Raw genomic sequence first — 56,358 nt, forward strand, 5'->3', positions numbered from 1 at the left:
CTGTCCTGCGTTTCCGACTCTATCAGACTCTTTCGGGCCCGATTTCCTCGGTGCTTTCCAGGTTCTCGCTTTCGCGATTCCCTTTCCGGCGATTCCGACTCTATCAGATCCTTTCGGGCCTGACTCCCTGTCAGCGGGTTGTGCTGCGCGGGCTGTTGGGCCCTTGCGGCGAGTGAGACAGTAGCGGATTCCCCGCCCCCGAACCTAATCGGCGGCGGCGTCCTCGGACGCGGATTCCTCATTCGCAAATACGCATGAAAACGAGACGACAAAGTACGTCGTTCGTTCGAATGGCAGTGCGGAATGGCTGTCCGGGGACCGACTGTGTCGGCGCTCACGTCGGACAACTCGAAGAACCTTACGGACTGGGCACACCCGTGTCAACCCCCTGCTGACCGGCGCCGCGCAGAGTGCGCAAAACCCACGCCGACCCCTGCCGGGCGGTCTACTCTGGCTCCCATGACTACGCATGCGCTCACGCCCAGCCGTCGCTGGTGGGCCGCCTGACGGCGGCCGACCTTCCACGCGAGCACGCATGCGCTCACGGCCGCCGCCCCCGGCGGCCGTTTCTGTTGTGCTCCCCTCCCCGGGAGTGGACCGGCCGCCCACGCGGTGACCCCACACCACTCACGCACAGGGAGAGCAGGACATGACGAGGATCTTCAGCGGGATCAAGCCGACCGGCCACATGACCTTGGGCAACTACCTGGGCGCCGTACGGCAGTGGGTCGCTGCCGACAGCAAGCCGGACGATGCGCTGTTCTGCGTCGTCGACCTGCACGCCCTGACCGTCGAGCACGAGCCCGCACGCGTCCGCCGGCTCAGCCGGCAGGCGGCGACGCTCCTGATGGCGGCCGGCCTGGGACCCGAGCGCTGCACCCTGTTCGTCCAGAGCCACGTCCACGAGCACACGCGGCTGGCCTACCTGCTGGAGTGCACGGCGACCGACGGGGAGCTGCGCCGGATGATCCAGTACAAGGAGAAGGCCGCCAAGGCGCAGGCTTCCGGCGAGGGCGTACGGCTGTCGCTGCTCACCTACCCGGTGCTGATGGCAGCCGACATCCTGGCGTACGGGGCCGGGGAGGTGCCGGTCGGTGAGGACCAGCGGCAGCACGTCGAGCTGACCCGGGACCTGGCGGTGCGCTTCAACCAGCGCTACGGCCATACCTTCACCGTGCCGAGGGCCACGCATCCGGCGGTGGCCGCGCGGGTGATGGACCTCCAGGACCCGACGTCGAAGATGGGGAAGTCCCATGCGAACGGCTCGGGGATCGTCTACCTCCTCGACGAGCCCGGGGTGGTGCGCAAGAAGGTGATGAGGGCCGTCACCGACAGCGGGGACGGTGCGGTGGTCCACGACCGGGAGGCGCGGCCGGGGGTGGCGAACCTGTTGGACATCCTGGCTGCGTGCACCGGCGGTGATCCCGTCGCGCTCGCGGACGGGTACACCGGGTACGGCGCGCTGAAGCGGGACGTCGCCGACGCGGTGGTCGAGCTGCTGCGGCCGTTGCAGGAGCGGCACGCGGAGCTGGCTGCGGACCCCGCGCAGGTGGACAAGGCTCTGCGGGAGGGCGCGGGGCGGGCCCGGGAGCTGGCACGGCCCGTGGTGGACCGGGCGTACGAGGCGATCGGGCTGCTCGTGCCGTAGCGGCCCCGGTCCGACCGGTTCGGGTGCGGGTACGCGGGTGCCGGCGGGTACGGGCCCGGCGCCGGGGCGGGGGCCCGTACCCGCAGGTCAGCTGTTGCCGGAGGCGAGTTCGCGGCTGCGGTCGCGGGCCGCTTCGAGGGCGGCGATCAGTGCGGCGCGTACGCCGTGCTTCTCCAGCTCCACGATGGCGTTGATGGTGGTGCCGGCCGGGGAGGTGACGGCCTCGCGGAGCTTGACGGGGTGCTCGCCGCTGTCGCGCAGCATCACGGCGGCGCCGATGGCGGCCTGGACGATGAGGTCGTGGGCCTGGGCGCGGGGCAGCCCGAGGAGGATGCCGGCGTCGGTCATGGCCTCGACGAGGAAGTAGAAGTACGCCGGGCCCGAGCCGGAGAGGGCGGTGGCCGCGTCCTGCTGGGACTCGGGGACGCGCAGCGTCTTGCCGACTCCGCCGAAGATCTCCTCGGTGTGGGCGAGGTGCTCGGCGGTGGCGTGGCTGCCGGCGGAGATGACGGACATGGCCTCGTCGACGAGCGCGGGGGTGTTCGTCATGACGCGCACGACGGGGGTGCCGGGGCTGAGGCGCTCTTCGAAGAACGAGGTGGGGATGCCGGCGGCGCCGCTGATGACGAGCCGGCCTGCGGGGACGTGCGGGGCGAGCTCGTCGAGGAGCTTGGCCATGTCCTGGGGCTTGACGGTGAGGATGAGGGTGTCGGCGCGCTTGGCGGCCTCGGCGTTGGAGACGGCCTCCACGCCGTAGCGGGTGCGCAGCTCCTCGGCGCGGTCGCTGCGGCGCGCGGTGACGAGGAGTTTGGAGGCGGGCCAGCCGCCGCGGATCATTCCGCTGAGCAGGGCCTCGCCGATCTTGCCGGTACCGAGGACTGCGACTGTCTGGGTCATGCCCGATTCACCTCGCCGAACTGTGCTTCACCTGGGCTGCGTAGGCAGGGGGCGTTCGCGTACGCGTCCTCATCCTTGCACCCGTGCGGGGTGCGGGGGCGTGCTGTCCGCAGTGCGGTCAGGGGGTGCGGCGGCGGAGGGTGGCCGCGCCGAGGGCGAGGACGAGCAGGGCGCAGGCGGCGACGATCACGGTGTCGCGGACGAAGTCGGCGGTCATGTCGGTGTGGGTGAGGACCTGGGTCATGCCGTCGACGGCGTAGGACATGGGCAGGGCGTCGGAGATGCCTTCGAGGACGGGGTGCATGGTGTTGCGGGCCGCGAAGAGACCGCACAGCAGCAGCTGGGGGAAGATCACGGCCGGCATGAACTGGACGGCCTGGAACTCGGAGGCCGCGAAGGCGGAGACGAAGAGGCCGAGGGCGGTGCCGAGGAGGGCGTCGAGGAGGGCGACGAGGAGGAGCAGCCAGGGGGAGCCGACGACGTCGAGGCCGAGGACCCAGAGGGCGAGGCCGGTGGCGAGGAGGGACTGGACGACGGCGACGGCGCCGAAGGCGAGGGCGTAGCCGGCGATGAGGTCGCCCTTGCCGAGCGGCATGGCGAGGAGGCGTTCGAGGGTTCCGGAGGTGCGTTCGCGCAGGGTGGCGATGGAGGTCACCAGGAACATGGTGATCAGGGGGAAGATCCCGAGGAGGGACGCGCCGACGCTGTGGAAGGTGCGGGGGCTGCCGTCGAAGACGTAGCGCAGCAGGGTGAGCATCAGGACCGGCACCAGGACCATCAGGGCGATGGAGCGCGGGTCGTGGCGGAGCTGGCGCAGGACGCGGGCGGCGGTGGCGGCGGTGCGGGCGGTGTTCATCGGGGCTGCTCCTGGGCGGCGAGGGTGTTCGCCCGGTCGACGAGGCGCAGGAAGCCCTCTTCGACGGTGGCGGAGTGGGTGCGGGTGCGCAGGGCGTCGGGGGTGTCCTGGGCGAGGATGCGGCCGTCGCGCATGAGGAGGAGGTCGTGGCAGCGCTCGGCCTCGTCCATGACGTGGGACGAGACGAGGATGGTGGCGCCGCGGGTGGCGGTGAGGTCGTGGAAGAGGTTCCACAGGTCGCGCCGCAGGACGGGGTCGAGTCCGACGGTGGGTTCGTCGAGGACCAGCAGCTCGGGGGTTCCGAGCAGGGCGACGGCGAGGGAGACGCGGCTGCGCTGGCCGCCGGAGAGGTTGCCGGCGAGGGCGCCGGCGCGGCCGGTGAGGTCGACGTCGGTGAGGGCGCGGTCGACGGCTTCGGCGCGGCGGGCCGCGGCGGTCCGGCCGGGGTCGAGGATCGCGGCGAAGTAGTCGAGGTTCTGGCGGACGGTGAGGTCGTCGTAGACGGAGGGGGCCTGGGTGACGTAGCCGATGCGGGAGCGGAGGTCCGGGTGGCCCGCGGGCCGGCCGAGGACGTCGAGGGTGCCGGTGACGTGGGCCTGTGTGCCGACGATGGCGCGCAGGAGGGTGGACTTGCCGCATCCGGAGGGGCCGAGGAGGCCGGTGATGCGGCCGCGGGGGACGTCGAAGGCGATGTCGTCGATGACGGTGCGCGGGGTGCGGCCGGTGCCGCGGCGGACGGTGAGGCCGTGGGCGTGGACGGCGGCCGGTGCTTCACCCGGCTGCTTATTCATCATGTGATGAATAATGCGCCCGGCGGTGCCGGGGCGTCAATCACCGGGACACTGCGGGCGTACTGCCGGGGGCGGTGAGGGCTACTTCCTGCGCTTCGGTCGCCGGGCGGCCGGGTTGCCGGTGCGGGTGCTGCGGCGGCGCTCGTACTCGGCCAGGGCTCGCTCGTACTCGGCGCGGCGGAGCTTCTCGCCGGGGGCCTCGACCAGGCAGCGCAGGGCGTAGGCGATGAGGGAGCCGATGAAACCGATCGTCTTCAGGCCCTTGAGCGCGGCCTCGTCGGAGGACGGGGCCGGGCGCCGGTTGTAGGAGTCCCAGGTCTTGATGAAGGCGATGGAGCTGGCGATCGCGAAGAGGACGACGACGGAGATGCTGAGGAAGGGGCCGACGTTGCCGATCGCCAGGCCCTCGTAGGACAGGCGCAGCAGGACGGCGGCGGCGGTCGCGGTGACCAGCGATCCCACGGCGAGGGCGGCGCGGCGCAGGCCGTAGCCGCTCTCGTGGTTCACCCAGGTGGTGCCGAAGTAGCGGATCGGCTCGGGCTGCGGGCCGGCGGGGGCCGTCGGCGCGGGCGTGGACGACGCCCGGGCCGGGGCGGCCGCGCCGGTCGCCGGCTCGACGGGGGGCTGGTCTCGCTGATCGTCGCTCACAGCAGCGATTATCCCCCGCCGGGCCGGTCGGGCCGAGTGTGTCTCACGTGTCAGACGGGTCGTCCGCGGCACACGCGGCGGACGCGGCCGGCGCATGGCGGACGGAACGCGGGCCGCGCCGTCCGGTCAGCCGCAGTGCGTGACCACGTAGCCGTCGCTGCCGGTCCGCACGTACGCGTCGGAGACGAACCGGCCGTTGCCGATGCAGTCCCAGATGTCGGTCGTGCCGTACGGGCCGGAGACCGTGGTGCCCTCGGTCTGGCAGCGCAGGGTGACGGTCGCGCCGAGCGGCAGGACGTCGATCACAGAGTAGGTGGTGCCGGGGCCGCTGCGGACGTTGAGCCGGTAGCCGGGAGCGACCGGGTAGGACGGGTAGCCGGAGCCCGATGCAACACTCTGCACTTGGCTCGAATCGTTCTCCACCGACATGCGACATCTCCCCCCATGGGCGTTGCCGTGCGCAACTCGCGCAGGGTAGCAGGACCTTGGAGATGCGTACGGCTCATCGACTAGGCTCCGGCGGGGGTGGTGAGCGGTGCATTCGCTGCGTGCGGAGTACGCGGGCTTTCCGGAGTACGCCGGGCAGTACCGGCTCGAATCGGTGCTCGGCTCCGGAGGGATGGGCGTCGTCCACCTCGCCACCTCCGGCTCGGGGCTGAAACTCGCCGTCAAGATCGTGCATGCCGAGCATGCGGTGGACCCGGAGTTCCGGGCCCGCTTCCGGCAGGAGGTCGCCGCCGCGCGCCGGGTGAGCGGTGCCTTCACCGCCCCTGTCGTGGACGCGGATCCCGACGCCGAACGGCCCTGGATGGCCACCCTGTTCATCGACGCGCCGACGCTCGCCGAGCGGGTGCGGGAGCGGGTGCTGGACCGCACCGAGCTGGCCCGGCTCGCCGCCGGGCTGGCGGAGGCGCTGCGCGACATCCACCGGGCCGGTGTGGTCCACCGGGACCTCAAGCCGAGCAACGTCCTCATGGCGCCCGACGGCGTACGGGTCATCGACTTCGGGATCTCCCGGCCGGCGGACAGCGACCTGCGGACCGAGACGGGCAAGCTGATCGGGACGCCGCCGTTCATGGCGCCCGAGCAGTTCCAGCGGCCCCGCGAGGTCGGGACGGCCGCGGACGTCTTCGCCCTGGGCGCGGTGCTCGTCCACGCGGCGACGGGCCGCGGGCCCTTCGACTCCGACAGCCACTACCTGGTGGCGTACCAGGTGGTGCACAGCGAGCCCGATCTGACCGGGCTGCCGCGGCAGCTCGTACCGCTCGTCGAGCGGTGCCTGGCGAAGGATCCGCAGGAGCGGCCGACCGCGGAGGAGCTGATCGGGGAGATGCGGGCGGTCGCGTACCCGACCGCCGAGGACACCCAGGCCTTCATCCCCCGGCCGCGCCCGCCCGACGGGGCCGAACTGCTCACCCACCGCCGGGAGCGCGTCCCCGCAGCGCCGGAGCCCCGGCCCCCGCGCCGGCGGCGGACGCGGATCGCGGTCGCGGCCGGGACCGGGCTGCTGCTGGTGGGCGGCGCCGTCGGCGGGTACCTGTGGTTCGGGACGGCCGCCGGGTCGTCGACCGCGCAGATCGCGGGCACGTCGGATCCGGCGCCCGCGAAGGCCTTCGCGCCGTGGTCGGTCCCCCTGGGCACACCCGGCACGGGCAGCCGGATCGGGGCCTGCTCCTGGCAGGCAGAGGCCCTCTACTGCGCCGGACCGGGCCTCACCGCCGCCCGGCTCGACCCCGCCGACGGCAGGGCGGTGTGGACGGTGGCGGCACCGACCGGCGCGCCGGCGAAGGGGACCGCGACCGCCGCCGCACCCCTGCACGCCGGCGGTCGCGTCCTCGTCGTGGTACCGGGCAGCGAGACGCTCCGGGCGCTGGACCCGGCCACGGGCGCCGAGCGCTGGCGCCGTGGGCTCCCCGCCGGCTCCCAGGTGCTGCCCGCGGGTGCGCAGGTCCTGCTGGTGGGAACGCACGGCAGCGTCACCGCCCTGGACGCGGCGACCGGCACCGCGCGGTGGACGCAGCAGATCGGCGGGGTCGGCTCCGTGTGGTGGACCGGCGGTGGTGGCGACGGCGTTACCGAGCCCGCCGAGCTGTACGTGGCGACGCCCGACGGCAGCGGTTCCACGCAGCTCGCCGCCGTCGACCCGGCGACCGGGAGCGCCGGACGGCAGTTCCGCACGGCCGGGCGGCTGCGGCCGGTCGGGGCGGCGCGCGGCGGCCTGTACCTGATGGACGTCGACGCCTCCGGCCGGACCACCGCCGTCGTGCGCGCCGACCTCGCGGCGCGTTCGGCGCAGCGGGTGCGGCTGGCGGCGCCGCTGTTCGACGCGGAGGCGGCGGTGGACCGGGAGGGGGTCACGTACCTGTTCGGGACGTCCGGCGCACTGGCCGCGGTCGGGGCCGACAAGGAGCGGTGGCGGCTGGAGACGGGCGTGACGGTGGCCTCCCGGCCGGTGGTCGCCGGCGGCCGGGTCCTTTTGACGGCGCCGGACGGGCGGCTGCTGGCCGTCGACGCGGCCGACGGCCGGCCGGCGGGCCAGACCCGGCCGCGGATGGCCGACGGCAAGGACACCTACGCGTCGACGCTGCCCGCGCCGGTGGCCGGCGGCGGGCGGATCTTCGCGGGCGCGCCCGACGGCTCGGTGTTCGCGGTGGACGCCGCCGACCCGGCCCGCTGGTGAGACGCGGGCGCCCCCGCACCGGATCGGTGCGGGGGCGTCGCTGCCCGTGGCCGGCCGGGTCAGCCCAGCCGGGTGACGTCGCGGACGGCGCCCTTGTCGGCGCTGGTCGCCATCGCAGCGTAGGCGCGCAGGGCCGCGGAGACCTTGCGCTCGCGGTTCTTCGGGGCGTACACCCCGCCCAGCGCCGCGTGGCGGGCCGCCAGGACCGCGTCGTCGACGACGATCTCGATGGACCGGTTCGGGATGTCGATGCGGATGAGGTCGCCGTCCTCGACGACGGCGATGTCGCCGCCGGACGCCGCCTCCGGGGAGGCGTGCCCGATGGACAGGCCGGAGGTGCCGCCGGAGAACCGGCCGTCCGTCACCAGCGCACAGACCTTGCCGAGCCCGCGGCCCTTGAGGAACGACGTCGGGTAGAGCATCTCCTGCATGCCCGGGCCGCCGCGCGGGCCCTCGTAGCGGATGACGACGACGTCGCCCGCCTTGACCTCCTTGCGCAGGATCTTGTCGACGGCCTCGTCCTGCGACTCGCAGACGACGGCCGGGCCCTCGAAGGTCCAGATCGACTCGTCGACGCCGGCCGTCTTGACGACACAGCCGTCGACGGCGATGTTGCCGCGCAGCACGGCGAGGCCGCCGTCCTTGGAGTACGCGTGCTGCACGGAGCGGATGCAGCCGCCCTCGGCGTCGAGGTCGAGGGTGTCCCAGCGCTCGGACTGGGAGAAGGCCGTCGCGGAGCGCTTGCAGCCGGGGGCCGCGTGCCACAGCTCCATGGCCGTGTCGGTCGCCGTGCCCGAGCGGGCGTCCCACTTCGCCAGCCAGTCCTCCAGGCCCGCGGAGTGGACGGTCGTCACGTCCTTGTTGAGGAGGCCGCCGCGGTGCAGTTCGCCGAGGATCGCCGGGATGCCGCCGGCCCGGTGCACGTCCTCCATGTAGTACGTGCCGCCGGGCGCCACGTTCGGGGCGACCTTGGCCAGGCACGGGACGCGGCGCGAGACGGCGTCGATGTCCTTGAGGTCGTAGTCCAGGCCCGCCTCCTGCGCGGCGGCCAACAGGTGCAGGATCGTATTGGTGGAGCCGCCCATGGCGATGTCGAGGGCCATGGCGTTCTCGAAGGCCTCGCGGGTGGCGATGTTGCGGGGCAGGACGGACTCGTCGCCGTCCCCGTAGTAGCGCTGGGTGATCTCCACGACCGTGCGGCCCGCGTCCTCGTACAGGGCACGGCGGGCGGTGTGCGTGGCGAGGACCGAGCCGTTGCCCGGAAGGGCCAGGCCGATGGCCTCGGCCAGGCAGTTCATCGAGTTGGCGGTGAACATGCCGGAACACGAACCGCAGGTGGGACAGGCGTTCTCCTCGATGCGGAGCACGTCCTCGTCGGAGACGTTCTCGTTGGAGGCGTCCACCATGGCGTCGATCAGGTCCAGCTTGCGGACGGTGCCGTCGACGAGGATCGCCTGGCCGGCCTCCATCGGGCCGCCGGAGACGAACACGGCCGGGATGTTGAGGCGCATGGCGGCCATCAGCATGCCGGGGGTGATCTTGTCGCAGTTGGAGATGCAGATCAGGGCGTCGGCGCAGTGCGCCTCGACCATGTACTCCACGCTGTCCGCGATCAGGTCGCGGGACGGCAGGGAGTACAGCATGCCGCCGTGGCCCATCGCGATGCCGTCGTCGACGGCGATGGTGTTGAACTCGCGGGGGATCGCGCCGGCCGCGCGGATGGCGTCCGACACGATCCGGCCGACCGGCGCCAGGTGGGTGTGGCCGGGGACGAACTCGGTGAAGGAGTTCGCCACCGCGATGATCGGCTTGCCGATGTCCGCGCTCGCTACGCCCGAGGCGCGCATCAGGGCGCGGGCACCCGCCATGTTGCGGCCGTGGGTGACGGTGCGGGACCTCAGCTCGGGCATGCGGTTCACTCCCCATGAGTACGGCTGTACGGTCAGCCGCGACTGCGGATATGGCTCAGGTACGAGGCTACGCCCACCGCCCGCGATCCGGACGGCCTGTCCGCATGGCGGGACGGGCGGCTCAGCCCTCGGTCAGGTACCGCTGGAGCGTAGGGGCGACGAGCGCCACGATGTCCTCCGGGTCCGCGGACGCGAGCGGCTCGACCTGGAGGACGTAGCGCAGGATCGCGATGCCGACCATGTGGGAGGCGGCGAGCTCGGCGCGGAAGGTCGGGTCGGGCACGTCGAGGTCGGCGGCGATCCGCTGCAGCAGCCTGCGCAGCACCAGCCCGCGCAGCACCTTCGCGGCGGCCTCGTGCGTGAGCGCGGACCGGATCACCGCGAGCAGCGGCGCCCGGGTGACGGGGTTCTCCCAGATCCCGAAGAAGTAGCGGGAGAGGCGCTCACCGATGCCGTCCGGCCCCTCCCCGATGACGGCCGGGAGCACCAGGGCCGGCTCCATGCTGATCTCGATGGCGGCGGCGAACAGGTCGTCCTTGCTGCCGAAGTAGTGGTGCACCAGCGCCGGGTCCACACCGGCGACCTTCGCGATGCCGCGCACGGACGTCTTGTCGTAGCCGCGTTCGGCGAACACCTCACGGGCGGCGAGCCGGATGCGCTCCTGCGTACCCGGGCCCTCCTCGACCTCGTCCTGGCGGGGGCGGCCCGGCCCCCGGCGGCGCGGCGCGCTCTCCTTCGTCACGGCCGGCGCGCCCCGTCGCGGCCGGCGGCGGCCAGGTGCAGGCGGGTGAAGGCCAGCGCCTCGGCGAGGTCCGCCTCGCGCTCGGCGGAGGACATCGCGCGCCGCGTGTTCACCTCGATCACCACGTGCCCGTCGAAGGAGGTCGCGGCGAGTCGCTCCAACAGTTCGGCGCAGGGCTGCGTACCGCGCCCCGGCACCAGGTGCTCGTCCTTGGCCGAGCCGTTCCCGTCGGCGAGGTGCACGTGGGCCAGCCGGTCCCCCATCCGGTCGACCATGGCGGTGGCGTCGGTGCGGGCGGTCGCGGTGTGCGACAGGTCGACGGTGAAGTGCCGGTAGTCGTCCTTCGTGACGTCCCACTCGGGGGCGTAGGCGAGCATCTCGCGGTCGCGGTACCGCCACGGGTACATGTTCTCCACCGCGAACCGCACGTCGGTCTCCTCGGCCATCCGCCAGATGCCGGACACGAAGTCGCGCGCGTACTGCCGCTGCCACCGGAAGGGCGGATGCACGACGACGGTGGACGCGCCGAGCCTTTCGGCGGCCGACCGGGCGCGCTGGAGCTTGACCCAGGGATCGGTGGACCACACCCGCTGGGTGATCAGCAGACAGGGCGCGTGGACGGCGAGGACGGGCACCTGGTGGTGCTCCGACAGACGGCGCAGCGCGTCGATGTCCTGGCTGACCGGGTCCGTCCACACCATGACCTCGACGCCGTCGTAACCGAGGCGCGCGGCGATCTCGAAGGCGGTCGCCGTGGACTCCGGATAGACGGAGGCGGTGGACAGGGCGACCTTCGCGGTGGGGATGCGGACGGGTTCTGCCACGGGGACAGGGTACGGGGCCCGCGCCCGCCCGGTACGTGACGGCCGCCACGCGGGCCCGGTTCCGGCCGTCAGACGAGGCGGAAGAAGAGGGTGTCCTGGGTGTACCGGTCGAGGTCCCTCGTCGCGCGCTCCCACTCCTTGTGCTCGGCGTCGAGGACGGCGGCGAGCTGCTGCACGTCGTAGTGGAAGTCCGGGTCCATCCGGTCCAGAACGGCCCGGTAGGCGTCGGCGGCGTCCTTGGTCCTCGCGAGCGGCAGGTGCCCGATGGCCGGGTAGCCGTCCATCGACCAGGGGATGTCGGGGAACTCCACGGGCGGGCCCCCGAAGAGGTACCTGTGGGGCAGCAGGTCGGCGGCCACGCCGAGGCGGCGCATCTCGTCGTCGACGAGCCCGAAGAAGGTGCTGGGCTTGGAGTACGTGCCCAGGTGGGAGTCGTCCGAGGCATTGCAGTCGATGATGAACTGCAGGGCGGTGGTGTAGGCGTTGCCCGCGCAGTCCGCGTCGGAGTCGGTGCGCCCGGCGACGAGGTGCTCCAGCGCGTCGGGGACGGACAGCCCCCAGTCCAGTCCCTGCCGGTCGAGGTTGTCCTGGTAGGCCCGGGCACGGTTGCGCATGAGCTCCAGCCGGCGCAGCTGATCCCCCGTGAGATCGCCCTTGCTGCCGAGGTAGGCCAGCACGTGGGCCTTGTCCGCCGTCGAGTACGAGATGTTGTGACTCATGGTCACCATCCTGCCCACGCCCTCGGACACCGCGGCATCAGGTGGTCGCTGGTACGGGGGGTGGGGGGTGGGGGCACCGGCCGGGCGTGCACCCGTACACGCCGCCCCTCCGCCACACCACAGCTCCGCCACACCGCCGCTCCCCCGCACCACGGCTCCCCCACGCCGTGCCTCCCCGCGCCCGTGCCCGCATCGCGCCGCCGGGCGGTGCTGCGCCGGGGTCGTGCTACGCGGCGGCGGGGCCCGGTGTCGGGAGGTGGTCCAGGCGGCGGAGGATGACGCCCTCGCGGAGGGCCCAGGGGCAGATCTCCAGTTCGTCGACGCCGAACAGGTCCATGGCGCCCTCGGCGACCAGGGCGCCGGCCAGGAGCTGGTTCGCGCGGCCCTCCGAGACGCCCGGGAGCGCGCAGCGCTGGGCCGTCGTCATCTCCGCAAGCCGCGGGACCCACTCCTCCAGCGCCTTGCGGCTGAGGTCGCGCTGCACGTACAGGCCGTCCGCGGTGCGGGCCGCGCCCGCGATGCGGGCCAGCTGCTTGAAGGTCTTCGACGTCGCCACGACGTGGTCCGGGGCCCCGAAACGGCTGAACTCGCGGACCGTGCGGGCGATCTCCGTCCGGACGTGCCGCCGCAGCGCCCGGATGTCGCGGGCGTCCGGCGGATCGCCCGGCAGCCAGCCCGCGGTGAGGCGGCCCGCGCCCAGCGGGAGGGAGACGGCCGCGTCGGGGTCCTCGTCGATGCCGTACGCGATTTCCAGGGAGCCGCCGCCGATGTCCAGGACCAGCAGCTTTCCGGCGGACCAGCCGAACCAGCGGCGGGCGGCGAGGAAGGTGAGCCGCGCCTCGTCCTCACCGCTCAGGACCGGCAGGTCGACGCCTGTCTCGGCCTTGACCCGGGCCAGGACCTCGTCGGCGTTGGTGGCCTCGCGCACGGCGCTGGTGGCGAAGGGCAGGACGTCTTCGCACCCCTTGTCCTCGGCGGCCTGCACTGCTTCGTTGATGACGGAGAGGAGCCGCTCGACTCCCGCGGGGGTGACCGCGCCGGCGGCGTCGAGCAGCTCGGCCAGCCTTATCTCCACCTTGTGCGAGTGCGCGGGCTGCGGGCGCGCACCGGGGTGCGCGTCCACCACCAGCAGATGGACGGTATTCGAACCCACATCAAGGACACCGAGTCTCATAGGGGGAAACGCTACTGCGCGGAACACTCAGGGGTTGAGTAAGGGGCGCTTAGGCTTGGGTTTGTGCCAAATACGAAGAAGGCCAACAAGACCCGGTCGCTGAAGGACACGGGCAGGACCACGAGCAGTGCCAAGGGCGGCAAGGCCGGAAAGGGCAGGGCCGTGCCCGACGAGAAGGGGCTGGACTTCCCCCGGGCCTGGGTGGAGTTCCCCGACCCCGCCGACGACGAGCAGGTCTTCCGCTGTGACCTGACCTGGCTGACCTCCCGCTGGACCTGCATCTTCGGCAGCGGGTGCCAGGGCATCCAGGCGGGCCGGGCCTCGGACGGCTGCTGCACGCTCGGCGCGCACTTCTCCGACGAGGACGACGAGAAGCGCGTCGCGGAGCACGTGGCCCGGCTGACGCCGGAGCTGTGGCAGTTCCACGACGTCGGCAGCGAGAGCGGGTGGACGCAGAACGACGACGACGGGGAGAAGCAGACCCGCCGCTGGGACGGTGCGTGCATCTTCCTGAACCGGCCCGGCTTCCCCGCGGGGGCCGGCTGCTCGCTGCACATCCTCGCGCTGAGGGAGGGCCGGGAGCCGCTGGAGACCAAGCCGGACGTGTGCTGGCAGCTGCCGATCCGCCGGACCTACGACTGGATCGACCGGCCGGACGACACCCGGGTCCTGCAGGTGTCGATCGGCGAGTACGACCGCCGCGGCTGGGGTCCCGGCGGCCATGACCTGCACTGGTGGTGCACGTCGGCGACGTCCGCGCACGGCGCCGGGGACCCGGTGTACGTGTCGTACCGCGCCGAGCTCACGGAGCTGATGGGCAAGGAGGGGTACGAGGCCCTCGTGGAGCTGTGCGAGGCCCGCCTGGCGTCGCTGCTGCCGATGGCTCCGCACCCGGCGGACCCCGCCCCGGTCACGGGACCGGTTCCGGGCACGGCCACGGGCACGGACGCGGCTCCGGGACCGCTTCGCGACCCGGCTCCGTAGGCCAGGGGCGGGGAGCGGCGTCGGGCGTCAGCCGCCGGCGGGCCCCGTCGGGGCGGGTTCGGGCGCCGGGGAGTCCGTGCCGCCCGTACCGTCCGTCGGGGTCGGCGCGGGCGTCGGCGACGGCGGCGGGGTCGTCGGCTCCGTCGGGCCGGGCGTCGGCGTGGGCCCCTGCGTCTGGTCCGGGGTCGGCGACGGGCTCGCGGGCGGCGTCGGTTCCGGCTGCGGGGCGGGTGTGGACGGCGGGCGGCCGCGGCCGCGGATGGAGACCACCGCGCCGGTCGGGTCGACCCCGACGTGGGCGGTCCAGGCGCCGACGGGCTGCGCCTCGGGGTCGACGGTGATCTGGAGGGTGACCGATTCTCCCGGCGCGAGGGTTCCCGCGGTACGGCTCGCATGCAGCCAGGGCCCGTCGGACCAGAGCCGCCAGTTCACCGGGGCGCCGCCGGAGGCGGTGAGGGTGAGCAGGGTCAGGGCGCCCCGCGAGGACGCTGCCACGGAGAGCCGGCCGGGGGCGCCGGCGTGGTCGGGGCTGGCCGGCGGGCCGCTGCTGATCACCTCGACGGAGACGTCGGAGGAGGCGCTGGTCCCGGTGAAGGCGGAGGCGCCGGTGGTGGTGCCGGTGGCGTTCCCGGTGTTCTCGTAGGCGGTCAGCGGGCGGCCGTCGATGCGGGCGGTCGGGAGTTCGGTCTCGCTCGCGGAGATGCGGGTCGAGTGGTCGCCGGGGGACTCGCCGGTGCCCTGTTCGCTGCGGTACGAGGCCCACAGTGCCAGGACCGGGGCGGCGACGACGGTGGCGACGACGGTGGTGGTGACCGCCCGGGCCCGGAGCCGGTCGCGGCGGGCGGCGCGGTCCCTGGGGTCCATGGGGAAGCCGGTGCGGTCGAAGCGCGGGCCGGGGCTGCGGCCGCGGCCCCGGCCGGAGCGGAGCATCGCCGCGTGGACCGCGGTGCGGGGGGCGGGTACGAGCGGCAGCGCGGCGGTGTCGACACCGCCCGAGCCGGGCCAGGGAGCGGCGGCGCCCACCCGCTCGGCGACGCGCCGGCAGCGGGGGCAGTCGTCGACGTGGCGGACCAGCTCGGCGCGCAGGGTGCTGGACAGCAGCACGTCGCCGCCGGTGCCGGCACCGTCGGCGCCTCCGCCGGTGAGCTGGGAGACGCTGGGGCAGCCGCCGGTCTCGACGACGGCGAGCGCGGCGCGGGTGCGCTCCACTTCGCAGGCGGCGCCGGTCAGGAGCTCGCGGGCGGCGGCGGGGGGTGTACCGAGGACGGCGGCGAGTTCGGGAACGCCGAGGCGGTGCCGGACGGCGAGTTCGAGGGCCTCACGCTGGGCGGGCGTGGTGCCGGCGGCCTCGGGCCAGGCCAGACGGGCCAGCTCGGTGCGGCGGTAGGCGCTGACGTCGAGCTGCCGGTGGGCCTCGGGGGCCGGGCCGCCGCCCGCTGCGCCCCCGGGCGCACGGCCTTCCCCTTCGTGCTCCGGCGCACGCCGGGCGGAGTGCGCGCCCGGCCGGATGCGCCGCTGGTCGGCCAGCCGGCGCAGGCAGGCCCAGCGGGCGAGCGCGTAGAGCCAGGCCCGCCGGTCGCCCTCGTCCGGGCACCGGCCGGGGTGCCGCTCGGCCACGGCGAGGACGTCTCCGAGCACATCGGTCGCGGTGTCGTGGTCGCACAGGACCGACAGGCAGTAGGTGAACAGGCCGTCGAGGTACGGCTCGTGCCGGAAGGGGCGCGGCGGCTCCTCTTCCTGGGGCGTGCGCCCGTGCGCCCGGTGCGCGCCGGTGCGCGGTGAGGGTTGTGCCTGGCTGCTGCTGTTCACCTGGCGACCGTAGGCGGCGCGTCGGGGGAGCCTTGGAAGCCTTCCCCGGTTTTAGCCCTTAAGGGTGAACAGATCGCCGGCGCACTGACGCACGGGCGTGACGGCCGGGCGGGACGACGACCCGACGCCCGACCCGGCCTCGGCCCCGCGGGCGGATCCGGCACGGGCGGAACCGGCACGGGCGGAGCCCGGACCGCACCCGGACCGGCAGCCCGGACGGCACCGCGGCACTGGCTGTCGGTGCGGACGGCTACCGTGAACCGCATGGCTGCCCGCACTGCTCGTTCATCCGCCAAGGACCGTCCGTCCTACCGCTGCACCGAATGCGGCTGGACGACGGCGAAGTGGCTCGGCCGGTGTCCCGAGTGCCAGGCCTGGGGCACGGTCGAGGAGATGGGCGCGCCCGCCGTACGGACCACCGCGGCCGGCCGGGTCTCCACCGCCGCGCTGCCGATCGCGCAGGTCGACGGCCGGACGGCGACCGCCCGCAGCACCGGGGTGGACGAGCTCGACCGCGTCCTCGGCGGCGGGCTCGTGCCCGGCGCCGTCGTGCTGCTGGCCGGCGAGCCCGGCGTGGGCAAGTCGACGCTGCTGCTGGACGTCGCGGCGAAGGCCTCCAGCGACGAGCACCGCACGTTGTACGTCACGGGCGAGGAGTCGGCCAGCCAGGTGCGGCTGCGGGCCGACCGGATCAGGGCGCTGAGCGACCATCTGTACCTGGCGGCCGAGACCGACCTGTCGGCGGTCCTCGGGCACCTCGACGCCGTGAAGCCGTCCCTCCTCGTCCTGGACTCCGTACAGACCGTCGCCTCCCCCGAGATCGACGGCGCGCCCGGCGGCATGGCCCAGGTGCGCGAGGTGGCGGGCGCGCTGATCAGGGCCTCCAAGGAAAGGGGCATGGCGACCCTCCTCGTCGGCCACGTCACCAAGGACGGCGCGATCGCCGGCCCCCGCCTGCTGGAGCACCTCGTCGACGTGGTGCTGAGCTTCGAGGGCGACCGGCATGCGCGGCTGCGGCTCGTGCGCGGCGTGAAGAACCGGTACGGCGCCACCGACGAGGTGGGCTGCTTCGAGCTGCACGACGAGGGGATCACCGGGCTCGCCGATCCGAGCGGGCTGTTCCTGACCCGGCGGGCCGAGGCCGTGCCGGGGACCTGCCTGACCGTGACCCTGGAGGGGAAGCGGCCGCTGGTCGCCGAGGTGCAGGCGCTGACCGTGGACTCGCAGATTCCCTCTCCCCGGCGAACCACCTCGGGCCTGGAGACCTCGCGCGTCTCGATGATGCTGGCGGTGTTGGAGCAACGCGGCCGGATCACCGCGCTCGGCAAGCGCGACATCTACAGCGCCACCGTGGGCGGCGTGAAGCTCACCGAGCCGGCCGCGGACCTGGCGATCGCGCTCGCGCTGGCCTCGGCGGCCAGCGACGTCCCCCTCCCGAAGAACCTGGTGGCGATCGGCGAGGTCGGTCTGGCCGGCGAGGTGCGGCGGGTGACGGGCGTGCAGCGGCGGCTGGCGGAGGCGCACCGGCTGGGCTTCACGCACGCGCTGGTCCCGGCGGATCCGGGCAAGGTGCCGCCGGGGATGAAGGTGACCGAGGTCGCCGACATGGGTGATGCGCTGCGCGTGCTGCCCCGCGGGCGCTCCCGTACACCGGCGAGGGAGCGGGCGGCGGCCGAGTAGGCGCCGGCGGCCCCGCTCCGGGTCACTGCGCACCCCGGTCCGACCGACCGGTTGAGCCCCTGGTCGACCCGGGTGGACCGCCATGATCGACCCGGCCGACCGGCCGGTCGGACCGCTGGTCAGGAGGCACGTACGGGCCGCCGCCCGGCCCTACCTGGCCGAGCCACGGCGGGGCCGTGGCGCGCGCCGGTAGACTTTGTGCTGGTCCGCCCAGCCGTACGCACGTCTCCGTGCCCCCGCGCCGGGTGGCGCAACCCGCGACCGGAGGAGTGCAGTGGCAGCCAAGGACGGGGCATCAGCACCCGGGAAGTCCGGCGCGAGCTCCAAGCACGACGCGCTCCTGCGCGCCTCGCTGAGCGCGGTCGCACCTGGTCAGCCGCTGCGCGACGGACTGGAGCGGATCGTCCGGGGCAACACCGGCGGCCTCATCGTCCTCGGCATGGACAAGGCCGTCGAGGCGATGTGCACGGGCGGCTTCGTCCTGGACGTGGAGTTCACCGCGACCCGGCTGCGCGAGCTGTGCAAGCTCGACGGCGCACTCATCCTCGACAAGGACCTCACCAAGATCCTGCGGGCGGGCGTCCAGCTCGTACCGGACGCGTCGATCCCCACGGAGGAGACCGGCACGCGCCACCGCACGGCGGACCGCGTCTCCAAGCAGTGCGGCTTCCCCGTGGTGTCGGTGTCGCAGTCGATGCGGCTGATCGCCCTCTACGTGGACGGGGAGCGGCGGGTCCTGGAGGAGTCCGGGGCGATCCTGTCGCGGGCCAACCAGGCGCTGGCCACGCTGGAGCGCTACAAGCTGCGGCTCGACGAGGTGGCCGGCACGCTGTCGGCTCTGGAGATCGAGGACCTGGTCACGGTGCGCGACGTGACGGCGGTCGCGCAGCGGCTGGAAATGGTCCGCCGGATCGCCACGGAAATCGCCGAGTACGTGGTCGAGCTGGGCACGGACGGGCGACTGCTCTCCCTGCAACTGGACGAGCTGACGGTCGGGATCGAGCAGGAGCGGGAGCTGGTCATCCGGGACTACGTGCCGGAGCCCACGGCGAAGCGTTCCCGCACGGTGGACGAGGCGCTGGCGGAACTGGACGCGCTGACCCACCCGGAGCTGCTGGAACTGCCCATCGTGGCCCGGGCGCTCGGATACACGGGCTCGCCCGAGACCCTGGACTCGGCGGTGTCGCCGCGCGGCTACCGGCTGCTGGCGAAGGTGCCGAGGCTGCCGGGGGCGATCATCGAGCGGCTGGTGGAGCACTTCGGTGGTCTGCAGAAGCTGCTCGCCGCGAGCGTCGACGACCTGCAGGCGGTGGACGGCGTGGGTGAGGCCCGTGCCCGCAGCGTCCGCGAGGGGCTGTCCCGGCTGGCGGAGTCCTCGATCCTGGAGCGGTACGTCTAGGGCGTGCCCGCTCGGCCGACCCCGGCGGGCTCCTGCCTCCGTTCGCGTGCGCGCTGCTGCTAGTCCTGCTTGAGGACGAAGGAGGTACGGGCCACCGGCATGCCGGGGGACTTGACCTCGACCACGTAGGTGTCCGGAGCGGCCGAACCCGCCGGGGGCGACTGGCACTGGTCGGCCGCGCTGAACCTGCGGTCCCAGTCCAGCGCGTACGTGGTCTCGCCCTGTGCCGGGACGCGGAAGAACGCGTTGCCCGCGCCCGCCGGGCAGTCCGCCGAGGACCACACCGCCTTGTTGGCGCTGGCCTGAAGGATGGTCAGCACGGCGTGCTTCGGACCGAGATCGACCTTGCAGGTGGTTCCGGAGATGTTGCGGGCGATCAGTTCGAGGCGGGGCTTCTCGTTCGCCTCGTACTCGTTCTTCGCGCTCTTGACCTCCCACTGCAGCGCATTGGTCGCGCACGTGGGCAGCGGGGAGTCCGCCGGGACCGCCGCCGCGCCGCCCGCGCCTGCGGCAGCGGAACCGGAACCGGAACCGCCGCCCGTGGCGGCGCCGCTGCCCGGTTCGCCGTTCTTGCCCGCGCCGCCGCCGGAGCCGCCGCCCTCGGACCCGGTGTTCCCGCCGCTGCCGGAGTCGGGGCGTCCGCCGGGGGCGGCGCTGATGGCGGGGCCCGTGCCGGCCGGCCCGGGGGTGATGGAGGTGACGGGATCGGGGCGGCCCTCGCCCTTTCCGTTCGTACTCGTCTTTCCCCCACCGGAACTGACGGTCCATACGGCGAGGAGCGCGAGGAGCGCGACGACGGACGCCAGCACAGCCCTCCGTCGCCAGTAGATGGAGGAGGGGAGCGGCCCGACCGGATTGCGCAGAGATCCCACGGAGGGAACTTTACGAGAGTTCGCGCCCCGATCAGTGCCCCACATGCCGCGCAGCGGACTCGATTTGCCGATGATCATCCTGCGGGCGCAAGCGGAGGCGGCGAGAACCGGCCAAAGGGCTGATATGGAGATCAATCCGGTTTGAGTACGTTGGGTGACCATCGGCGCCGCACCGGCGCTGGTTCGGCGGGCGTCCGGCCGACCGGGCCCGGTCCGGCCGACACGTCCGCCCCCGAGGTCCGAAACGTGTCAGGATGCCGTACGCCATGACTGCATCCCCCCTTTCCTCCCCCGACGTGTCCGCCGACGCCTCGTCCGACGCGTCCGCCGGCGTGTCCCCCGGCCCGGACCGCGGCGTGACCTGCGACGGGTCCGACGCCTCCGCCCGCCATGCGCTGCACTCCCCCGTCATCGCGTGGTTCGAGGAGCACGCCCGCGACCTGCCCTGGCGCCGCCCCGAGGCGGGCCCCTGGGGCGTCATGGTCAGCGAGTTCATGCTCCAGCAGACCCCCGTCAGCCGGGTCCTGCCGGTCTACGAGCAGTGGATCGCCCGCTGGCCCCGCCCCGCCGACCTGGCCGCCGAGGCCCCCGGCGAGGCCGTGCGTGCCTGGGGGCGGCTCGGCTACCCGCGCCGGGCCCTGCGGCTGCACGGCGCGGCCGCCGCGATAACGGAGCGGCACGGGGGCGACGTCCCGCGCGAACACGCCCAGCTCCTCGCGCTGCCCGGGGTGGGCGAGTACACCGCCGCGGCCGTCGCCTCCTTCGCGTACGGCCAGCGGCACGCCGTCCTCGACACCAACGTCCGGCGGGTCTTCGCGCGCGCGGCCACCGGTGTCGAGTACCCGCCGAACGCGACCACGGCCGCCGAACGGCGCCTGGCCCGCGAGCTGCTGCCGCAGGACGAGCCCACCGCGGCCCGCTGGGCGGCGGCCTCGATGGAGCTCGGCGCGCTCGTGTGCACCGCGAAGAACCCGGACTGCGTGCGCTGCCCGGTGGCCGGGCTCTGCGCGTGGCGGCTGGCCGGGAAGCCGGCGCACGACGGGCCGCCGCGGCGCGGGCAGACGTACGCGGGGACCGACCGGCAGGTGCGGGGCAAGCTCCTGGCCGTGCTGCGGGAAGCGTTGGGGCCGGTGCCGCAGGCCGTGCTCGACACGGTGTGGAACGAACCGGTGCAGCGGGCCCGGGCGCTCGACGGGCTGGTCTCCGACGGGCTGGTGGAGCCGCTCGACGGCGGCCTGTACCGGCTGCCGCAGAGCCGGCCGCAGGCCTGACGGCAGGAGGCCTGCGCGGGACCTCGGCGGGGGGCTCGGCGAAGTTCGGCCGCGTGTGGTTCGGGGGCCGGTCGGGCGGTTCGGGAACGGACCGTGCACCGACCGGCCACCCCCCGTAGCCGCGACTGAAGCTGAGTCAGAGATTCCGGTTTTTGCCGCTAAACCCCAGCTCACGGCCGCTGTTACACAACCTATGGGTGTCCGTGCTCCCACCGCAGGCTGGCCCGCACAGGCCCGTGACAACCCCTCCGTAGCGTCGTCCCCGTAAGACAGCGGTGGAGCGGTCGGACGGGAACGGAGGCGGTCTGAAATGGCGCAGGCGCATGGCGAGGTACTCGGGTTCGAGGAGTACGTGCGCACCCGGCAGGACGCCCTCCTGCGCAGTGCCCGACGCCTGGTCCCGGACCCCACCGACGCCCAGGACCTCCTCCAGACGGCCCTCGTGCGCACCTACGGCCGGTGGGACGGCATCGCCGACAAGTCCCTGGCCGATGCCTACCTGCGCCGGGTCATGATCAACACCCGTACGGAGTGGTGGCGGGCCCGCAAGCTCGAAGAGGTCCCCACCGAGCAGCTGCCCGACGCGTCCGTCGAGGACGGCTCCGACCAGCGCGCCGACCGTGCCCTGCTGATGGACATCCTCAAGGTGCTCGCGCCCAAGCAGCGCAGTGTGGTCGTCCTGCGACACTGGGAGCAGATGAGCACCGAGGAGACGGCCGCGGCGCTCGGGATGTCGGCGGGAACCGTGAAGAGCACTCTGCACCGCGCCCTGGCCCGCCTCCGGCAGGAGCTGGAGAGCCGGGACCTGGACATGCGTGCGCTGGAGCGCGGTGACCACACCATGCGGTACGAGGGGCGTGAGCGGTGCGCGGCCTGAACGGCCAAGACCTGAACGGCAGGAGCTCTCCCCCCGCATGGAGGGGAACGAGCAGTCTGGTGCTGGTGTCGGCGGGGACCATCGTCCTCGTCGGCACTGCCGTGTTCGCGGTCGGTTGCGCGACCGGCGGGACCGGCCTGCGCGACGGCGGGCCCGCCCGCACCGACACGGTCGCCAGGACCGCGCCGTCCGGCTCCGCCACGGACACCTCCCCGGCGTCGGCCTCCCCGTCCGGCACCTCCCTGAAGAAGGTGGACCCCGTCGGTCTGATCATGGCGGACCCCAAGGTCAGCGCCGAGGTCAAGAAGGACCTCAAGCCCTGTACGGGCAAGGAGTACCCGGTGGACGTGAGCTACGGGAAGGTCACCGGCGGCCCGGTCGCCGACATCGTCGTGAACGTCCTGTCCTGCGCCGACGCCCTGGGCCGCGGGTCCTACGTGTACCGGGCGGACGGCGGCAGGTACGAGAATGTGTTCTCGGACGAGCAGCCCCCCGTCTACGCGGAGATCGACCGGGGCGACCTGGTGGTCACGAAGCAGGTCTACGGCAAGAGCGACGCACTCGCCTATCCGTCGGGCGAGGACGTGATCACGTACCGCTGGAGCGGGGAGGGGTTCACCGAGCAGGACCGGGTGCACTCGGAGTACAGCAACGTGGTCGACGGCGGCGCCCAACCCGCCCCGGCGACGAGTCATAAGAACTGAGCACTGAGCAAGAAGAACGAGGCGAGGCTTGCGCATGGCCGAGACCCATGTCCTGTTCGTGGAGGACGACGACGTCATCCGTGAGGCCACGACCCTGGCGCTGGAGCGCGACGGGTTCGTGGTCACGGCCATGCCCGACGGCCTGTCCGGCCTGGAGTCCTTCCGCGCACGCCGGCCCGACATCGCCCTGCTGGACGTGATGGTCCCGGGCATGGACGGCGTGAGCCTGTGCCGCCGCATCCGTGACGAGTCCACCGTCCCCGTGATCATGCTGTCGGCGCGCGCCGACAGCATCGATGTGGTGCTGGGCCTGGAGGCGGGCGCCGACGACTACGTCACCAAGCCGTTCGACGGCTCCGTGCTGGTCGCCCGGATCCGCGCCGTGCTGCGCCGCTTCGACCACTCCGGAGGCCCGCAGAACGGCGCCGCGGGCACCCCCCACGACGGCCCGGACGCCGAGCGCGGAGTGCTCTCCTTCGGTGACCTGGAGGTGGACACCGAGGGCATGGAGGTCCGCCGGTCGGGCGCGAACGTGGCGCTGACGCCGACCGAGATGCGGCTGCTGCTGGAGTTCTCCTCCGCACCCGGCACGGTCCTCTCCCGCGACCGGCTCCTGGAACGCGTCTGGGACTACGACTGGGGCGGCGACACCCGTGTCGTGGACGTCCACGTCCAGCGGCTGCGGACGAAGATCGGACAGGACCGGATCGAAACGGTCCGGGGCTTCGGATACAAACTCAAGGCATGAGACGGTTCACCCTCCGTACGGGGATCCGGTGGAAGATCACGCTCGCCATCGCCGCCGTGGGCGCCCTCGTCACCATCGCGCTGAGCCTGGTGGTGCACAGCGCTGCCCGGGTGTCGATGCTGGAGAGCGCGCGCGATGTGCAGCTGGAGCGCGTGCAGTTCATCTCCCGCAATGCCGAGGCCGGGCGCAAGCCGCCCATGGGAGCCAAGCTCAACGATCCCGAACTGCCGGCGGAACTGCGGCAGAAGGCACAGTCGGGGCGGCGCGGGACGTACGTCCAGGAACGACCGGAGGGGCTGCCCGAGGTGTGGGCCGCCGTACCGCTCGGGAACGGGACGGTGCTGTCGCTGCACACGCCGTTCCGGGAGAGCACCAACCTGCTCACCGACCTGGACCGGGCCCTCGTCATCGGCGGCCTGTCCGCGGTGGTCGGCGGATCGGCGCTCGGCGTGCTCATCGGCGGACAGATCTCGCGCCGGCTGCGCAAGGCGGCCGCCGCCGCGCAGCGGGTGGCCCACGGTGATCCCGACGTACGGGTGCGGGACGCGGTCGGTGGTGTCGTCCGCGACGAGACGGACGACCTGGCGCGGGCCGTGGACGCCATGGCCGACGCCCTCCAGCAGCGGCTGGAGGCCGAGCAGCGGGTGACCGCGGACATCGCGCACGAGCTGCGCACACCGGTGACGGGCCTGCTCACCGCCGCGGAACTGCTGCCGCCGGGGCGGCCGACGGAGCTGGTCCGGGACCGGGCGCAGGCGTTGCGCGCCCTGGTGGAGGACGTGCTGGAGGTGGCCCGGCTGGACAGCGCCTCGGAGCGGGCGGAGCTCCAGGACGTGGCGCTGGGCGAGTTCGTGAGCCGGCGCGTGAAGGTGCTGATGCCGGAGGCGACGGTACGGATCGTCGCGGACGAGGTCGTCAGTACCGACCCGCGGCGGTTGGAGCGGATCCTGGGCAACCTCCTCGCGAACGCCGCCCGGTACGGGCTGCCGCCGATCCAGGTGGACGTGGAGGGGCGGGTCGTGCGGGTCCGCGACCACGGGCCGGGGTTCCCCGAGGCACTGCTGCGCGAGGGGCCGAGCCGGTTCCGCACCGGGTCGACGGACCGCGCGGGTGTGGGGCACGGGCTGGGGCTGACCATCGCGGAGGGCCAGGCGAGGGTGCTGGGGGCCCGGCTGACGTTCCGCAACGTGGCGGCCCCCGGTGTCCTGGAGCGCTCGCCGACGGCGGCGGGCGCGCCCGTCGGTGCGGCGGCCGGGGCGGTCGCCGTGCTGTGGCTGCCCGAGCACGCGCCGACGGACACGGGCAGCTTCCCGGTACTGAAGCCGCCTCAGGTCTGACGGACGGGGACCGGGCCGTGCCCGCCGCCGGGTGCGTGTCTTAGGCTCCGTGCCATGACCGACGGCACGAATCCGAATCCCCCGAGCAGCCCGCAGCCCGAGCCCGCCCCCGGCAGCGGATACGGGTTCCCGCCGGGAGCGCCCGCCCAGAGCGGTTACGGCTACCCGTCCGGAGGCGGCGGCTACGGCTATCCGCAGGCCGGGCAGCAGCCGAACCCGTACCAGCAGGACGCGGGAGCCCCGACGTGGCCGCCAGCCACGACTCCGATTCCGGCCCAGCCGGCTTTCACGAGGCTGGGCGGTCCGGACATACCCGGCGCGTCGGAGCAGCCGGACTGGGAGGCCATGGCCGACCGTTCCGAGGCTGCGCGACGCAAGAAGAAGCGGTGGACGCTGGTCGGCACCGTGACGGTGCTGGCGCTGCTGGCCGGCGGTGGAACGTTCTTCCTGCTCCGGGGTGACGGTGACGGCCCGGACGGGCCGGACGCCCAACCCGCGACGTCGACGTCGGCCTCCCCCGAGCCGGACGAGTCGAAGTCGCCCAAGGCCTACACGGCGACGGTCGCGGGGGACGACACGCTGCTGCGCGACAGCTACGGGCAGACCGGCATCCGGCTGGGCCCCGACCTCAAGGTCGGCCCGCTGGGCAAGCGGTTCCAGGTGGTCGGCCGGGGCAACGGCAACTCGTGGGGGCAGTCCGCCGAGCCCGTCGTCGACGTCACCAAGAGCTTCACGATCACGGCGCGCGTCTACAGCTCCGCCACCAAGGGCTCGCGGATCGCCATGAGCCAGGGCGACGGGGAGTCCTACTCCTTCGAGCTCGGCTTGAACGAGGTGAACGGCAAGCAGGCCTGGATCTTCCGGGTGCAGACGGGCGACAAGGGCGCCGAGGCGACCACGCGGACCGTCACCGCGGAGGGGCTCACCGTCCACAAGACGCCGACGCTGCTGATGGCGACGTACGACGCGGAGAAGAAGGCCATCGCGCTCTACGTGGACGGCAAGAAGGCGGGCGAGACGCCGGTTCCGGGGATCTGGCAGGCCCCCGGCCCGCTGCAGCTCGGCCGGGCCAGGCACCACAACATCTGGACGGGCCCCTGGCAGGGCGCCCTGCACAACATCAAGGTGTACGACGGGGCGTTCACGCAGGAGCAGGCCGCCGGGTACAAGGAGGGCAAGCTCTCGCCGGCGCCGAAGCCGGCGCACGCCTGGCTGCTCACCTGACCCCGCCGCGCCTCCGCCTCACCGCACGACGACGCCGACCGGCCACAGGGGCCGGTCGGCGTCGTCGGTGCAGGGGTGCCGGGTCAGATGCTGACGCCGTTGGTGCGCAGGAAGGCCACCGGGTTGAGGGCCGAGCCGTAGTTCGGGGTGGTGCGGATCTCGAAGTGCAGGTGCGGGCCACTGGAGTTGCCGGTGTTGCCGGACAGGGCGATGCGCTGCTTGACGGCGACCTTCTGGCCGACCTTGACCTGGAGCTTCGACAGGTGCGCGTACTGCGAGTACGTGTTGTTCGCGTGCTTGATCACGATGGCGTTGCCGTAGGCGGGGCCGTCGCCGCCGCCGTTCGGGCCGGCCTTGACGACGACGCCGGCGGCGACGGCCTTGACCGGGGTGCCGACGGGGACGGCGAAGTCCTGGCCGGAGTGCTTGCGGGCCCACATGCTGCCGCCCTTGCCGAAGGTCGCGGACAGCGTGTACTTCTCCAGCGGCTTGTCCCACAGGCCGGCCTTCTTCTTCGCCGCTGCGGCGACGTCGGCGGCGGGGGCGGCCGGAGCCGTCTGCGGGGCATCGGCGAAGGCGGCGGTCGTCCCGGCCCCGAGAGCCAGCACAGCACCGAGGGTTGCGCCGACGGTGATACGGGTAGAACGGGTGATGACGCGCTTCGCGGACATAGAGCAGACCTCCGGGGCCGGGGACGTGGGCGATCACGCCCGTCTCGGGCATGAAGTGACCCGGCACGCTCAGCCATGTGCCGGGTTGGCTCATCTTTGGTAACCCGGCTGCCCGGAGTTCCCCAAACGTCCCTTTTTACTACCGGGGCTCGTAGCCGCAGCGGAGTGACGTAGCCCGTTGACGCGGGCCACCAGGGGCTAAGCACCTCCCGCGGGGTCGTCTCGATCTACGAAACCCCCTCGTATGTCCGATTTGCCCTGTGCCCCTTGTCACCGGCTCCGGCAGCTGCGAAGCCCCCGAATGTGACGGGCACTACGCTCCCGGCCCTGCGTGCAACGGTGCTTCCGCACCCGGGACTCCGCCCTTCGCCGCGCCCCTCCCTCAGCCCTCGGTCGCCCCTCCGACGAGCGGAGCCGGTCGCTGCGAGCCGCGCGGCGCACAGGGCGTACCAGAGGCCGCCGGGGCCGGCTCGGGGAGGCGTCGCGCGTCCGGCGGCACTGAGCGGCGCCGGGGTGGGGGCCGGTCCCTGCGTGGACCAGCGGTGGCCGGCCGCCGGCGAGGCGCTCGTCGGGCACCCGCCGCGCCCGCACCCGCGGGCCCGCACTGCCCGCCGGGCAGGCAAAAGGGGCGGCCCCGGGACTCGATGTCCCGGGGCCGCCCCTTACCGCTCAGTCGCGCCTACGCGCCCTTCGACAGGTCCGGGCCGGAGCCCGTGGCCTCGATCGGGGGGAGGTCGGGCAGGGCCGACTTCTCCTCACCGCGGAAGGTGAACTTGGCTTCCTCGCCCTCACCCTCCTTGCCGACGACCACGATGTGGCCGGGACGCAGCTCGCCGAAGAGGATCTTCTCCGACAGGACGTCCTCGATCTCGCGCTGGATGGTGCGGCGCAGCGGCCGGGCACCCAGGATCGGGTCGTAGCCCCGCTTGGCGAGCAGGAGCTTCGCGTCGCCGCTCAGCTCGATGCCCATGTCGCGGTCCTTCAGGCGCTCGTCGACCTTGGCGATCATCAGGTCGACGATCTGGATGATGTCTTCCTCGGTGAGCTGGTGGAAGACGACCGTGTCGTCGACACGGTTCAGGAACTCCGGCCGGAAGTGCTGCTTGAGCTCTTCGTTGACCTTCGCCTTCATCCGCTCGTAGCCGGTCTTCGTGTCGCCCTGCGCCGCGAAGCCCAGGTTGAAGCCCTTCGAGATGTCCCGCGTGCCCAGGTTGGTCGTCATGATGATGACCGTGTTCTTGAAGTCCACGACCCGGCCCTGGGAGTCGGTCAGGCGACCGTCCTCCAGGATCTGGAGAAGGGAATTGAAGATATCCGGGTGGGCCTTCTCGACCTCGTCGAAGAGGACGACGGAGAACGGCTTGCGGCGCACCTTCTCGGTGAGCTGGCCGCCCTCTTCGTAGCCCACGTAACCGGGGGGCGAACCGAAGAGGCGGGAAACCGTGTGCTTCTCGCTGAACTCCGACATGTCGAGGGAGATCAGCGCGTCCTCGTCGCCGAAGAGGAATTCGGCGAGCGTCTTGGACAGCTCGGTCTTACCGACACCGGACGGGCCGGCGAAGATGAACGAGCCACCCGGGCGCTTCGGGTCCTTCAGACCCGCACGGGTACGGCGGATCGCCTGGGAGAGCGCCCTGATGGCGTCCTTCTGGCCGATGACCCGACGGTGCAGCTCGTCCTCCATGCGAAGCAGTCGCGAGGACTCCTCCTCGGTGAGCTTGAAGACGGGAATGCCGGTCGCGGTCGCGAGGACCTCGGCGATGAGCTCGCCGTCGACCTCGGCGACGACGTCCATGTCGCCGGCCTTCCATTCCTTCTCGCGCTTGGTCTTCGCCGCGAGGAGCTGCTTCTCCTTGTCGCGGAGGGAGGCGGCCTTCTCGAAGTCCTGGGAGTCGATGGCCGACTCCTTGTCCCGGCGGACGGCAGCGATCTTCTCGTCGAACTCGCGGAGGTCCGGCGGCGCGGTCATCCGGCGGATGCGCATCCGGGAGCCGGCCTCGTCGATCAGGTCGATCGCCTTGTCCGGGAGGAAGCGGTCCGAGATGTACCGGTCGGCCAGCGTCGCCGCCTGGACGAGGGCCTCGTCCGTGATGGAGACGCGGTGGTGGGCCTCGTAGCGGTCGCGCAGGCCCTTGAGGATCTCGATCGTGTGGGGGAGGGAAGGCTCCGCCACCTGGATCGGCTGGAAGCGGCGCTCGAGGGCCGCGTCCTTCTCGAGGTGCTTGCGGTACTCGTCGAGCGTCGTGGCACCGATGGTCTGGAGCTCACCACGGGCCAGCATGGGCTTGAGGATGCTGGCGGCGTCGATCGCGCCCTCGGCGGCGCCCGCACCCACGAGGGTGTGGAGCTCGTCGATGAACAGGATGATGTCGCCGCGGGTGCGGATCTCCTTGAGCACCTTCTTCAGGCGCTCCTCGAAGTCACCGCGGTAGCGCGAACCGGCGACCAGTGCGCCGAGGTCGAGCGTGTAGAGGTGCTTGTCCTTGAGGGTCTCGGGCACCTCGCCCTTGACGATCGCCTGCGCCAGGCCCTCGACGACGGCGGTCTTGCCGACGCCGGGCTCGCCGATGAGGACCGGGTTGTTCTTCGTACGGCGGGACAGCACCTGCATGACCCGCTCGATCTCCTTCTCGCGCCCGATGACCGGGTCGAGCTTGGATTCGCGGGCCGCCTGGGTGAGGTTGCGGCCGAACTGGTCCAGGACGAGGGAGGTCGAGGGCGTGCCCTCGGCCGGGCCGCCGGCCGTGGCCGACTCCTTGCCCCCGCCGGTGTAGCCGGAGAGCAGCTGGATGACCTGCTGCCGGACTCGGTTGAGATCGGCGCCCAGCTTCACGAGGACCTGGGCGGCGACGCCCTCGCCCTCGCGGATCAGGCCGAGCAGGATGTGCTCGGTGCCGATGTAGTTGTGGCCGAGCTGGAGGGCCTCTCGGAGCGACAGCTCCAGGACCTTCTTCGCCCGCGGGGTGAAGGGGATGTGGCCGGACGGGGCCTGCTGGCCCTGGCCGATGATCTCCTCAACCTGCTGGCGAACAGCCTCGAGCGAAATCCCGAGGCTCTCCAGGGCCTTAGCGGCGACACCCTCACCCTCGTGGATCAAGCCCAGGAGGATGTGCTCGGTGCCGATGTAGTTGTGGTTGAGCATCCGGGCTTCTTCCTGAGCCAGGACGACAACCCGCCGCGCGCGGTCGGTGAACCTCTCGAACATCGTTTATCGCTCCTCAGAGCGGTCGGGCAGTTCGGGGTCGGTCCCCGCCCTGTCCTTCCGCATGCTAGTCCCGTGGGGCGGGACAGCTCATTCCAACTGCCGACATCCGTCCACGGCTCACCCCTGCATCAGCGGGAAAACCGGCTTGAAGAGCCGACAACTGCTCCAACTCGATGGTGCGAGACGATGTTCCCGCAGGCCAGGCAGATACCCGTCATGCGTGTACGCCGACGGCGAACGCAAGCCCGTCAAATCAGCGTGTCGCCCCGATCCACTAGGAATGTCTTACCCGTAAGGGCTGACACTCCATGCCGGTCACGCCGGTTCCCTCCGCTGAGGGCGAACAGAGTTCCGTCTCGAATGTGGGACTCCGCCTGCCCGACGTTTACGTTCCGCACATCTGCGAGTGCGGAACGTGACCTCTACCGTAACCCCCGCGCGATTCCGCAGTTGCTCCGGGTATGGCCGCAACCGTCCTGCCGACCGTCCCGCCGCCCCGCGTCGCGCCCGAGGAGGACGCGTACGCCGCCTGGTACGGGAAGGTGCTCGGCTGGACCGTCGCGGGCGGGCCGCCGGTCCAGCTCGTGACCGGGATCCGCTTCGACGTCCTGGAGCTGCCCTCCGACGCGGGGACGGCGCTGTTGCGCCGGCCGGTCGCCACGGGTCCGGTGGCCGTGATGGGGCGCCGGATGCGGTTCCTGGTGGCCCCGGGGAGCGCGGAGGAACTCGACGGTCTGCTCGACTGGCTCGAATGGGGCGGGGTCGCCCTGGACCTGACCGCCCTGGGTGCCGGCGGGCGGATCACCGCCCCGGCACCCCCGGGCCACCGCTCCCCGGGAGGGAGCCCGCGGGGGGCCGCCGTGTGGCTGCGACCCCCCGAGCAGGGGTGTGAGGCGCTGCTGCCAGCCCTGCCCGGTCCCGGGCGGGCCGCAGGGCCCGCCGGCGGGCCCGATCTCGTACGCCTGGTCGCGGCGGCGGCGACGGAGTGCCACCGAGCGCGGCTGGGACGGCGTACGGACGGGGTCCGTCAGCCCTTGGCCTTCTCGTAGGCCTCGCGGATCTCGGCCGGGACGCGGCCGCGGTCGTTCACGTTGTAGCCGTTCTCCTTCGCCCATGCGCGGATCTCGGCGGTGTCCGGGTTGCCGGTCGCCGCGGCGGCGCGGCCCTTGGCGCGGGCCGCGGTGGCGCGGCCACCGGTGCGGCGGCCGCCCTTGGTGTACGGGTCGAGCAGACCGCGGAGCTTTTCAGCGTTGGCGGTGGTGAGGTCGATCTCGTAGGTCTTGCCATCCAGAGCGAACGTCACCGTCTCGTCCGCCTCGCCACCGTCGAGGTCGTCGACAAGAAGGACCTGAACCTTCTGTGCCACCGGGATTTCCTTTCATCGAAAAGCAGTACGCGGAAAGGAAACCGCTTTTGCCAGGAAAACACAAACCCCCCGGGAGAGGTTCGAGACCGCTACGGGGCGGGAAACGTGCGCGATTCGGACATAGGCCACAGGTGTGCGGAGCGCCGGAAAAGCTGGGGCCATGGATCAGAGGTGCAGAAGCATCCGACTGTTGCCCAAGGTGTTCGGCTTCACTCGTTCGAGACCGAGGAACTCGGCGACGCCCTCGTCATAGGAACGCAAGAGCTCCATGTAGACATCGGTGTCGACCGGGGTCTCGCCGATCTCGACGAAGCCGTGCTTCGCGAAGAACTCGACTTCGAAGGTGAGGCAGAAAACCCGGCTGACGCCGAGCGTGCGGGCCGTGCTCAACAACTGCTGGAGGAGCTGATGGCCGACGCCGGCGCCCTTCAAGTCGCGGTCGACGGCGAGAGTGCGCACTTCGGCCAGGTCTTCCCACATCACGTGGAGTGCACCGCAGCCCACCACCTGTGAGTCGGAGTCGCGTTCCGCGACCCAGAACTCCTGGATGTCCTCGTAAAGGACGACCGGTGCTTTGTCGAGCAGGATCCGCTGCTGCACGTACTGGTCGAGGAGGCGGCGCAGCGCGGGAACATCGCGTGTGCGGGCACGGCGGATGGTCACTGTTTCTGCGTGTGCAGAGGAAAACTCTCCCATGGCTGCGGACGCTATCGTTCCGGTGGCCCCGGGCGCCCGGCGGACCGCTCTTCGGCCTCCGGCGGCGCGGAAGCCCCGGCGGAGGGGTCGGGGGAGGGATCCGCGAACGGTTCCGTGCGGGGTTCGCCCCGGGATGCGGCGGGAGGGCCCGCGGGGGGCTCGGAAGCGGTCTCGTCGTCGTGCTGGACGACCCGGACGGCGTCCCGGAGGGCCTCGCGCTGTTCCGCGGACATCATGCCGAAGAAGGCGACGAGAGCGGCGGCGGGGTTGTCGCTCGTCGACCAGGCTTCGTTCATCAGAGCGGCCGAGTAGGCGGCGCGGGTGGAGACCGCCGTATATCGATAGGCGCGGCCTTCGGCTTCCCGGCGGACCCAGCCCTTCTGATGGAGATTGTCCATCACGGTCATGACCGTGGTGTACGCGATGGACCGTTCCTGCTGGAGGTCTTCCAGGACTTCCCGAACGGTGACCGGGCGGTTCCACTGCCACACCCGCGTCATCACGGCGTCTTCGAGTTCTCCCAAGGGGCGAGGCACACCAGCACGATAGTCCGGGTTGTGCGCAATTGCCCGACTATTCACCGGGCCACGCGCAACAAAATCGGGCGCACGGCCCGTACGGCCGTGCACCCGTCGGTGCCTCGGGTCTAGTTCTGCTGCTGCCGGGCGGCCTCGGCACGGGCGATCACGGCGTCGACGGCCGCGTCCTCCTTGGCCTTGTTGGAGCCGCCCTGGCTCTTCACGATCGTCACGACGAGGGCGATGAAGAACGCGGCCATCACGAAGGGGGGCACGAGCGCGGAGACGTAGTCCATGCCCTCCAGCGTAGCCAAGCGGACCCGCCCCGGACGCGGCGGGTGAGGTGCGGCGCCCTCAGACGACGGCGAGCCCGGAGGGCGCGGGCGGGGTGGGCTTGCGGCGCGGCGGGAAGACCTCGCCGGGGGTCGGCACCGGCCGTTCCGGGCGCGGGCGCTCCTTGGGTGCGGGCGCCGGCCGGGGCGGCTCCTCCCGGCCGCCCGCCAGGGTGAGCCGGCGGGGCCGGTGCCCGGGGGTCGTGGTGAGGCGGCGCCGTACGGAGCGCTCCGCGACGGCCCGGGCCCGCTCCAGCAGCGTCGCGGCGGCCGGGTCGGCCCGCAGCGCGCGCAGGGCGGCGAGGTCGTCGGGAACCGGCTCGTAGCCCAGGGCGAGGGCCTCGCGCAGCAGCTCCAGGTAGCCGGGGAGGCTGCCGGGCAGGGCGGCCCGGTAGCGGGCCAGGTCGTCCAGGACGAAGGCTCTGAGCCGGCCCGCCTCCCGGACCGCTTCGTCCACCGACTGCGCGAGGCGCAGGCAGTCCTGGACCTCCTCGGCCGCCAGGGGGGCCGAGGAGGACTGAAGGGCGTGGGCGAGGGAACGCCTGAGCACGTGCAGCTCGGCGGCGCTGAACGCCATGCCGCCGCGGGATCCGAAAGGCGTGGGCATGGGCCGAAGATACGCGCTAATCGGACAAAATCCCCTCAGGAGGGGTGGGTCCGGCGCGGCGCGGCCGCGGGAGGCCGGAGGTCAGCCGCTCTGCTTGACCGCGCGCAGGAAATCCGCCCAGGCGGCCTGCGTGGTGGCGAGGACCAGATGGGCCGGGTCGACCCGGTCGGCGACCTTCACGAGGGCTCCGGGGGTGACGGCGACGTAGACGCAGGCGTCGCCGTCGCCGCAGAACGAGGACTTCCGCCACGCAGGCTGAGCGGTCATGGTGTCTCCTCCGGGCAACGGTGGCCGGTAAATGCGGTCAAGGGACGGTAACCCCGTCGCCGGTCCTCACCGGCGACTTTCGCGCAATTCGGCGTTTCGTCACAGTCCCGCGGGCTCACGGATGGTAGGCGGCGCCGCGGCCCCGTGCAGGCCGGCGGCCCTGCGGCAGGGGGCCCGGCCGGCATCCGGCGGGTGCGCGCGGGGCCGCGACGGCGGGCCGGGCCGGGGCATTTTCGGGCCCCGCCCGGGCGGGGTCAGATGCGGGCCACGAAGTCCGAGACCGCTTCGTGCACGTCGGATTCGGTCCACGACAGGGCCGGTTCCGTGACGTCCAGCTCGGTCACCGCGAGGCCGGGCGGCCCGCCGGCCGACCAGCGGCGGAAGAGGACGGTTCCGGTCTCCTCCGCCTGCCGCAGGCCGGCGTCCGTCAGCCGGTCCGGGTCATGGGGCAGCCACACCTGGAACTGGTGCGTGTGCGGCTCCTCGGGGTGCACACGCGACCACGGGACGCCGGACTTCGCGAGGGCCTCGCGCAGCGCCCCGGCCACCATCCGCGCCTGGGCCACGTACGACGGCAGCCGCGGCAGCTCCCGGTCCAGCCCGGCCAGTGCGGCCAGGGCCTGGGGGAACTGCCGGAAGATCTGGCCGCCGTAGCGGTGCCGCCAGACCCTGGTCTCCTCCACGAACTCCCGCGACCCGGCCAGGGCCGCCCCGCTCAGGCCGCCGAGCGACTTGTAGAACGAGACGTACACGGAGTCGGCGAGCCCGGCGATCTCGGGGAGCGGGCGGCCGAAGCGGACGGTGGACTCCCACAGCCGGGCCCCGTCGAAGTGGATCACCGCTTCCCGGTCCCGGCCCGCCTCCACCAGCGCCTGCAGCTCCTCCCAGGTGGGCAGCAGGAAGCCGGCCTCGCGCAGCGGCAGCTCCAGCATCAGCGTGCCGAAGGGCTCCCGGACGGCCGCGACCTCCTGCGCCGTGGGCTGGCGCGCCTCGGTCGTCGGGTGGACGACCCGCAGCCCGGAGACCGTCGACAGGGCGTCGCCCTCCCACATCTCCGGGTGGCTCAGCGGGTGCAGCGCCACGACGGGGTTCCCGGTCCGGCCGGCCCAGCAGCGCAGCGCGACCTGCTGGGCCATCGTGCCGCTGGGGAAGAACGCCGCGTCCTGCGTCCCGAGGAGCTCCGCGACGCGCCGCTCCAGCGCCTCGACGATCCCGTCGCCGTAGACGTCGGCGGGCGCGTCCATGTCGTACGGGGCCTCGGCGAGCCGCGCAAGCGCCTCACCCACCGTGGCTTCGCGCGGACTGCGCGTCAGGGTGCGCCGCGCCGCCCGCCAGGCCGCCACGAGCCGCTCGCCGCGTTCCGTTTCCTCAGTGCCTTCGCTCATGACCCCTGATCCTCGCCGCTCGTGCCCGACCGGCCAAGGGCCCCACGGGCTAGCATGGCGGCGTATCGTCCGGTACCCCCGCGGACTGGAACGGAAGGCATTCCCCGCGTGAATCATTCACAGCAGCCACGCCCTGCCCGGCTCGCCGTCGGCGTCGTCGGGGCGGGCCGCGTCGGCCCCGCGCTGGCCCGTGCGCTCCAGCAGGCGGGACACCGTCCCGTCGCCGTGTCGGGTGTCTCCGACGCCTCCGTGCGCCGAGCCGCGCGCATGCTTCCGGACGTGCCGCTGGTGCCGCCCGGCCAGGTGCTGGAACGCGCCGACCTGGTCCTGCTGACCGTCCCCGACGATGCGCTGCCGTCGCTGGTGGAGGGGCTCGCCGAGACCGGCGCGGTCCGGCCCGGCCAGCTCCTCGTGCACACCTCGGGCCGGTACGGGACCGCCGTGCTGGACCCGGCGCGCCGGGCGGGCGCCCTGCCGCTGGCCCTGCATCCCGCGATGACCTTCACGGGTACCGAGGTCGACGTGCAGCGGCTGGCCGGCTGCTCCTTCGGCGTCACCGCCCCTGAGGAGCTGCGGCTGGCCGCCGAGGCCCTGGTCATCGAGATGGGCGGGGAGCCGGAGTGGATCGCGGAGGAGAACCGCGCGCTGTACCACGCGGCCCTGGCCCTCGGCGCGAACCACCTGGTCACGCTGGTCGCCCAGTCCCTGGAGCTGCTGCGCGCGGCGGGCGTCGGCCACCCCGACCGGATGCTGGGCCCGCTGCTCGGCGCGGCCCTGGACAACGCCCTGCGGTCCGGGGACGCGGCCCTGACCGGGCCGGTGGCCCGCGGTGACGCGGGGACGGTCGCCGCGCACGTCGCGGAGCTGCGCCGGCACGCGCCGGGCACGGTCGCCGGCTACCTGGCCATGGCCCGCACCACCGCCGACCGGGCCCTCGCGCACGGTCTGCTCAAGCCCGAACTCGCCGAGGACCTGCTCGGCGTACTCGCCGACACGGACCCTGACGGGGGCGACCAGTGACCGACCTGCTGCTGCACACCGCCGACGAGCTGCACCGGCTGCCGCGCACCGGGCGGCGGGCCGTGGTGATGACCATGGGAGCGCTGCACGAGGGCCACGCCGCCCTGATCCGGGCCGCCCGTGAGCTGGCGGGGCCGGAGGGCCAGGTCGTCGTCACCGTCTTCGTCAACCCGCTGCAGTTCGGGGCGGGTGAGGACCTCGACCGGTATCCGCGCACCCTCGACGCGGACCTGGCCCTCGCGCAGGAGGCGGGCGCCGACGCCGTGTTCGCCCCGGCCGTCGACGAGGTCTACCCGGGCGGGGACCCGCAGGTGCGGATCAGCGCCGGCCCGATGGGTGAGCGGCTGGAGGGCGCCACCCGCCCCGGGCACTTCGACGGGATGCTGACCGTCGTCGCCAAGCTGCTCCATCTGACCGGCCCCGACCTGGCCCTCTTCGGCCAGAAGGACGCGCAGCAACTGGCCCTGATCCGGCGGATGGTGACCGACCTGAACTTCCCCGTGGAGGTGGTCGGCGTACCGACCGTCCGCGAGGAGGACGGTCTGGCCCTGTCCTCGCGCAACCGCTACCTCTCCCCCGCGGACCGGCAGACCGCGCTGGCGCTGTCCCGTGCCCTCTTCGCGGGGCGGGACCGGCTGGCCGCGCAGGCGGCGCTGCGGGCCCGCGCCGAAGCCGCCCCGGCCACCGACCAGCGGGCCACCGCCCTGGCGCGGCTGGGTGAGATCCGCGCCTCGGCGGACGCGCACGCCGTGTCGGCGGCCTGCACGGGCCTGCCCGACGCGGTGCGGGCCGCGGCGGGCCACGTCCTGGCGGACGCGGCCCGTTCGGAGCCGCCGCTCGTCCTGGACTACCTGGCGCTGGTGGATCCGCAGGACTTCACCGAGGCCGGCCCCGACTTCACCGGGCAGGCCGTGCTGGCCGTCGCCGCGAAGGTGGGCACGACCCGGCTGATCGACAACATCCCATTGGAATTCGGAGCACACTCGTGAGCACCCCTGGCAGAGGCCCCGCCGGCAGTACGGGCATACGGCTGCACGCGCCGGCGCCCGGCTGGTCCCTCGACGCCGACGTCGTGGTCGTCGGATCCGGTGTGGCGGGCCTGACCGCCGCGCTGCGCTGCGCGGCCGCGGGCCGCCGCACCGTCGTGGTCACCAAGGCCCGGCTCGACGACGGCTCCACCCGCTGGGCCCAGGGCGGCATCGCCGCGGCCCTCGGCGAGGGGGACACCCCCGAACAGCACCTCGACGACACCCTGGTGGCGGGCGCCGGCCTGTGCGACGAGGAGGCCGTACGGCTGCTCGTCACCGAAGGCCCGGACGCGGTACGCCGGTTGATCGAGACCGGTGCGGTCTTCGACACCTCCGCCGAGACCGGGGAGATAGAGCTGACCCGGGAGGGCGGCCACCACCGGCGGCGCATCGCGCACGCGGGCGGCGACGCCACCGGCGCCGAGATCTCGCGGGCGCTGGTCGAGGCCGTGCACGCCGCGGGCATAGAGACCGTGGAGAACGCGCTCGTCCTGGACCTCCTCCAGGACGCCGAGGGCCGTACGGCCGGTGTGACGCTGCACGTCATGGGCGAGGGCCAGCACGACGGCGTGGGCGCCGTCCACGCGCCCGCCGTGATCCTCGCGACCGGCGGCATGGGACAGGTCTTCTCCGCGACGACCAACCCGTCGGTGTCGACCGGGGACGGCGTGGCGCTCGCCCTGCGCGCCGGGGCGGAGGTCTCCGACCTGGAGTTCGTGCAGTTCCATCCGACGGTGCTGTTCCTCGGCCCGGATGCCGAGGGGCAGCAGCCGCTGGTGTCGGAGGCGGTCCGCGGCGAGGGCGCGTACCTCGTCGACGCGGACGGCGTGCGCTTCATGCTCGGCCGCCACGAACTCGCCGAGCTGGCCCCGCGCGACATCGTCGCCAAGGGCATCATGCGCCGCATGCAGGAGCAGGGCGCGCAGCACATGTACCTGGACGCCCGGCACTTCGGCGCCGAGATGTGGGAGCAGCGGTTCCCGACGATCCTGGCCGCGTGCCGCTCGCACGGCATCGACCCGGTGACCGAGCCGATCCCGGTGGCGCCCGCCGCGCACTACGCCTCAGGCGGCGTACGGACCGACCTGCACGGGCGTACCACCGTCCCCGGCCTGTACGCCTGCGGCGAGGTCGCCTGCACGGGCGTGCACGGCGCGAACCGGCTCGCCTCCAACTCGCTGCTGGAGGGCCTGGTCTTCGCCGAGCGGATCGCCGAGGACATCGCCGCGCAGGAGTACGGCGGGGGCGGCCCCGGCGTCCCGGTCCCCTCGACCGGCCCGCTGCAGCCCGCGGGGGCGCGGTTCGAGGTCCAGCGGATCATGACGGAGGGAGCGGGCGTGCTCCGCTCCGCCGCTTCGCTGGCCGCGGCGGCCGAGGCCCTGGAGGGTCTGTACGCCACCGCACTGAACGAGCTGGAAGCGCACGGCAAGACCGCCGAGCCGGGTGTGGACACCTGGGAGGCCACCAATCTGCTGTGCGTGGCGCGGGTCCTGGTCGCCGCCGCGCAGCGCCGCGAGGAGACCCGCGGCTGCCACTGGCGCGAGGACCGTCCGGACCGGGACGATGCGCGGTGGCGCCGCCACCTCGTGGTCCGGCTCTCGGCCACCGAGAAGCGGGCCCTGGTCGTCGTACCCACCGAATCCGCGGACTTCCCGTCCGTGCACCCCTTGAGCACCCCGAGCCTGGAGCAGTGACCGTGAGCACCCCCGAACTTCCCCTGATCGACCAGAACGACGGCGGCTGCGGCGACGACTGCGCCTGCGGCGACGGCGAGGAGAGCGGCCTCGACCCGGCACTGGCCGAGCTGCTCGCGGACGCCGGCCTGGACCCCGTCGAGGTCGAGGACATCGCCCACATGGCGCTCGCCGAGGACCTCGACGGCGGCGTGGACGTCACCACGGTGGCCACGGTCCCCGAGGACGCCGAGGCCGTCGCCGACTTCGTCGCCCGCGAGGACGGCGTCGTGGCGGGCCTGCGCATCGCCGAGGCGGTGTTCTCCGTGGTCTGCACGGAGGCCTTCGAGGTGGAGCGGCACGCGGAGGACGGCGACGCCGTCAAGGCCGGCCAGGTGCTGCTGTCGGTCCGCGCCCGTACCCGCGACCTGCTGACGGCCGAGCGCAGCGCGCTGAACATCCTGTGCCGGCTCTCCGGCATCGCGACGGCCACCCGCCGCTGGGCGGACGTCCTGGAGGGCACGAAGGCCAAGGTCCGCGACACCCGCAAGACCACGCCGGGCCTGCGCTCGCTGGAGAAGTACGCGGTCCGCTGCGGCGGCGGCGTCAACCACCGCATGTCGCTGTCGGACGCGGCGCTGGTGAAGGACAACCACGTGGTCGCCGCGGGCGGCGTCGCACAGGCCTTCCACGCGGTGCGCGAGGCCTTCCCGGACGTCCCGATCGAGGTCGAGGTCGACACGATGCACCAGGTCCGCGAGGTGCTCGACGCGGGTGCGGACCTGATCCTGCTGGACAACTTCACGGTCCCGGAGACCGAGGAGGCGGTGGCGCTGGTGGCGGGCCGCGCGGTGCTGGAGTCCTCGGGCCGGCTGACCCTGGACACCGCCCGGGCGTACGCGCAGACCGGCGTGGACTACCTGGCGGTCGGCGGGCTGACCCACTCCTCGCCGATCCTGGACATCGGTCTCGACCTGCGCGAGGCGGTGTAACCGGTGCTCCTCACCATCGACGTGGGCAACACCCACACGGTCCTGGGACTGTTCGACGGTGACGAGATCGTCGAGCACTGGCGCATCTCGACCGACCCGCGGCGCACGGCCGACGAGATGGCCGTGCTCATGCAGGGCCTGATGGGCATGCACCCGATGCTCGGCAGCGAGCTCGGCGACGGGATCCACGGCATCGCGATCTGCTCGACGGTGCCGTCGGTCCTGCACGAGCTGCGCGAGGTCACCCGGCGCTACTACGGCGACGTGCCGGCGGTGCTGGTGGAGCCGGGCATCAAGACGGGCGTGCCGATCCTGATGGACAACCCGAAGGAGGTCGGCGCGGATCGCATCATCAACGCGGTCGCGGCGGTCGAGCTCTACGGGGGCCCGGCGATCGTGGTGGACTTCGGCACGGCGACCACCTTCGACGCGGTGTCCGCGAAGGGCGAGTACGTGGGCGGGGTGATCTCGCCGGGGATAGAGATCTCGATGGAGGCGCTCGGCGTGCGGGGCGCCCAGCTGCGCAAGATCGAACTGGCCCGGCCGCGGCACGTGATCGGCAAGTCCACGGTCGAGGCGATGCAGTCGGGTGTGATCTACGGCTTCGCGGGCCAGGTCGACGGGGTCGTGGCCCGTATGGCCAAGGAGCTGGCGGGTCCGCACGGTGATCCGGACGACGTCCGCGTCATCGCCACGGGCGGTCTGGCGCCGATGGTGCTGGGCGAGTCGTCGGTGATCGACGACCACGAGCCGTGGCTGACGCTGATCGGCCTGCGGCTGGTGTACCAGCGCAACGCGCCGAACTTCGAGTAGGCGGTCGCGGTCCGGGCCCTGCCCCCAGGGGGGTGGGGCCCGGCCGCGTGTCCGGCCGGCGCGCGGGGGGTCAGCACGGGTGCGGGCGGGTCAGCATCCGGCGCAGGGCGGCTCTCCAGGGGTGGCGGGCCTCACCGCCGTCCAGGACGGCCCGGAACTGCTGGTAGGAGCGGGCCGCGCGGACGACGGCCACGTCGTCGCGTCCGGGCGGCGGGGGCATGGGGTCCCCGTGCCGGGACGCACGGTAGGTGTCGAGGAGGTACTGCTCGATCGCTGTCATGCATCCACCCTCACCCCGTCGGCCCCGTCGCGCACCACGGTTGACGCGCCCCGCCGGACGTCGCGGCCGAAAGCCGCCCCGGGCGGTGACGACCACTCGTCCGGCCGCGGGGCCGGGCCCCGCGCGGCCACCCGTACGGCGGCGCCGGGTGGCCGGGCCGGCCGTCCCCGACATGCGGGAACGGACAGAATGGCCCGATGAGCGTCACCCTCGACATCGCCGCACGGCATGGGCGCGGCGACCGATCCCCGCCCGGGCAGCGGCCTCGTCTTCGTGCCGACCGGCTTGGGCCGGCCGCATCTGCCGGTGCTGCATCGGACGCCGGTGAACGTGCACGGGATCACCACGCCGGAGGTGCCGCGACACCCGGCCGTCCCGAAAAGGCCCGGTCTGATGCATACGCGGCGGCAGGGCCGGTATGCCCGGCACCCGTTGGATCCGGGTGCGGTCGCCCGTATCGGCTCGGACTTCGTCGAGGGCATCCTCCGGTAGCGCCAACGCGCAGGTGGTTGGCCGGATGTGACCGGCCCAGAGTCACCGATATACGGAATTCATAAACCGAAATCAGCGAAAACTCTGGCCATGATGGCCACTTGCTGTCTAACGTGCGCTCACTGTTCGCCCACGTAACGCGCACCGCGTCCGCACGTCCGGTCCGTCGCGTTCCGCCGTGCTGTGCCCTGCTCCGCCCGTCGTGCCCGGATCGACCTCGTTCCGCGGGTCGTGCCCAGCTCCGCCCTTTCCTGCTCGTCTCTGTCGTGGAAGGACCTTCATGCCCTCACGCCGTATAGCCGCAGCAACCGCCGCCCTGGCAGCCGCGGCCCTCGTCTCGCCCCTGCTGCTCGCCGGACCGGCCGGTGCCACCGGGAGCCCGCAGAGCGACGCCGCCCGCGGCGACGCACTGGCCCGCAAGCTGGTCAAGGACGCGACCGGCAAGGGAGCCTTCAACCACCTCAAGGTCCTGCAGTCGATCGCCGACTACAACAACGGCAACCGCGCGGCCGGTTCCAAGGGCCACGAGCAGTCGGCCAAGTACGTCGAGGCCGTGATGAAGGCCGCCGGCTACACGGTCACCCGCAACGAGTTCGACTTCGTCTTCGTCGAGACGATCGAAGAGAAGCTGACGGTGAACGGTGCGAGCGGGCGCGACGTCCCGATCCACCTGATGACCTACACGGCGAACTCCCCCGAGGGCGGCGTCACCGCCCCGGTCGCCGTCGCCCCGGTCGACGCCGACGGGACCAACGGCTGCGAGCCGGGCGACTTCGCCGCCGGCACCTTCACCGGCAGGATCGCCCTGGTCAAGCGCGGCGGCTGCACCTTCGCGGTGAAGCAGCAGAACGCGGCCGCGGCCGGCGCGGTCGGCGCGGTCATCTACAACAACACCGCGGGCGCCCTGAACGGCACCATAGGCGACCCGGCCGCCGGCAAGATCCCCACCGGCGGCATCAGCCAGGAGGACGGCGAGAAGCTCGCCGCCGAGGCCGCCGCCGGTCCGGTCGAGGTCACCCTCGACATCCGCGAGCTGCGCGAGAACCGCAAGACCTTCAACGTCATCGCCGAGACCAAGGGCGGCGACGAGAACAACACCGTCTTCCTCGGCGCCCACCTGGACTCGGTGGCGGCCGGTCCGGGCATCAACGACAACGGCTCCGGCTCGGCCGGCATCCTCCAGGTCGCCCAGCGGCTCGCGAGCGAGCAGAAGAAGGTCAAGAACAAGGTCAGGTTCGCCTGGTGGTCGGCGGAGGAGTTCGGCCTGCTCGGCTCCGAGGCGTACGTCGCCGGCCTGACGGACGCGCAGAAGAAGCAGATCAAGCTGTACCTGAACTTCGACATGATCGCCTCGCCGAACGCCGCGTACTTCGTCTACGACGGCGACGACTCCGACGGGGTCGGCGCGGGCCCGGGCCCGGAGGGCTCCGCCCAGCTGGAGAAGGGGATCACCGACTTCCTCGACTCGAAGAAGATCCCGCACGCGGGCACGGACTTCTCCGGCCGCTCGGACTACGGCCCGTTCATCGAGGTGGGCATCCCGTCCGGCGGTACCTTCACCGGCGCCGAGGGCATCAAGACGCCCGAGGAGGCCGCGAAGTTCGGCGGTCAGGCCGGTGTCGCCTACGACGTGAACTACCACGGCGCGGGTGACGACATCACCAACATCGACCACAAGGCGCTCGACATCAACGTCGACGTCATCGCGGACGCGGTCGGCCACTACGCCCACGACCTCGCCCCGCTGTCGAAGCCGGTCGTGTCGACGCCGACCCCCGGCGGCAGCGGTGGCGGCGGCGGTCTGCACACGGGCCACGACGAGGTCACGCAGTAGTCGCACAGCGCCGGCCGGGGGCCGGGATCCCGTGCGCGGGATCCCGGCCCCCCGCCGTTTCTACGGGGTGTCCCGCGACCACCTCGCGGTGATGTGGGTGAGGGCGCGGGCGGTCTCGTCCAGACGGCGGGAGCCGGAGCGGAGGGTCCTGCTCAGTTCCACGTGCAGGAAGCGGGTCCCGTGCTCGGCGGCGAGCCGGCCCTGCTCGTTGGTCCGGCCCGAGAGCCTGCACGGGGCGGACCACGCCCGGCACACGGCGAGGCCCTGGCCGTCCAGCTTCTCGGCGAGCCGTTCGGCGTCATCGACCGCCCGGCGGCCCGCGCCGGTGGAGACGACGGAGTCGCTGCCGGGGACGGAGTCGTCGGCGAATCCGTGCAGTTGGACGCCCGGCAGGCCGCGCCTGGTCAGCTCGGTGACCACGGCGTGGAAGACCGAGTCGGTGCGGTGCGCCATGTCGGCCGGGTTCCCCTCGCCACCGGCGTCCGTCTCGTCACCCGCCCCTTCCGCTCCGGCCGCGCCGGAACCGGCCGCCGAACCCGCCGTGCGGTGGGCCCCCGCGATCACCATGACCCCGCCCGGGGCGCCCCGCAGCACCCTGACCCCGAGCCGCTCGGTGCCCTGGTCGGCGACGGGGTGCGGGACCTGGACCGACCAGCGGGGAGGCGCCCCGAGGTCGACGTAGACGCGGCCCCAGCCCCGGTGGGCGGATCCGGACCGCCCCACCGCGTCGGAGACCTCCGCGAAGCGGCGGCCGCCGGCCGTGTCGGTGAAGGTGTCGACCCTGTGGTCCACCTCGGCCAGCCGCCTGCGCGCCCTGTCGACGTTCCCGTCGAGCAGGGCGGACACCCCGTCGCCCACGATCGCCGTCTCGGTCTGCGTGGGCGCGCGGTAGCCGCCCGTCACACCGAACTGTCCCGTGAAGCGGGTGACACGGTCCAGGAGATCTATGTCCTCCGCCACAGGAGAAGGGGAGGGGGCCGCTCCGTTTTCGACCGAATTGCTGGGACCAAAAGCGGCGTAAGCCACCAGCGACATGATCACGCCACACATGATCACGCCGATCGTTACGCCCTTGGGGAACTTCACCGTCTGCACTGGCTGAAAATAGCCGAGTGAAAATCGCCCTTCCCCGTCCGGCCCCCGCTCTTGCCCGCGCGGTGCTCCTCGTGCTGCCGCTGAGCATTTCGCTCGCGGGGTGCGGCCTCCTCGGCGGCCGGCAGGAGAACCAGGGGCCGTCGGCGGGCGATGCGGCGGGCGCCCGGAACACGGGCCGCTCCTTCACCGTCGCCGCCGCGGGCGACATCCTCATCCACCCGCAGCTGACCGACCAGGCGGCCCGGGACGCCAAGGCCGCCGGGCAGACGGGGTACGACTTCGACCGGATCATGGCGGGGGTCGCACCGGTCATCAGCAAGGCCGACCTCGGCATCTGCCACATGGAGCCGGTCCTGGGCAAGCCGAACGGCCCCTTCCAGACCTACCCCGACTTCCTCGTCCCGCCGCAGATCGCCAAGACGATCAAGAACGTCGGCTACGACACCTGCTCGACGGCCTCGAACCACACCCTCGACCACGGCCCGGACGGCGTGTTCCGCACCCTGGACACCCTGGACCGGGAGGGCCTCAAGCACACCGGATCCGCCCGGAGCCGGGAGGAGCACGACACGCCCCTGATCCTCGACGTCAAGGGCGTCAAGGTCGGGCAGATCTCCTTCGCCTTCGGCTTCAACGGGCGCAAGGTCCCCGAGGACAAGCCCTGGCTGGCCAACCTCACCAGCTTCAAGGCCATCGCCGCGGCCGAGAAGCAGGCCCGCGCGGCCGGCGCCGAAGTCGTGATCCTCTCCGTCCACTGGGGGCGCGAGCACCAGCCGAACGCCAGCAACCCGCAACTGCAGCTGGCCCGCCGGATCGCCGAGGAGACCGGGATCAACCTGGTCATCGGCCATCACGCCCACGTCGTGCAGCCGATGGAGAAGATCGGCGACACGTGGGTCGCGTACGGGCTCGGCAACCAGCTCGCCCGCCACGACGTGCCCAGCGGTCTGACCGAGGAGGGCGCCATCGGCTGGTTCGAGTTCGGCGAGAAGAACGGCGCGTGGGACGTCCAGGCCCGCTTCGTGCCCACCTTCACCGACATCCCGCCGGACCCCGAGGCCGCCCCCGGGTCGGAGGCTCCCGCCACCGACGCCCAGCCGGTGCGCGACCACCGCCTGGTCGATGTCGTGGAGGCCCTCCGCAACGACAGCGGCCTGCTGCCCGAACAGCGCGCCCGCTACCGCCTGGCCTTCGAGCGCACCCAGGGCACCCTGCTCAACCGCGGCGCCGGCAAGGACGGCCTGCGCCCCCTTCGGGGGCTGCCCGGGTGACCCCGCCCCGCACACCGGCCGGCGAACGCACGACGCCCCCGCCCTCCGGACCCCGTCAGGAAGGACACCCCGCCGTGGCCGCATCCCGCAGCAGGCGGCGGCGCAAGGTCGGCCGCCGGGCCGACATGTCGCTGCTCGGCGGCATCAGGCCGCCGATCACCGTACTGGCGGTGCTGCTGCTCACCCTGGCGGGGTTCACCGCGGTGACCCTGGGCAGCGTCCGCGAGGGCCGGCTGCCCGCCGCGGTGCTCACCTCCCAGCAGCACTTCGCGGAGGACGGCGCGATCGCACTGCGCGCCTCGCTGGACGAGAGCGTCACCGACCTCGACCGGGCCGCGGCCCTGTTCTCCACCGGCAAGCCCGTCCCCCCGGACGCCGTGCTCGACAAGATCGGCAGCGTCTACCAGAAGTGGCGCGGCACCGCGGTCGTCGAGATCAGCTCGGGCCGGCTGCTGGCCGCCCGCGGCGAGAACCTCCCCCTGACCGCGATCGACCGCACCCGGCTCGCCGGCGAGGGCGGCCTGGCCCCCCGCATGGTCAAACTGGCCAACGGCGAGACCCGGCTGCTCACCCTCTCCCTGCTGTCCTGGAAGGACCAGCCCCAGCAGTTGCTGGTCGCCTCCAGCAGCCTCCGTTTCCCCGGCATCAGCCTCGGCAACTTCCGGGCCATCGCCGTCGTCGGATCCGACGGCACGGTGCTCAGCAGCGACGGCATCCCCGAGCCCGAGATGGTCCTCACCGACCTCCAGCGCGCCGACGTCAAACGCGACACCAAGCAGCTCCGCTCCTTCGCCAGGACCGCGGCGAAGCGGACCAGCGCCCACCCCCTCACCACGAAGGAGCCCGGCTCCGGTGGCTTCCCCGGCGTCAGCGGCAGCCTGACCGGAAGCGAATGGGGCGGTGAACGCGCCGCCGCGGGCTACGCGCGGCTCGCCGGACCCGAACCGGGCGTGGGCACCAGCGCCACCAGCCTGGAACTGACCGTCGTCGCCATGGTCGGCGTCGCGCAGAACCCCGCCCGCACCTCCGACGCCGTCGCCGGACTCGTCCTGGCCGGCGCCCTGCTGCTGGTCGGCGCGCTGATCGTCGCCCTGCTCGTCGGCACCGTGCAGCGACCGCTGATCACCCTGTTCCTGGAGAGCCGGCGGCTGACCCGCGGCGACCTGAACCGCCCGGTGTCCGTCCCCCGCGGGAGCGAGGCGGCCCGGATCGGGACCGCCCTGGAGCGGTTGCGCAGCCAGCTGCTGGACGGGGCCGCGCCCCCGGCGCCCGTCCCCCCGGGCAGGCGCGAGCGCCGTACGGGCGCCCGCACCCTCCTCGCCCTGTGCGGGATCCTGCTCCTGGCCTGGTGCGTGCCGCTGGGTCTGCTGGTCAACCGGGCCGGCGCGGACGTCGTCGTACCCCAGCAGCTGGTCAACGACCAGCGGGAGCGCACCGACACCCTCAACGACCGGATCCGGCGCGCCCTCAACGAGGGCCACGCCGACCTGCTGTCCGTCGCCTCGCTGATGGGCGACGACACGACCCCGCAGCACATGACCGCCGTCCTGGAACGCACGGCCCGGGAGCACCTGCGCTACGACTCCCTCTACGTGCTCGACGCCACCGGCAAGGTCCTCGCCCGGGCCGGCGCAGCAGCGCCACAGGCCGCCGGGGGCAAGGGCCCCCGCGCGGAGCCGATCGCCCTCCACGACGGCGGCAAGAAGCCGGTCGTCGTCGCGACCGCCCAGCTCCCGGGCGCGAACGGCTCGGCGGTCGTCGGCGAGTTGCGCATCGACTTCCTCAACTCACTGCTCAAGCGGCCCGGCCTGGGGGAGATCCGGGTGGTCGACGCACAGCACCGGGTGATCGCCTCCAACACCGGCTACCGCGCCTTCGAGCAGCTCGGCGACGACCGGCTCGACGCCCTCGTCGAGGGCTCCGCCCTCAAGGTCGGCATGTCCCCGCGGCCCGGCAGCGTCCTGTACCGCAGCGGCGGCGACCATGTCATCGCGGCAGCCGCCCCGTTCGTGGGCGGCGGCGCCGCCAAGCCGCTGGACTGGACCGTGGTCAGCTGGCAGTCCGCCAAGGGCCTGGCCATCCACGAGTACAGCCTGCAGAACCGCAGCGTGCTCGCCGGCCTGCTCGGCTTCGCGGTCGGCGCGGCCTGTCTGGGCTGGCTCCAGATCGTCGTGGTCGCCCCGCTGCGCGAGCTCGCCCGGCGGGCCGAGGCGCTCGCCGACGGCGACCGGCGCACGGTCCTGTACCCGCGCCACCACGACGAGGTGGGCGCCGTGACGCGCAGCCTGGAGATCATCCGCCAGCAGCTCCAGCAGCTCCACCAGCAGCGCAAGCAGGCCGGCGGGCGATCCTCCGCACCGGCCGGAAGGAACTGATCCCCCGTGCTCTTCCTCTACTGCGTGCTGCTCGTCTGCTGCGCGATCATGCTCGTCGCGGGCATCGTGGAGCAGCGGCGGCACTTCGCCAGCCTGCACCGCATACCGAACCGGGTGCTGGTCAACGGCATCCGCGGCAAGAGCTCCATCACCCGGCTGTGCGCGGGGGCGCTGCGCGGCGGCGGCCTGACCACCGTCGCCAAGACCACCGGTACGGCAGCCCGGTTCATCCACCCGGACGCCACCGAGGAGCCGGTTTACCGCAAGTTCGGCATCGCCAACGTCGTGGAGCAGATCGGCATCGTGCGGCGCGCCTCCGCATACCGTCCGGACGCGCTCGTCATGGAGTGCATGGCGGTCATGCCGGCGCTCCAGGAGATCAACCAGTCCAAGCTGATCCAGTCGACCATCGGCGTCCTGTGCAACGTCCGCGAGGACCACGTCGCCGAGATGGGCCCGACCCTCGACGACATCGCGCGCTCCCTGTCCCGGTCGATGCCGCACGGCGGGATCTGCGTCACCGCCGAGAAGGAGCGCTTCGACGTCCTCCAGGAGGAGGCCGACGCCCGCGGCTGCCAACTGCTGTACGCCGACCCGGACACGGTCAGCGACGAGGAGCTGCGCGGCTTCAGCTGGTTCACCTTCAAGGAGAACGTCGCCATCGCGCTCCTGGTCGCCGAGCTCCTCGGCGTCGACCGGGAGACCGCCCTGCGCGGGATGTACGACGCCCCGCCGGACCCGGGTGTGCTCTCGGTCGAGCGGTACCTGGCCCCCGGCGGGAAGCGGCTGCGGTTCGCCAACGTCTTCGCGGCGAACGACCCCGAGTCGACGCTGATGAACATCAACCAGCTGCTGGACCTGGGCGCGGTGGACCGCCCCCTGAGCGTGGTGATCAACTGCCGGCCCGACCGGGTCGAGCGCAACGGCCAGATGGGCGCGATCATCCCCGAACTGCGGCCCGACCGGGTCTTCGTGATCGGCCACCCCGCCAAGAGCGCCATCGACGCGATCCCCGCCGAGTGGCGCGACCGCGCCGTCGACCTCGGCGGCGACCACCGCGACGGCGAGGAGTTCATGCAGGAGCTGCTGGGGCACCTCGGCCCCAGCTCCTCGCTCGTGGCCATCGGCAACATCCACGGTCAGGGCGAGGTGCTGCTGGAGCACCTCGCGGAGCTGCCGGCGGACGAGGCGGTCGACTCCGGGGACGGTGCCCTGCGGCAGGCCGACCCGGCGGTCCGCTCCGCCGGGTCGGCCCCCGCGCCGTACGCGGACCCCCCGAGTGTCGCCCCGTACGACCAGGACCCGTACGGCCACGGCCCGTACGGCCACGGCCCGTACGCGCAGGTCCCGCACGCCCGGCTCCCGTACGACCAGGTCCCGTACGCGCAGGTCCACAGCGGCGCCCCCGACCCGCACGGCATCCGCGCCGCCACGCCCGTACCGGCCTGGCCGCAGCGCCAGCAACCGCCGCAGCCGCAGATCCACCCGGGCCCCCCGCAGGGGCAACGGCACACCCCAGGAGAACCCCGTTGATCCCCGCCGTCCTCACCCCCGAGATCGCCGCGATCGGCATAGCCCTGGGTCTGCTGTTCTCGCTCGTCTGCTACCTCACCACCAACCTCTCCCCCGGCGGCATGATCACCCCCGGCTGGCTCGCGCTGACCCTCCTGGAAGACCTCCAGCGAGCCGCCCTGGTGGTCGGCGTGACCGTCGCGACGTACGCGCTGACGCTGGTCGTGCAGCGCTTCGTGATCCTGTACGGCAAGCGGCTGTTCGCGGCCGTCGTGCTGCTCGGCGTCCTGCTCCAGGCCACCGTGGTGATCGTGCTCCAGATGGAGTTCCCGCTGCTCTACGCGAACCAGACCCTCGGCTTCATCGTGCCCGGCCTGATCGCCTACCAGCTGGTCCGCCAGCCGAAGGGGGCCACCCTGCTCGCCACCGGCAGCACCACACTCATGACCTACGTCGTGCTGACCGCCGGCATCCTGCTCGGCGTCATGCCGGCCGCGTAGCCCCAGAAGAAACCGCGCCCGTGCCGCGCCCCTCCCCAACCGCTCCGGAGCCCCTCGCATGACCGCCAAGTCGAAGAGCCGCACCCGTTCCGCCCTGCACGCGGCCACCCTGCTCGCACTGCTCGCGGGCAGCGCCTACCTCACGTACGCGCTGCGCGCGGAGGAGCAGGCCAAGGCTCCCGCCGTCCAGGTCGTCGACACGAACGTCGCGGCCGCCTCGGGCGAGGCCGGTGCCCAGAAGTGGGAACGGCTCTCCAGCCCCGACCGGTCGGTGGTGCGCGACGGCACCGGGCAGGTGCTGGCCACCTTCACCGACGGAGCCCGCACGGCCACCCTCACCGGGCCCAGCCGCACCTTCACCGAGCCGGCCAACACCACGGCCCGGGTCGTGACCGAGAACTGGGTCCGCCTCATGCCGGAGCCGTGGAAGGCGGGCGCGGAGAACGAGCGGTGGTTCAAGGAGTGGTTCAAGAAGTACTTCGGGAGCCAGGAGGACGACATCTTCGCGACGGCCTTCCAGTACGGCGACCAGGCCCCGGTGAAGAAGGACGCGCAGGGCGTCTCGTACGCGGGCGACGCCTCCTTCGGCCCGCTCAACCCCGCCGGCTCGGCCGGCAGCGACCTGCGCCTGGAGCAGTCGGACTTCTACGACTACCTCGGCACGCCGTACACCTTCCGCAACGGGACCAGGAAGCAGCCCCAGGCGGCCCGGTACCGGTCCATGGACTGCTCCGGCTTCGTCCGCACCGTGTTCGGCTACCGGGCCCGCTACCCGCTCCTGCCCGACGACAAGCCCGGCGCGGGCCTGCCCAGGACCGCGAACGGCATGGCCCGCGCCGCCCTGGGCACGGACGTCCTCCCCCTCAAGGGCGTCGGCCCGCAGGACCGGCCGGTCTCCATCGACGTGATCCAGCCGGGCGACCTGCTGTTCTTCAAGCTCGACGCGCGCACCGGGGACCGCCTCGACCACACGGGCATCTACCTGGGCACGGACACCGACGGCCACAAGATCTTCATCTCCAGCCGCGAAGAGGCCAACGGCCCGACCATCGGCGACAAGGGCGGCACCTCGCGTCTCGACGGCAACGGCTACTACGCGACGACCCTGCGCAGCGCCAAGCGGCTCTAGGGCGGGTCTTTCGGATCGGGCCGGATCAGGGAGCGGGGCCCGGCACGATCCGGCAGGCACGCCCCAGGGCGACCCGTACTGCGGTGTCCGTCAGGTGCCGCCGTCCTGCGGTGCCGGCTGCGGCCAGGCTGGGATGCCGACCGGCTGGACCAGCCAGCCGAAGGCGCCCAGGCCGGACCGGGACGTCAGCTCCGCCGCCTCGCCGGCCGAGGCCAGGGCCCGGACGTAGGCCGCCGGGTCCGAGGAGGCCAGCGCGAGCGGCGGCCTGGCGCCGCTGACTCCGAGGGCGGTCAGGGCCTCGCGCTGGGTGAGCAGGACCGCGCCCGGCCCGGCGCAGGCGTCCAGCGCCACGTGGGCGGTGACGTCGCAGGAGCCGTCCGGGACCGGCGGGACCTCCCGGCCGCCCCGGAAGCCGGTCAGGGTGCCGTACGGGGGCCGGGCCCGCCGGATGTGGGCGTAGTCGACGGCCACCGCCAGGCCCCGCTCCAGGCTGCGCACCGCCGCCCCCCAGGCCTCGTCGCGCGGTCGGCCGATCTCGGCGCGGCCCCCGCCCGGCCACCACCGCTCCAGCCAGGCCCGGTCCGCGTCCTCCAGGGGGCCGCCCCGGCTCTCCGTACCGTCCGGGGCGACCAGGACGTAGTGGCCGTCCTCGGCGATGTCGAGGGGGACGTTGTCGAGCCACTCGTTGGCGAAGAGCAGTCCGGTGACGCCCTCGGGCGGTTCGGCGGTCCAGCGGATCCGCGGCTCGAGCCCGTCCGGCCGCTCGGCCCGTTCCACGGCGTACGGGCGCACCCGCTCGGCCGTCCGCGGGTCCAGGGCCGCCAGCACCCCCACCAGCAGCTCCGCCCGCCCGGCGCCCACGTCCACGAGGGCGAGGTCCCGCGGGTGCCCCAGCTGCGCGTCCACCCACTGCAGCAGGCGGGCCACGGCCCCGGCGTACAGGGCCGAGGCGTGAACGGAGGTGCGGAAGTGGCCGGCGGGACCGGGGCCGCCGGGGCGGACATAGAAGCCGCCGGGCCCGTACAGCGCGGCTTCGACAGCGCTGCGCCACCGGAGCGGAGCGGTGGGTTCACCAGGAGTGCTCATCACCGAAGGCTATGCTCACCCTCCACCTTGGGGAGTATGTCCCCGGTGCCAGGTTCGGACCTCTGGTTGACTCCAGCACCTATCCCCGTTCCCTACTCTGGGTTACGTGCAGCGCCTCTACGACTTCCTCCGCAGACACCCGACGGGCGTCGACAGCTTCTGGGCTGTGCTCTTCTTCGGGGTCTCGATGCTGAACGTCGTGGGCGAGCCCGACATCGGCCGGCCGCTCAAGATCGTCGCCGTTCCCGTGGTGATCGCGCTGAGCACGGCCCTGGCCCTGCGCCGCAGGTGGACACAGGCGATGTTCTGGCTCACGCTCGGGGCGGGCCTGCTCCAGCTGGGGGCGGGGATCATCGCCGGGTTCTGGGACATCGCCATGTTCGTGATCCTCTACACGGTGGCCGCGAGCGACGTCCCGCGCTGGGTGTCCCGTACCGCCCTGGGATGGGGGCTGGCGGCGGCGCCGCTGTACTTCCTGCGGCACGGCGTGGACAAGGGCAGCAACGACGTCGACAACGTCCTCTTCGCCGTCTTCATGATCGTCCCGTTCGTCCTGGCCTGGGTGCTGGGCGACTCCCTGCGCACCCGGCGGGCCTACTACGCCCAGCTGGTCGAGCGCAACCAGCGGCTGGAGAAGGAACGAGAGGCCCAGTCCAAGGTGGCCGTGGCCGCCGAGCGCGCCCGGATCGCCCGCGAGCTGCACGACGTCGTCGCGCACAACGTCTCGGTGATGGTGGTCCAGGCGGACGGGGCCGCCTACGTCATGGACGTGGCCCCCGAGCAGGCCAAGGAGGCCCTCCAGACCATCTCCGGCACCGGCCGCCAGGCCCTCGCCGAGATGCGCCGGCTGCTGGGCGTCCTGCGCACGGGCGAGCCGCAGGAGTCCGAGGACTACGTGCCGCAGCCCGACGTCGAGCAGATCGAGGTGCTCGTCGAGCAGGTGCGGGCGGCCGGGCTCACGGTGGACTTCGAGGTCGAGGGCGCCCCGCGGCAGCTGCCCAGCGGCGTGGAGCTCACGGCCTACCGGATCGTGCAGGAGGCCCTGACCAACACCCGCAAGCACGGTGGTCCGGACGCGAAGGCCAGCGTGCGGCTGGTCTACTTCGACGACGGGCTCGGCCTGCTGGTGGAGGACGACGGCCGGGGCGCGGCCCACGAGCTGTACGAGGACGGCGGCGCGGACGGCGCCGGACACGGGCTGATCGGCATGCGCGAGCGGATCGGTATGGTCGGCGGAACCCTGGACGCGGGGCCGCGGCCCGGCGGCGGCTTCCGGATCAGCGCACTGCTTCCCCTGAAGAAGAGATGACGAGGACGAGGTAACTGATGTCCATCCGAGTGATGCTGGTCGACGACCAGGTCCTGCTGCGCACCGGCTTCCGGATGGTGCTGGCCGCCCAGCCGGACATGGAGGTCGTCGCCGAGGCGGGTGACGGCCTGGAGGCGCTGGAGGTGCTGCGCGCCACGAAGGTGGACGTGGTGCTGATGGACGTCCGCATGCCCCGGCTCGACGGCGTCGAGGCGACGCGGCGGATCTGCGCGCCCCCGGAGCATCCGAAGGTGATCATCCTGACCACCTTCGACCTGGACGAGTACGCCTTCTCGGGCCTCAAGGCGGGGGCGAGCGGCTTCATGCTGAAGGACGTGCCGCCGGCCGAACTGCTGGGCGCCATCCGCTCGGTGCACAGCGGTGACGCGGTGGTGGCCCCCTCCACGACGCGTCGCCTGCTGGACCGCTTCGCGCCGATGCTGCCGACGACCACGCAGGAACCGGAGAACAAGGAGATCGAGCGGCTCACCGAGCGCGAGCGCGAGGTCATGCTGCTCGTGGCGCAGGGGCTCTCGAACGGCGAGATCGCGGCGCGGCTGGTGCTGTCGGAGGCGACGGTGAAGACCCACGTGGGCCGGATCCTGACCAAGCTGGGACTGCGCGACCGGGTCCAGGTGGTGGTCCTCGCCTACGAGACGGGCCTGGTCCGGGCGGGCGGCGGGGCCGGCTAGCCGCCCCGACCGTGGGCCTCACTCCTGCGGACCGGACCCGGTCATCCAGCGGTCCGGACGGGCCGTCGCTCGGGAGGTGTGCGAGCGGGCGGCCTGCTCGTGCAGGAGCCGCGCCGCCGAGGAGGCCGCCCGCAGCCGGGCGGTGACCGTGCCGTTCGCCCCGGTGTCCACGTGCACGTCGGCCACCCCGCGGGCGCGGGCCCAGGGCCCCTGGGTGAACCGGACGCTCTGCACCTTGGCGTGCGGGACGATTTCCGTACGGCGGCACAGGCGGCCGTGCCGCGCGGCGAACACCTCCGGGGACACCGCCAGGGCGTACCCCTTCCACCACACCGGGACCACCCAGCGGGAGCCGGTGTCCGGGGAACCCGAGAAGGACAGGCCCGCCAGGTCCACCCCGGGCAGGACCCGGGCGATCACCGCGTACGCGGCGGCGCGCGAGGCCACCGGCACCAGGACCTCGTTCTTCGACCCGGCCACGGCCAGCTCCACGCGGACCCGGTCGAAGCGCCGCCACAGCAGCGGCTCCACGATCCGCACGGTCTGCACCCGCCCCGGCGGCACCGTCTCGTGGGCCCGGTCGAGCATTCCGTGGTCCAGCCGCAGCCCGTCCGGGGACTCCGCGACCCGCCAGTCGTACTCGGTCAGGAAGCGGCCCGCGGTCCCCGCCCAGACCGCGCCCAGCATCGGCAGCAGGGCGGCGACGGCCACCCACGGGCTGGAGGTGAACGCCCACACGGCGAACGGCGCGACGATCCCGCCGGCCAGCGCGGCCCACACGCCGAGGCTGAGCACCAGGGACACGGCGAGCTCGCGCGGGGTCACCCGCAGCAGTTCGCGCTGCGGTGCCTCGCCGAGGCGCACCGCCTCCTCGGGGGCGAAGCCGGCCGCGCGGGCCAGGAGCTCGGCCCGCAGGGCGACGGCTTCCTGCTCGCCGAGGAAGGCCAGCCGGTCCTTCTCCTCGGTGCCGATCACGTCGAGCCGCAGACTGGCGACGCCGGTCAGCCGGGCCGGCAGCGGCCGGGTGACGTCGACGGCCTGGAGCCGGTCGAGCCGGATGTGGGCGGTGCGGCGGAAGAGCAGCCCCGTGCGGATGCGCAGTTCGGTGTCGGTCACCGCGTAGTGGGTGAACCACCAGCTCAGGAACCCGTACACGCCGAACATCAGGATGACCGCGGCGAGCGTCGCCAGGCGCATGGGCGTGGACAGGTCCGCCATCCAGCGCGCCGCCCGGTCGCCCTGCTGGGCGAGCACGCCGACGGTCGCCGCGATCGGCACCCAGGCGCGCCGCAACGGCGTGAGGGGATGCAGCCGCCGCTCGGTCACCGCCCCCGGCTCCCCGCCCGTGCCGGTGGCTGCCGCAGGGCCCGCCGGAGCGGCCGCATCCGCCGGACCGGTGGGGTCCTCCGGACCGGTGGGAGTCTGCGGACCGGTGGTCACAGGCCCGCCGACCTTGCCTCGCCGAGGGCGGCGAGGCGGTCGCGCAGCCGCTCCGCCTCGGCCGGGACCAGCCCCGGAATGCGGGCGTCGGTGGCGGCCGCCGCCGTGTGCAGCTGGAGGGAGGCGAGACCGAAGCGCCGCTCCACCGGGCCCGAGGTGACCTCGACCAGCTGCATCCGGCCGTACGGGACCACCGTCTGCTCCCGCCACAGCACGCCGCGGCTGATCAGCAGGTCGTCGGGGCGCTCCGCGTACCGCCAGGACCGCCAGTTCCGGCCGAGGAGCACCCAGCCCCAGACCGCCGCGGCGAGCCAGCACGCACCGACCGCCGCCCATGCCGGGCCGATGAGCAGGCCGAGCGGGAGCGCCGTCACCACCGCGAGCAGCACGGACCAGACCACGAGCAGCGTCCGCCGCAGGGTGAGCAGCCCGCCCGGCAGCCCCACCCACCGCGGCCCGTCCGTCTCACCCTTCGTCCCCGTATCCATGCCCCCACCTTAGGACTGAGACAATGCCCGCATGACGGAGACCACGGTCGGCATCGGCGGAGCGGCGGAGAGCACCGACATGGTGCTCAACATCGGCCCGCAGCACCCTTCCACGCACGGCGTGCTGCGGCTGCGGCTCGTCCTGGACGGCGAGCGGATCGTCGCCGCCGAGCCGGTGGTCGGCTACATGCACCGCGGCGCCGAGAAGCTCTTCGAGGCCCGTGACTACCGCCAGATCGTGATGCTCGCGAACCGCCACGACTGGCTGTCCGCCTTCTCGAACGAGCTGGGCGTGGTCATGGCGGTCGAGCGGATGCTCGGCATGGAGGTCCCCGAGCGGGCCGTGTGGATGCGGACCCTGCTCGCCGAGCTGAACCGGGTGCTGAACCACCTGATGTTCCTCGGGTCGTACCCGCTCGAACTGGGCGGCATCACCCCGATCTTCCACGCGTTCCGCGAGCGCGAGGAGCTCCAGGCGGTCATGGAGG

53 protein-coding genes (1 of these 53 only partly in view) are annotated in these 56,358 nt (G+C 72.9%); 27 read left to right on the forward strand and 26 right to left on the reverse strand.

Features of this window, described 5'->3' with window-relative positions; translation table 11 throughout:
• The first annotated feature begins 649 nt into the window (after positions 1 to 649).
• On the forward strand, positions 650 to 1,648 hold the full coding sequence (gene trpS / locus IF89_RS0108770) for a tryptophan--tRNA ligase (RefSeq protein WP_030763706.1): 999 nt from the start codon (positions 650 to 652) through the stop codon (positions 1,646 to 1,648).
• A gap of 87 nt (positions 1,649 to 1,735) precedes the next feature.
• Here trpS and proC read toward each other — a convergent pair whose 3' ends face one another.
• From proC to IF89_RS0108795, 5 genes are all read right to left on the reverse strand, one after another.
• The gene (gene proC / locus IF89_RS0108775) at positions 1,736 to 2,545 is read right to left on the reverse strand and encodes a pyrroline-5-carboxylate reductase (protein WP_030763708.1); all 810 of its coding nucleotides are present in this window, start codon (positions 2,543 to 2,545) and stop codon (positions 1,736 to 1,738) included.
• 118 nt (positions 2,546 to 2,663) lie between these two features.
• On the reverse strand, positions 2,664 to 3,401 hold the full coding sequence (locus tag IF89_RS0108780; protein ID WP_030763711.1) for an ABC transporter permease: 738 nt from the start codon (positions 3,399 to 3,401) through the stop codon (positions 2,664 to 2,666).
• Positions 3,398 to 4,195, reverse strand: a complete 798-nt coding sequence (locus tag IF89_RS0108785; protein ID WP_030763713.1) for an ABC transporter ATP-binding protein — start codon at positions 4,193 to 4,195, stop codon at positions 3,398 to 3,400. Before IF89_RS0108785 ends, IF89_RS0108780 begins: the two co-directional genes overlap by 4 nt.
• A 78-nt stretch (positions 4,196 to 4,273) precedes the next feature.
• The gene (locus IF89_RS0108790; RefSeq protein ID WP_030763715.1) at positions 4,274 to 4,840 is read right to left on the reverse strand and encodes a hypothetical protein; all 567 of its coding nucleotides are present in this window, start codon (positions 4,838 to 4,840) and stop codon (positions 4,274 to 4,276) included.
• Positions 4,841 to 4,966: 126 nt separating this feature from the next.
• Positions 4,967 to 5,269 (reverse strand): SH3 domain-containing protein, encoded by a 303-nt coding sequence (locus IF89_RS0108795; protein WP_030763717.1) that lies wholly within the window; start codon positions 5,267 to 5,269, stop codon positions 4,967 to 4,969.
• Positions 5,270 to 5,375: 106 nt separating this feature from the next.
• Between IF89_RS0108795 and IF89_RS0108800 the strand changes: the two genes are divergently transcribed.
• Positions 5,376 to 7,520, forward strand: coding sequence for a serine/threonine-protein kinase (locus tag IF89_RS0108800; RefSeq protein WP_030763719.1), 2,145 nt, complete (start codon positions 5,376 to 5,378; stop codon positions 7,518 to 7,520).
• A 59-nt stretch (positions 7,521 to 7,579) separates the two neighbouring features.
• Here IF89_RS0108800 and ilvD read toward each other — a convergent pair whose 3' ends face one another.
• The 5 genes from ilvD to IF89_RS0108825 form a co-directional block, all read right to left on the reverse strand.
• Entirely contained in the window at positions 7,580 to 9,430 is a 1,851-nt protein-coding gene (gene ilvD / locus IF89_RS0108805) for a dihydroxy-acid dehydratase (RefSeq protein ID WP_030763721.1), read from the reverse strand.
• Between the two features lie 121 nt (positions 9,431 to 9,551).
• A complete protein-coding gene (locus IF89_RS0108810) occupies positions 9,552 to 10,172 on the reverse strand; it encodes a TetR family transcriptional regulator (RefSeq protein WP_030763724.1) in 621 nt (206 codons plus the stop codon).
• Positions 10,169 to 10,996 (reverse strand): sugar phosphate isomerase/epimerase family protein, encoded by an 828-nt coding sequence (locus IF89_RS0108815; protein WP_030763727.1) that lies wholly within the window; start codon positions 10,994 to 10,996, stop codon positions 10,169 to 10,171. The genes IF89_RS0108810 and IF89_RS0108815 overlap by 4 nt, the downstream gene beginning before the upstream one ends.
• Before the next feature lie 68 nt (positions 10,997 to 11,064).
• On the reverse strand, positions 11,065 to 11,715 hold the full coding sequence (locus tag IF89_RS0108820; protein ID WP_030763730.1) for a DUF7691 family protein: 651 nt from the start codon (positions 11,713 to 11,715) through the stop codon (positions 11,065 to 11,067).
• Positions 11,716 to 11,941: 226 nt separating this feature from the next.
• Positions 11,942 to 12,889, reverse strand: a complete 948-nt coding sequence (locus tag IF89_RS0108825; RefSeq protein WP_030763733.1) for a Ppx/GppA phosphatase family protein — start codon at positions 12,887 to 12,889, stop codon at positions 11,942 to 11,944.
• A 162-nt stretch (positions 12,890 to 13,051) separates the two neighbouring features.
• Here IF89_RS0108825 and IF89_RS0108830 point away from each other — a divergent pair, with 162 nt between their 5' ends.
• Positions 13,052 to 13,873 carry a hypothetical protein gene (locus tag IF89_RS0108830; RefSeq protein ID WP_420706898.1) on the forward strand — a complete coding sequence of 274 codons (822 nt, stop codon included), beginning with the start codon at positions 13,052 to 13,054 and terminating at the stop codon, positions 13,871 to 13,873.
• Positions 13,874 to 13,900: 27 nt separating this feature from the next.
• Here the strand turns inward: IF89_RS0108830 and IF89_RS0108835 are convergent, their stop codons facing one another.
• Positions 13,901 to 15,682 carry a BACON domain-containing protein gene (locus IF89_RS0108835; protein WP_030763738.1) on the reverse strand — a complete coding sequence of 594 codons (1,782 nt, stop codon included), beginning with the start codon at positions 15,680 to 15,682 and terminating at the stop codon, positions 13,901 to 13,903.
• A 264-nt stretch (positions 15,683 to 15,946) separates the two neighbouring features.
• Between IF89_RS0108835 and radA the strand changes: the two genes are divergently transcribed.
• Together radA and disA are read left to right on the forward strand one after the other, a co-directional pair.
• On the forward strand, positions 15,947 to 17,362 hold the full coding sequence (gene radA / locus IF89_RS0108840; RefSeq protein ID WP_030763740.1) for a DNA repair protein RadA: 1,416 nt from the start codon (positions 15,947 to 15,949) through the stop codon (positions 17,360 to 17,362).
• 274 nt (positions 17,363 to 17,636) lie between these two features.
• Positions 17,637 to 18,761, forward strand: coding sequence for a DNA integrity scanning diadenylate cyclase DisA (disA, locus tag IF89_RS0108845; protein ID WP_030763743.1), 1,125 nt, complete (start codon positions 17,637 to 17,639; stop codon positions 18,759 to 18,761).
• A 59-nt stretch (positions 18,762 to 18,820) separates the two neighbouring features.
• Here the strand turns inward: disA and IF89_RS0108850 are convergent, their stop codons facing one another.
• Positions 18,821 to 19,633, reverse strand: a complete 813-nt coding sequence (locus IF89_RS0108850; RefSeq protein ID WP_030763746.1) for a hypothetical protein — start codon at positions 19,631 to 19,633, stop codon at positions 18,821 to 18,823.
• 266 nt (positions 19,634 to 19,899) lie between these two features.
• Here IF89_RS0108850 and IF89_RS0108855 point away from each other — a divergent pair, with 266 nt between their 5' ends.
• From IF89_RS0108855 to IF89_RS0108880, 6 genes are all read left to right on the forward strand, one after another.
• Positions 19,900 to 20,904 (forward strand): adenine glycosylase, encoded by a 1,005-nt coding sequence (locus IF89_RS0108855; protein WP_030763749.1) that lies wholly within the window; start codon positions 19,900 to 19,902, stop codon positions 20,902 to 20,904.
• A 310-nt stretch (positions 20,905 to 21,214) separates the two neighbouring features.
• Entirely contained in the window at positions 21,215 to 21,781 is a 567-nt protein-coding gene (locus IF89_RS0108860) for a SigE family RNA polymerase sigma factor (RefSeq protein ID WP_030763752.1), read from the forward strand.
• A 65-nt stretch (positions 21,782 to 21,846) separates the two neighbouring features.
• On the forward strand, positions 21,847 to 22,485 hold the full coding sequence (locus IF89_RS0108865) for a hypothetical protein (RefSeq protein WP_051806923.1): 639 nt from the start codon (positions 21,847 to 21,849) through the stop codon (positions 22,483 to 22,485).
• Positions 22,486 to 22,519: 34 nt separating this feature from the next.
• A complete protein-coding gene (gene cseB / locus IF89_RS0108870; protein WP_030763756.1) occupies positions 22,520 to 23,233 on the forward strand; it encodes a two-component system response regulator CseB in 714 nt (237 codons plus the stop codon).
• Positions 23,230 to 24,570, forward strand: coding sequence for a two-component system sensor histidine kinase CseC (gene cseC, locus IF89_RS0108875; protein WP_030763759.1), 1,341 nt, complete (start codon positions 23,230 to 23,232; stop codon positions 24,568 to 24,570). The genes cseB and cseC overlap by 4 nt, the downstream gene beginning before the upstream one ends.
• A gap of 54 nt (positions 24,571 to 24,624) precedes the next feature.
• Positions 24,625 to 25,794 carry a LamG-like jellyroll fold domain-containing protein gene (locus IF89_RS0108880; protein WP_030763762.1) on the forward strand — a complete coding sequence of 390 codons (1,170 nt, stop codon included), beginning with the start codon at positions 24,625 to 24,627 and terminating at the stop codon, positions 25,792 to 25,794.
• Between the two features lie 83 nt (positions 25,795 to 25,877).
• On the opposite strand, the gene IF89_RS0108885 is transcribed toward IF89_RS0108880, so the two are convergent.
• Both IF89_RS0108885 and IF89_RS0108890 read right to left on the reverse strand, forming a co-directional pair.
• Positions 25,878 to 26,465, reverse strand: coding sequence for a M23 family metallopeptidase (locus IF89_RS0108885; RefSeq protein ID WP_030763765.1), 588 nt, complete (start codon positions 26,463 to 26,465; stop codon positions 25,878 to 25,880).
• A 679-nt stretch (positions 26,466 to 27,144) separates the two neighbouring features.
• Complete coding sequence (locus IF89_RS0108890) at positions 27,145 to 29,670, reverse strand: ATP-dependent Clp protease ATP-binding subunit (protein WP_030763768.1); 2,526 nt, start codon at positions 29,668 to 29,670, stop codon at positions 27,145 to 27,147.
• 461 nt (positions 29,671 to 30,131) lie between these two features.
• Between IF89_RS0108890 and IF89_RS0108895 the strand changes: the two genes are divergently transcribed.
• On the forward strand, positions 30,132 to 30,719 hold the full coding sequence (locus IF89_RS0108895) for an SCO3374 family protein (RefSeq protein ID WP_030763770.1): 588 nt from the start codon (positions 30,132 to 30,134) through the stop codon (positions 30,717 to 30,719).
• On the opposite strand, the gene IF89_RS0108900 is transcribed toward IF89_RS0108895, so the two are convergent.
• From IF89_RS0108900 to IF89_RS0108930, 7 genes are all read right to left on the reverse strand, one after another.
• Complete coding sequence (locus tag IF89_RS0108900; protein ID WP_030656421.1) at positions 30,698 to 31,036, reverse strand: histone-like nucleoid-structuring protein Lsr2; 339 nt, start codon at positions 31,034 to 31,036, stop codon at positions 30,698 to 30,700. The two genes, IF89_RS0108895 and IF89_RS0108900, sit on opposite strands and share 22 nt — an antisense overlap.
• 165 nt (positions 31,037 to 31,201) lie before the next feature.
• On the reverse strand, positions 31,202 to 31,732 hold the full coding sequence (locus IF89_RS0108905) for an amino-acid N-acetyltransferase (protein ID WP_030763773.1): 531 nt from the start codon (positions 31,730 to 31,732) through the stop codon (positions 31,202 to 31,204).
• Positions 31,733 to 31,743: 11 nt separating this feature from the next.
• Entirely contained in the window at positions 31,744 to 32,268 is a 525-nt protein-coding gene (locus tag IF89_RS0108910) for a BlaI/MecI/CopY family transcriptional regulator (protein ID WP_234327705.1), read from the reverse strand.
• 110 nt (positions 32,269 to 32,378) lie between these two features.
• Positions 32,379 to 32,546, reverse strand: coding sequence for a hypothetical protein (locus IF89_RS46925; RefSeq protein ID WP_030763779.1), 168 nt, complete (start codon positions 32,544 to 32,546; stop codon positions 32,379 to 32,381).
• Between the two features lie 58 nt (positions 32,547 to 32,604).
• Positions 32,605 to 33,189 carry a hypothetical protein gene (locus tag IF89_RS0108920; RefSeq protein WP_043193448.1) on the reverse strand — a complete coding sequence of 195 codons (585 nt, stop codon included), beginning with the start codon at positions 33,187 to 33,189 and terminating at the stop codon, positions 32,605 to 32,607.
• Between the two features lie 81 nt (positions 33,190 to 33,270).
• Positions 33,271 to 33,456 (reverse strand): DUF397 domain-containing protein, encoded by a 186-nt coding sequence (locus tag IF89_RS0108925; RefSeq protein ID WP_030763785.1) that lies wholly within the window; start codon positions 33,454 to 33,456, stop codon positions 33,271 to 33,273.
• A gap of 254 nt (positions 33,457 to 33,710) precedes the next feature.
• The gene (locus IF89_RS0108930) at positions 33,711 to 34,841 is read right to left on the reverse strand and encodes a threonine aldolase family protein (protein ID WP_030763788.1); all 1,131 of its coding nucleotides are present in this window, start codon (positions 34,839 to 34,841) and stop codon (positions 33,711 to 33,713) included.
• A 108-nt stretch (positions 34,842 to 34,949) separates the two neighbouring features.
• Between IF89_RS0108930 and IF89_RS0108935 the strand changes: the two genes are divergently transcribed.
• Genes IF89_RS0108935 through IF89_RS0108955 form a run of 5 tightly spaced genes read left to right on the forward strand, consistent with a single transcriptional unit; the run spans position 34,950 to position 40,367 of the window.
• Positions 34,950 to 35,861 carry a Rossmann-like and DUF2520 domain-containing protein gene (locus IF89_RS0108935; RefSeq protein ID WP_030763791.1) on the forward strand — a complete coding sequence of 304 codons (912 nt, stop codon included), beginning with the start codon at positions 34,950 to 34,952 and terminating at the stop codon, positions 35,859 to 35,861.
• Complete coding sequence (gene panC / locus IF89_RS0108940) at positions 35,858 to 36,850, forward strand: pantoate--beta-alanine ligase (RefSeq protein ID WP_030763793.1); 993 nt, start codon at positions 35,858 to 35,860, stop codon at positions 36,848 to 36,850. Before IF89_RS0108935 ends, panC begins: the two co-directional genes overlap by 4 nt.
• A complete protein-coding gene (locus tag IF89_RS0108945) occupies positions 36,847 to 38,583 on the forward strand; it encodes an L-aspartate oxidase (RefSeq protein ID WP_030763795.1) in 1,737 nt (578 codons plus the stop codon). Before panC ends, IF89_RS0108945 begins: the two co-directional genes overlap by 4 nt.
• Before the next feature lie 2 nt (positions 38,584 to 38,585).
• Positions 38,586 to 39,554 carry a carboxylating nicotinate-nucleotide diphosphorylase gene (nadC, locus tag IF89_RS0108950; protein WP_030763798.1) on the forward strand — a complete coding sequence of 323 codons (969 nt, stop codon included), beginning with the start codon at positions 38,586 to 38,588 and terminating at the stop codon, positions 39,552 to 39,554.
• A 3-nt stretch (positions 39,555 to 39,557) separates the two neighbouring features.
• On the forward strand, positions 39,558 to 40,367 hold the full coding sequence (locus IF89_RS0108955; protein ID WP_030763801.1) for a type III pantothenate kinase: 810 nt from the start codon (positions 39,558 to 39,560) through the stop codon (positions 40,365 to 40,367).
• Between the two features lie 70 nt (positions 40,368 to 40,437).
• On the opposite strand, the gene IF89_RS0108960 is transcribed toward IF89_RS0108955, so the two are convergent.
• Positions 40,438 to 40,647: a hypothetical protein gene (locus tag IF89_RS0108960; RefSeq protein WP_030763804.1), complete on the reverse strand. Its 210-nt coding sequence runs from the start codon at positions 40,645 to 40,647 to the stop codon at positions 40,438 to 40,440.
• 228 nt (positions 40,648 to 40,875) lie between these two features.
• Here IF89_RS0108960 and IF89_RS0108965 point away from each other — a divergent pair, with 228 nt between their 5' ends.
• Positions 40,876 to 41,139 (forward strand): hypothetical protein, encoded by a 264-nt coding sequence (locus IF89_RS0108965; RefSeq protein ID WP_030763807.1) that lies wholly within the window; start codon positions 40,876 to 40,878, stop codon positions 41,137 to 41,139.
• A gap of 280 nt (positions 41,140 to 41,419) precedes the next feature.
• Entirely contained in the window at positions 41,420 to 42,973 is a 1,554-nt protein-coding gene (locus IF89_RS0108970; RefSeq protein WP_030763810.1) for a M28 family metallopeptidase, read from the forward strand.
• Between the two features lie 60 nt (positions 42,974 to 43,033).
• Here IF89_RS0108970 and IF89_RS0108975 read toward each other — a convergent pair whose 3' ends face one another.
• Positions 43,034 to 43,933 carry a hypothetical protein gene (locus tag IF89_RS0108975; protein WP_107047231.1) on the reverse strand — a complete coding sequence of 300 codons (900 nt, stop codon included), beginning with the start codon at positions 43,931 to 43,933 and terminating at the stop codon, positions 43,034 to 43,036.
• 158 nt (positions 43,934 to 44,091) lie between these two features.
• Here IF89_RS0108975 and IF89_RS0108980 point away from each other — a divergent pair, with 158 nt between their 5' ends.
• The 5 genes from IF89_RS0108980 (at position 44,092) to IF89_RS0109000 (ending at position 50,855) form a co-directional block, all read left to right on the forward strand.
• Positions 44,092 to 45,339: a CapA family protein gene (locus tag IF89_RS0108980; protein ID WP_420706899.1), complete on the forward strand. Its 1,248-nt coding sequence runs from the start codon at positions 44,092 to 44,094 to the stop codon at positions 45,337 to 45,339.
• Positions 45,340 to 45,464: 125 nt separating this feature from the next.
• Complete coding sequence (locus IF89_RS0108985; protein ID WP_043193495.1) at positions 45,465 to 47,714, forward strand: HAMP domain-containing protein; 2,250 nt, start codon at positions 45,465 to 45,467, stop codon at positions 47,712 to 47,714.
• 6 nt (positions 47,715 to 47,720) lie between these two features.
• The gene (pgsB, locus tag IF89_RS0108990) at positions 47,721 to 49,247 is read left to right on the forward strand and encodes a poly-gamma-glutamate synthase PgsB (protein WP_030763820.1); all 1,527 of its coding nucleotides are present in this window, start codon (positions 47,721 to 47,723) and stop codon (positions 49,245 to 49,247) included.
• Positions 49,244 to 49,726, forward strand: a complete 483-nt coding sequence (locus IF89_RS0108995; RefSeq protein WP_030763822.1) for a poly-gamma-glutamate biosynthesis protein PgsC/CapC — start codon at positions 49,244 to 49,246, stop codon at positions 49,724 to 49,726. The genes pgsB and IF89_RS0108995 overlap by 4 nt, the downstream gene beginning before the upstream one ends.
• Positions 49,727 to 49,784: 58 nt before the next feature.
• Entirely contained in the window at positions 49,785 to 50,855 is a 1,071-nt protein-coding gene (locus tag IF89_RS0109000; protein ID WP_030763825.1) for a C40 family peptidase, read from the forward strand.
• A 90-nt stretch (positions 50,856 to 50,945) separates the two neighbouring features.
• Here IF89_RS0109000 and IF89_RS0109005 read toward each other — a convergent pair whose 3' ends face one another.
• Positions 50,946 to 51,941, reverse strand: coding sequence for an SAM-dependent methyltransferase (locus IF89_RS0109005; protein ID WP_051806905.1), 996 nt, complete (start codon positions 51,939 to 51,941; stop codon positions 50,946 to 50,948).
• A gap of 106 nt (positions 51,942 to 52,047) precedes the next feature.
• Between IF89_RS0109005 and IF89_RS0109010 the strand changes: the two genes are divergently transcribed.
• Positions 52,048 to 53,250: a sensor histidine kinase gene (locus tag IF89_RS0109010; RefSeq protein WP_030763831.1), complete on the forward strand. Its 1,203-nt coding sequence runs from the start codon at positions 52,048 to 52,050 to the stop codon at positions 53,248 to 53,250.
• A gap of 17 nt (positions 53,251 to 53,267) precedes the next feature.
• Positions 53,268 to 53,942: a response regulator transcription factor gene (locus IF89_RS0109015; protein WP_030763833.1), complete on the forward strand. Its 675-nt coding sequence runs from the start codon at positions 53,268 to 53,270 to the stop codon at positions 53,940 to 53,942.
• Positions 53,943 to 53,960: 18 nt separating this feature from the next.
• Here IF89_RS0109015 and IF89_RS0109020 read toward each other — a convergent pair whose 3' ends face one another.
• Positions 53,961 to 55,382 (reverse strand): PH domain-containing protein, encoded by a 1,422-nt coding sequence (locus tag IF89_RS0109020; protein ID WP_030763836.1) that lies wholly within the window; start codon positions 55,380 to 55,382, stop codon positions 53,961 to 53,963.
• A complete protein-coding gene (locus tag IF89_RS0109025) occupies positions 55,379 to 55,870 on the reverse strand; it encodes a PH domain-containing protein (RefSeq protein ID WP_030763839.1) in 492 nt (163 codons plus the stop codon). Before IF89_RS0109025 ends, IF89_RS0109020 begins: the two co-directional genes overlap by 4 nt.
• Before the next feature lie 31 nt (positions 55,871 to 55,901).
• On the opposite strand from IF89_RS0109025, the gene IF89_RS0109030 reads away from it, so the two are divergent.
• Positions 55,902 to 56,358, forward strand: partial view of an NADH-quinone oxidoreductase subunit D gene (locus tag IF89_RS0109030; RefSeq protein WP_030763842.1) — the beginning only. It continues 686 nt past the right edge of the window; 457 of the gene's 1,143 nt are visible here — the first part of the coding sequence; its start codon is at positions 55,902 to 55,904; its stop codon lies off the right edge, out of view.

The organism is Streptomyces sp. NRRL F-2664 (assembly GCF_000719345.1).
GTDB lineage: Bacteria > Actinomycetota > Actinomycetes > Streptomycetales > Streptomycetaceae > Streptomyces.

What these genes read in the sequence shown, in the direction of transcription:
- trpS (WP_030763706.1), top strand. Translation starts at nt 650, where the DNA reads ATGACGAGGATCTTCAGCGGGATCAAGCCGACCGGCCACATGACCTTG.
- proC (WP_030763708.1), bottom strand. Translation starts at nt 2,545, where the DNA reads ATGACCCAGACAGTCGCAGTCCTCGGTACCGGCAAGATCGGCGAGGCC.
- IF89_RS0108780 (WP_030763711.1), bottom strand. Translation starts at nt 3,401, where the DNA reads ATGAACACCGCCCGCACCGCCGCCACCGCCGCCCGCGTCCTGCGCCAG.
- IF89_RS0108785 (WP_030763713.1), bottom strand. Translation starts at nt 4,195, where the DNA reads ATGATGAATAAGCAGCCGGGTGAAGCACCGGCCGCCGTCCACGCCCAC.
- IF89_RS0108795 (WP_030763717.1), bottom strand. Translation starts at nt 5,269, where the DNA reads ATGTCGGTGGAGAACGATTCGAGCCAAGTGCAGAGTGTTGCATCGGGC.
- ilvD (WP_030763721.1), bottom strand. Translation starts at nt 9,430, where the DNA reads ATGCCCGAGCTGAGGTCCCGCACCGTCACCCACGGCCGCAACATGGCG.
- IF89_RS0108820 (WP_030763730.1), bottom strand. Translation starts at nt 11,715, where the DNA reads ATGAGTCACAACATCTCGTACTCGACGGCGGACAAGGCCCACGTGCTG.
- IF89_RS0108825 (WP_030763733.1), bottom strand. Translation starts at nt 12,889, where the DNA reads ATGAGACTCGGTGTCCTTGATGTGGGTTCGAATACCGTCCATCTGCTG.
- radA (WP_030763740.1), top strand. Translation starts at nt 15,947, where the DNA reads ATGGCTGCCCGCACTGCTCGTTCATCCGCCAAGGACCGTCCGTCCTAC.
- IF89_RS0108855 (WP_030763749.1), top strand. Translation starts at nt 19,900, where the DNA reads ATGACTGCATCCCCCCTTTCCTCCCCCGACGTGTCCGCCGACGCCTCG.
- IF89_RS0108860 (WP_030763752.1), top strand. Translation starts at nt 21,215, where the DNA reads ATGGCGCAGGCGCATGGCGAGGTACTCGGGTTCGAGGAGTACGTGCGC.
- cseB (WP_030763756.1), top strand. Translation starts at nt 22,520, where the DNA reads ATGGCCGAGACCCATGTCCTGTTCGTGGAGGACGACGACGTCATCCGT.
- cseC (WP_030763759.1), top strand. Translation starts at nt 23,230, where the DNA reads ATGAGACGGTTCACCCTCCGTACGGGGATCCGGTGGAAGATCACGCTC.
- IF89_RS0108880 (WP_030763762.1), top strand. Translation starts at nt 24,625, where the DNA reads ATGACCGACGGCACGAATCCGAATCCCCCGAGCAGCCCGCAGCCCGAG.
- IF89_RS0108885 (WP_030763765.1), bottom strand. Translation starts at nt 26,465, where the DNA reads ATGTCCGCGAAGCGCGTCATCACCCGTTCTACCCGTATCACCGTCGGC.
- IF89_RS0108890 (WP_030763768.1), bottom strand. Translation starts at nt 29,670, where the DNA reads ATGTTCGAGAGGTTCACCGACCGCGCGCGGCGGGTTGTCGTCCTGGCT.
- IF89_RS0108895 (WP_030763770.1), top strand. Translation starts at nt 30,132, where the DNA reads ATGGCCGCAACCGTCCTGCCGACCGTCCCGCCGCCCCGCGTCGCGCCC.
- IF89_RS0108905 (WP_030763773.1), bottom strand. Translation starts at nt 31,732, where the DNA reads ATGGGAGAGTTTTCCTCTGCACACGCAGAAACAGTGACCATCCGCCGT.
- IF89_RS46925 (WP_030763779.1), bottom strand. Translation starts at nt 32,546, where the DNA reads ATGGACTACGTCTCCGCGCTCGTGCCCCCCTTCGTGATGGCCGCGTTC.
- IF89_RS0108920 (WP_043193448.1), bottom strand. Translation starts at nt 33,189, where the DNA reads ATGCCCACGCCTTTCGGATCCCGCGGCGGCATGGCGTTCAGCGCCGCC.
- IF89_RS0108925 (WP_030763785.1), bottom strand. Translation starts at nt 33,456, where the DNA reads ATGACCGCTCAGCCTGCGTGGCGGAAGTCCTCGTTCTGCGGCGACGGC.
- IF89_RS0108930 (WP_030763788.1), bottom strand. Translation starts at nt 34,841, where the DNA reads ATGAGCGAAGGCACTGAGGAAACGGAACGCGGCGAGCGGCTCGTGGCG.
- IF89_RS0108960 (WP_030763804.1), bottom strand. Translation starts at nt 40,647, where the DNA reads ATGACAGCGATCGAGCAGTACCTCCTCGACACCTACCGTGCGTCCCGG.
- IF89_RS0108965 (WP_030763807.1), top strand. Translation starts at nt 40,876, where the DNA reads ATGGGCGCGGCGACCGATCCCCGCCCGGGCAGCGGCCTCGTCTTCGTG.
- IF89_RS0108970 (WP_030763810.1), top strand. Translation starts at nt 41,420, where the DNA reads ATGCCCTCACGCCGTATAGCCGCAGCAACCGCCGCCCTGGCAGCCGCG.
- IF89_RS0108985 (WP_043193495.1), top strand. Translation starts at nt 45,465, where the DNA reads ATGTCGCTGCTCGGCGGCATCAGGCCGCCGATCACCGTACTGGCGGTG.
- IF89_RS0109000 (WP_030763825.1), top strand. Translation starts at nt 49,785, where the DNA reads ATGACCGCCAAGTCGAAGAGCCGCACCCGTTCCGCCCTGCACGCGGCC.
- IF89_RS0109005 (WP_051806905.1), bottom strand. Translation starts at nt 51,941, where the DNA reads ATGAGCACTCCTGGTGAACCCACCGCTCCGCTCCGGTGGCGCAGCGCT.
- IF89_RS0109015 (WP_030763833.1), top strand. Translation starts at nt 53,268, where the DNA reads ATGTCCATCCGAGTGATGCTGGTCGACGACCAGGTCCTGCTGCGCACC.
- IF89_RS0109025 (WP_030763839.1), bottom strand. Translation starts at nt 55,870, where the DNA reads ATGGATACGGGGACGAAGGGTGAGACGGACGGGCCGCGGTGGGTGGGG.